Genomic DNA, 57,671 nt, shown 5'->3' with positions numbered 1-57,671 from the left:
TGGAAACACGCCTTGGTGGCTGGCTTCGGGCTTTCCTTGTTTTTTGAAGTTACCCAACTCACCGGTTTGTACGGATTCTATGACTGTCCTTACCGACTGTTCGATGTGGATGATCTTATGCTGAACACCTCCGGTGCAGTGATTGGCTTCTTCGCAGCCCCGCTGCTGCTGGCCTTGTTCCCGTCTCGTGCAAGCATTCAAGCCAAGAGTGAACAGATCGTGGAGCAGAACCGCGTCTATCCTGTACCACAGCTGCTTGCCCTGCTCATCGACGGTATTGTCGTTGTTGTTATCGCTAATTTAATGTCGATCTTCACATTAACAAATGCCATACAAGATGTATTAAATACGTCTACCGCGATGGTTATCGTCCTGTTCTTTATCCCTTGGGTTCGTAACGGAGTTACACCAGGCTCTGCCGTTCTAAGATTCCGCTATGTTGATCGTCAGAGTGGTAAGCCGACACTCCCATCGCTATTGAAACGATTTATCGCCATCTATGCTCCGTGGCTCCTGTTAACGATAATTCAACTGGTAAGCAAGTATGCCTACCCTAACTATCGAGATGATATCATTCAGCCTTATTTCGTCTGGATTTCCCTGGGTATCAGCGTGGTGTACTTTCTCGTGTATATCATCCTGTTCATCCATGTGGTGTTCGTTATATTCTCGGGTGGAAAACGTTCCTTCTACTTCGACGAGGTCTCCCGTACACGAGCCTCGCGTAAATAATAAATCAACTGTGTGTCCTTCCCTACAGGACGATTCACATAACCGAAAAAGGCGGCCTTCATGGATAACCCATGAGGCCGCCTTTTTATTTTTAGACACTGAGATGGTTGAGTTCTCAGCATGTTCTCTGCTTTGAAACGCAGAAAAGGATACCTTACTTAACACCTAACAGTTCGCGTTTGGAAGCCTCTGGATCATGCTCAACCTCTATCTGATGGTTGATGATCAGTGTCGCCCGATCCTCACGATATTCCGGCCATTCGATTCCCGCTGTCTCCGGTTTACCATTCTTCGCAAAAGAAATCCAGGCATCCTGCACCTTGAGGGCAAGCGCTTTGGCAGCTTCATCCGGTTCAGCCTTCATGAATTTCAGTGCATCGAGCGTGTTAAAAACAAAGAACATTTCGATGCTGTGAATGGCTCTTTTCAGAAGCGGATGCTCTGGCATCACCCAGTCAAAACGGTACATCCACACCGGGGCATGCTTCTGTTGTGCAGCTGCATACTGTAGTGCTGAGCGCCAGAAGAACATATCGGTCATGACCTGAGCCTGTCCATCTGCTGTTTTGGGATAACTATCGGCGATAGCGACACGATTCTCCAGATCCGGCGTCATAAAATCAACACCCTGCACCATATCAATTTCGTTTGAAAACGGTACATGCGGCTGAATAAACAGCGCTCCCTCATGCTTCGTTGTGCCGATAAGTACCGGGACGCCCTCTGCGGAGCCTTCGCTTACGGCTTGAAGCGGTATTTGCGGCAACGATTCGCCATCCAGCACAGGCTGGAACAACATAGCCATGCCGGCTCCGCTCTGCTGCTTTACCGTTTCTGCAGCTGCCATAATCTGCTCTACCGGAATGCTGTTCAGCGTATGCAGATTTTCCCTGTTTACACCAAGGATCTTCAACATACCCTCACGCAAAGCCGAAGCTTGCTCTGCCGGCATGAACTGCGATGCACCACTCTCCATAATGGTACGCTGGAACAAACCTTTGGCTGATGGCATCGCCATCAGTGCGGCAATACTCATACTGCCTGCCGATTCTCCAAATACCGTAACCTGGCCCGGATCACCGCCAAAGGCGGTAATATTATCTTTCACCCATTGCAGCGCAGCTACCTGATCCAGCAGCCCAGCGTTGGATACGTAGGAATCACCTAACGGAGCCATGTGCAGGAATCCTAGCGGCCCAAGTCGATAGTTGATCGTCACCACGATTACGTCGCCGCGAACGGCTAGCTGTGTGCCATCATATACAGGCAGACTGCCTGATCCGGTGACAAATGATCCCCCGTGAATCCAGACCATGACGGGAAGGGGATGACTGCTTTCTTTCTCGGGTGCCCAGATGTTCAGATACAGGCTGTCTTCCGACTCTGGCGGCTTTTGCCCGCCCATCCACTCTGAATCATGACGCGGTTGTATATTCTCAGGCCCGAATTCGGTTGCCTGTCTGGTTCCTTCCCATGACTCGGGCTGTACCGGAGCTTGGAAACGCAGCTCGCCTACTGGTGGCTTCGCATACGGAATGCCCTTCCATACACTTGCACCGTGTAAAAGCTCGCCTTGAACCGTACCATATTTCGTTTGAACTTGAAGTTCTCGCATATCGCTTCTACATCCTCTCCGTGAATATATGCATTCATTAGCAACCACGATTAGACTGACCATGTGTATCTATTTGAGTATAAATCTTCAGTATACCTATTTACAACTTTGCCCAAAAAGGCCTGTTTGCATAGCATCTACTTTGATTATTACCGTATCAAAACACCTTGAATACGAGAAAAAGCCACCGTCACGATTGCCGTGATTCTGATGGCTTTATACTCACTAGTCTTCAAGAAGACAAGATGTGCTTCTCAAGTCACTGCCTTGTCTCCCCTTGATTCCAAGAGGGTTTCTCCTTGACTACTCCTGAGGATACCGACCGTATACTCCACACCCTCAATCCATTTCCCGGCAGTGAAATCACGTCCCTTCACAACCACCCGATCCTTGTAAATCTCAACATGTAGCCCTTCGCTACCCTCCAGATGCTCATCCTCATCGGTCCATAGATAAGCGACAGAGGAAGCATTGAACATGGTTGGCATCCGGCCAGTACCATCGAACATCGTATGCGGTGCTTGCAGCTGCCAATGGGTATGCCCGGAGAACAGAATCGCTTGTGGATACTTGGCAAGTACTGCCTTCAATTCTGCATCCTGATTCACGCCATACCAGCCTTGTTTCTGGAGTGATCCCGCAACGGTATCCATCAGGGGCTGGTGGATAAAGAGAAAGATCGGACGATCCAGTGCGGCCTGTTCAGCCAGCTTCGCATCCAGCCACTCCAGCTGTTCAGACGACATCTCACAGTCTTTTGGATGCGGCTGTTCCGTGCCGAGGAAGATATAATGATATCCATCGATCCAATGATCGTGGTAAGTTCCCTTCATGCCTGTCGCCGCTTCAAAATCAATCAAACGCCGATGCCATAGGCCCGCAACGGTAATCGTATCAGCTGTCGCTCTATCTGAAATTTCCGTGCGAACATCTTGATCTGCACTTCCGTCTGTATTTCCATCCTGACTGTCATACAGGTGGTCATCCACACTGCCATATGGACTTGCCACTTCTCCTTCATGCCCGCCATGCCCTGGCAGCACATATTGGTCGCCAGCGAGTCTATGAATCAGTGCCGCCGACTCCTCAGCTGTCTGCTTCACCGGGTGTTCCAGTTCCGCATCTTGCTCCAGCAGTTCAGCAACGTGACCTTCCGTCATCTCAAGCAGAACCAGGGGTGGCTTCTGCCAGATGATCGCACCGATATCATGATTGCCGACCGTGAAGCGTATTTCAGGCAACTTCTCCGCATATTGCTCCCAGATTCGCTGCCATTCCCGATACTCACTCGGCAGTCCACGGTCGGTCACATCACCTACATGCATTATGCCGCTGCTGCCAGGGCTAAACGAAGCTATATCCGCCAGCGCCTGCTCCAGATGCCGGTTATGAATATGATCTGCCTCGTCCCGTACATGTGTGTCCGTGATCACCTGGAAGGTAGCAAGTGGTTGCTCGGTAATACCCATTATGAATCACTCCATTTCAGTCCAATAATGCCTATCAAAATAAAACCCATCCACACCATCGACGTCAGTCGTAGCCGTTCACCAAAGAAATAATGCCCCACCACGCCAATCATCGTGATCCCCACGCCTGACCAGATCGCATAGGCCACAGCCAGCGGCATATACTTCACGGCATAATTCAGAAAAGTGAAGCTCGCGGCGTAACAAACGAACATCATCACGGAAGGCCACAATCTGGAGAAACCGTCCGACACTTTAAGCAAGATCGTGGCACTCAGCTCCAGACCAATGGCAAGTGCCAGCAACACCCAGCCCAGATAGGTCTGAATATTCGTCATCGGCCTAACCCACCGGAGAGCAATTCATGGAACGTCTGGATTGTGCGATCCGCCAGTTGTATTTTCCCAGACTCACCAATGCCAATCTTGTAGCCTGCTCCTGCAGCTCTCGCCATCTCCATATCTCCGTCCGTGTCCCCAATCACCATGACCTGCTGCGCCTGTACACTGAGTCGCTCACAAGCAAGTAGCAACATGTCAGGAAACGGTTTACCACGGTCCACCAGATCTGTGCCAATGACGATGTCAAAGTAATCATCCAGCCCCATCCATTGCAGATGTTTGACTGCACTTGCCGTTTCATCGGCTGTCACTACGCCCATTTTCAACCCCTGACTCCGTGACTGCTCCAAAAACTCTCTCACACCGGGTAGCGGATGTGCCGGACGATGTACCTCCATCGCTTCCTCCGCCTGTGCGAGGCATGCCCGTACGATTATTTTGGCTTCTGCCCAGCTGAGTCCTGCGCGATATCCATGCCACGTCAGCACGGCATACACTTCATCCATCGTACCCATGGCAAGCGGGCCCCGAACATCATAACCGTTCATTCGGCCCTGCTCGTCATGAAATGTACCCCAGATCTGTGGAAGATCGTCCTCTTTCATTTCCATCCCCCGGATAGCAAGCTGTTCTCTAAAATCCCGCAGTACACAATCCGTCCAGAACCCCCACATGCCTGTAAAATCAAGCAACGTCCCATCTTTATCAAACAGGATGGCTTGAACTTGCACCTCTGATCTATGGTCTACCTTATTCTCTTGCATGGACTAAACTCCTTGTCTGCGATCGTAATGAATGGAAAGGACGGTACGTGATGTACCGCCCTTTGGGCTCAGGCACTAAAGCTTATACATGAGAGGAGATGAAAATTCCATGTAATACAATGCATTATTTGGCAATTCGATCCAGTTCTTTCTGCGCTTTCTCTTTGGCTTCCTTCAACGCCTGCTCTGCGGGTATGTTATTGATCTGCACTTTATCTGCTGCTTCCTTCAGCGCATCATTGATCTTACCGCCTGTTGGGTCACGGAAAGGAGATGAAGCATGTGCTGCCTGTTGCAATGGTACAGTAATCTGCGGATGCTCTTCACTAAACTTCTTGAAGTCTGGATCTTCCTGAGCAGATTGACGCACCGCAATGTAACCTGTGTTCATCGACCATGAAGCGGTGTTCTCGGTTTTGGAGAAATACGTCAGCCATTTATACGCTGCTTGTTGTTGCTCCGGGCTTGCCGCTGCCGGAATACCTGCAAGAATTGCACTCGCTACCGGTTTACCTTCGCCAATGCCTTCCCAGCCTGGTTGCTGCATGGCCGCTACGATTTTAAAATCGAGATCGCCTTGGTCACCACTTGAACCGGTGTATCCAGCCGCTTTATTTTTCATCACATCGTCAATCGTTTTGTACCAATACTCCCAGCCTTGACCACCATATTGGATGCCCATGATTTTGTCTTCGTTGATCCATTTACGGAACAACTCCCATGTCTCGATCCATTCAGGAGAATCGATCATCACGGTTTTACCGTCATCACTCAGAATCTTGCCACCTTTGCCCATAACCGCATCGATCATGTTGTCTCTGCCCCACATTGGCTCCCAGCCGTAGAAGGTCGTTTTACCATTTTCCTTCTTGCTCATCTTCGCGGCAGCCTCGGCAAACTTCTCCCATGTCGTCAGGCTTGCCGGGTCAATCCCGTTCTCTTTGAACGTATCCATACGGTAGTACATAATTTGAGTCGTGCCATACATCGGTAAAAAGAATTGCTTGCCGTCTACATTCCCTTGTTCAAGGAACGTTTGAATGAAATCGTCTTTTTTGAAGTTCGGGTCAGCCGCGATCATCTCGTCCATGGGTGCATAGTAGCCTTTGCGCGCCCAGTCAATATTGGCACTCAGAACCGCAGCAGGTACCTTCTTGGAAGCAATGGCCGCTTGAAGCTTCTGCTCAGTCTCCGTGTAATCCGCTTGTACAATGCCTTTCACAACAACTTCGTTCTGCGAAGCGTTGAAGGCATCCATTTTCTTTTTCATATTGTCGCCCAGGTTACCGCCCAGCCCATACCAGAACTCAATCTCCACGGGCGCTTTCGCCTGTGTGTCCGTACCGCCGCTAGCAGCAGCCGTTGAATTTGATTCTGCCGGGGCTTGTGTTCCGCAAGCCGTTATTAATGCAAAGCTTGCCGCGAGTACCAGCGACATGCCGCCTTTCCAGCTCAGCTTCATTTTCTTCTTCAAAGTCATGCCTGACTTGCTCCAATTCATTGTTGTTCCTCCTGTTTTTGGGTGACTTTAGTAGGCGAAAAGGTGAAGCATATCAATTCTTGTTTACGCCAGCCGTCATGTTCACGCTCTGCATGATCGTTTTCTGGGTGAACACGAAGAGAATAAGTAAAGGTGCGATGGTAAATGCACTCGCAGCCATAATCTGCGGCCAAGCCAGCCCATAGGCTCCGCCTTCCACGAAGAAACTTCGCAATCCGGCTGACACCAGCTGCAGGTCAGGGTCTTTGGTGATGAGCATCGGCCAGAAATAGTTGTTGTACTGTTCGATGAAGGTAATCAGCACCATCACGGCGAAGCTGGAGCGAACAAGCGGTGCAATAATCGTCCAGAGAATGCGGAAATGTGATGCTCCATCCAGCTGTCCGGCTTCCACGAGTTCATGAGACACCTGCATAAAGGCCTGACGAATCAGAAAAATGGAGAACACACTGACACAGTTGGATACGATCAGACCCGTGTAGGAATCCAGCAGGTTAAGCTCGCTTAACACCAGATAACTGGGCAGATATACCGCCGTACTTGGGATCATGTAACCCACCAGAATGATGCCGGTTAACGTGCCCTTAAGACGGAATTTCATATGAGTCAAGGCGTATGCCATCATACTGGAGTTCACAATCTGGAACAGACAGATCGCTATCGCGACCCCGGTGCTATTCAACATGTACCTTGCAAAAGGTGCAGCGTTCCAGGCATCCACGTAGTTCTGCCACAGAAATGTCTCTGGCCAGAAGGTCGGCGGGAACTGCCAGATTTCATCATTCGTTTTGAATCCGCTGATCACCATCCAATAGAACGGAAAAGCAGTGCCTAGTGCGATAATAGCAAGCACCAGATAGCGAAGGATCGCACTGATTTTTATTTTTTTACGGGATGCCTTATGCATCTCTCTGGGTTTCATTTGGCTCGTTTTACTTTTTGGCATCGTCATTGTCATTAGTAGTGCACCAGGCGTCTGCCAAGCAGGAAGGACACTCCCGATAACAGTACGCAGATCAGAATAATAACTACAGCAATCGATGAAGCTTCTCCGACATGAAACGATTCAAAAGCAGACTGGTAATACATATAAAGCAAGGTTCGAGTTGATCCAGCAGGTCCACCTTGAGTCATGACGTTAATCTGGTCATATGCCTGTAGCGATTGAATGGTCAGAATAATGGACAGGAAAAAGGTCGTTGGCGAGATCAGCGGTAAGGTAATACTTCTGAACTTGTCCCAAGCTCCCGCACCATCAATGGACGCTGCTTCAAGCAGATCCGACGGCAGATTCCGTAGAGCTACCAGATAGAACACCATCGCCCAACCAATGGACTTCCACAGGGTGACAATCAATACGGCCACCATTGCCCAGTCCATATCACGGAGCCATCCAATCGGTGATACTCCCACCCAGCCCAGCATCAGATTGGCTAATCCCACTTGCGGTTCAAAAATCCACGACCATGCGATGGATACGGCAACCGTTGGTGTCACCCATGGCGAGAAAAGTAATGTGCGAAAAATACCGGATGATTTCATTTTGCTATTCATCAGCATCGCTAGTGCAAGTCCTCCCACAATCGTAGGGATCACACTCCCGAGTCCGAACAACAGCGTAACTTTCAGAGATCGATAAAATTCAGAGTTTGTTAAGAGATAAGTGTAATTGTCCAACCCCACAAACAGCTTGTTCGGGCTCATGAAGTCCCAGTCGGTAAAACTGAGATATACGATATATCCCAGAGGCCCCAGCCAGAAAATCAACAGCGGGATTAAAGCTGGCAGCGTAAATAGAACCGCCTCCGACTCCCTCCATACTTTCAAGCGCAATTTCCCCACTCCTTATTGTTCAAATTTTCTTTAACAATTGGCAATTTATAGATATATATTGGCTTGTTTGATCTTCCGTACAAAAATGATTGTACACTCGATTTGAAAAATCTATTTCGAGGTTGTGTTAAAATTCAAAGGAGTCATGTAAAATATGAATATGTTGTTGGAAACGTTTATCCTATTGCCGAGGTGACATTGTGGGAAAAGAAATTGCCGGGAACCCGAATCATGTTTCGTTACCCGATCGGTCTGCGCTGAGGGAGAGAGTTATCGAGGCGATCGCCAATACGATGGACTTATATGGGGTTAATCATACGTTTGGTAAATTGTATGGCGTAATGTATTTCGAAGATCGTCCGATGACGCTTGAAGAGATGAAAACCTCAATGAATATGAGCAAAAGCAACATGAGCTATGCGGTTCGTTCGTTAACCGAATCCCAGATGATTTATAAGCTGGACGAGAAAAAAGAGCGGCAGGATCAATATATGGCGGAGACAGACTTCTTTCGCACATTTCAGAATTTCTTCGGATTAAAACTGCAACGGGAAGTGGATGTGATGCTGGAGGGTATTCGAGAGGTTATCCCTGATCTGACAACCATGATCTTATCGGAACACACGACTGCACAAGATCGGGAAGAGGCATTGCGAGATTTGCACAAGCTCCAGCATGCAGAGCAATATTATGTCTGGCTTCAAGGATTCGTGGATCGGCTGCGAGAGGGTAAGTTATATGAAGAAAAAACAGAAATACCGGAACAGCACGACTAGCCCTGCTGAGTATAGACTTAAAGATATCGGATCTTAACAGAGTAGATTCAGCAGCAAATATAAGATTGAGATCAATGTATTATATAATAAGCATATACAACAAAGAGCTGTACCCAGCCGATCAATGGCTTTGGGCACAGCTCTTTTCATACTGTTCTTTTTTATAGTACTCTCTCATCATTCACATTGTTTATTCTGTTTATTTTTGAGTACCTTGTAACTAAATTACCTATAAAAACTACTTCTGTGCCGCAGCCTCAATATCTGCATATGCCCAGTGGGTTGCAGGCACATCGCTAAAGGATGGCGTCGCTACTCCGGTCAGCGGTGTACGTTTGAACAATACGTTCAGCACTTTTACCGCTTCTGCACGAGTCAGCTTGCTATCCGGTTTGAATGTACCATCGCTGTATCCAGCCATCAGGCCCGTGGATTGCACATAGGCAATTGCATCTGCTGCCCACAGATCAGCGGCTACATCCGTGAAGGAAGCTGCTTCTGGTGCTGTTGCTGCCGAGTTCGTTGGTTGCTTTTGCATCCAGCGGTACGCAATGGTTGCCATCTGTGCACGCGTAATCGAACCTTCTGGTGCAAAAGCTGTGCCGCTCAGGCCATTCATGATACCTGCAGCCTGTGCTTTCTGAATCTCACTTGTTGCCCAATGTGTTGCGGATACATCGGTGAATTTTGTATCTGCCACGGTTGCTGTTGCTGTTTCACCCGACATGTTACGAACAAGCATTGCGGCCATCTGTGCACGTGTAACGAACGCATCCGGACGGAAATCAATGCCGAAACCTTGGATGTATGGGTGATTTGTCTTTTGAGAAGCTTTCAGCCCGTCTACAACAACCAGCGTAAATGTACTAAATTTGGTTACCGTAAACTCAATGCCTTCGCTGTTATTAGCCAGCTTCACGAGTTTGCCTTGTACCAGTTCTTTCGTGCCATCGCTGTGTTCAATGTACACAGCCAGGTTATCCAAAATCTGCTGACGAGCTGTCGCATCCGTTGGCAAGCTATTGCCCAGTGGCAATGTGAGCGTCACTTCACGACTTTGCATATTCGTGTCGATCTCAACTGGACGAGCAAGCACACGCACATTGGTATTCGGAGCAACTTGCTGAATCACTTGCTCTTTCTTTGCACGCTCTTCCAGATCTTTGCGCTCGGTTTCTTTTTTCAGTGGAACCACGCGGAAATACAAGTCTTGATCGAATCCGGTAATGGACTGTGTAGGTACCGAAATGACTGCATTCTCTGTTGAGATTTCCAGTTTCATCGAACCGTCACTCAAGTCTTTTACAGCTGTTTTCGGGACTTCGACCCGTGTTTCGGACACAGCATCTTTCGTATCTGGTATGACAATACGTGCCGTATTGGTACCCAGTTGTTTTGCTTTTTCAACCGATTCCTTGGCAATCGCATCTGTCATTTTCACCAAATCTTTAACGGTTCCGTTGGTTTCGGTTGTACGTGTGATTGGTGTCTTGGTCAGGTTCGTGCCATTAACTCCGTTCACATCCACCACGAGCTGTTCTTGCTTCGTCGTTGGTGCAGGTGTGGATGTTACTGGTGCGTTTGATACAGGTGTAGCTGTAGATGTACCCCCACCTGTGTTGCCCCCGTTATTATTACCAGGATTGGTATTTGAATCATTCATTGTATATACGAGCTTTACGAATCGACTTGGCAGTACATCTTCAACGGCTTTATAACGAACTAGTATCGTCTTGTCGCCGCTCAGATCTATGCTTTGCATAAATGCAACATCAAGCCAGTTCAGACCACCATTAATGGAGATTTCCATTGTATTTTCCAAACCAATAATTGTGTTCTTGACATCATCACCAGTCACTTTTGGTGCAGCTGGAGCAAAAAATAGATCAAATGCCTTTTGAATTTCTTCGAACGTTTTATAACCTCCTATAGGTCGTTCGCTCACCATCCACTCCGTAAATTCCTCTGTTTTGTTTTGAGGTAATAACATTAGCTTATCTAGTTTAAGAGGGAATTCCTCGATCTTCGCATTCGAATTCCCAGCATTGTACTGCATTGAGAACATCTCTGTCATAAAGAGGTAACCAAAGACCTCCATAACGTCATTAGCCTCTGCCATGTTTACAGAAGGCATATTCGTTGGGCCGCTCAACAACAGAAGCACATGTTTGTCTTTAAATTCTGATCCAGGATATGTTGCCGATAATTTAGAGACATAAGCAGCCAAGTATTGATCTACGAATGTGCTGTTTAAATATGTTTGAGCAGCTAACTCAAACGGTTTAAAATCATCTTCTGAAAACAAATTTTTATGATCTAAGATTTGAGTATAGAAATTTTTCAGAATCAACATCATGCCTTTTACATCTGTTTCCCTATAAGCCTTGAGTGCCGTGATACTAGCATCTGTAATAAATTGAACCTGTGGTTCCGTGTACATGTGAGACTTAGGAGCTAGATTCATTAAAGCATTAGCAACCAGGGTCTTTTCATTATCAAAAAGGTTATTAAATGCTTCTGGTTGCTGAAGCAAACCTTCACTTTTTAATATAGCAAGTACCGTATTTCCATCCCCATTTGAAATTGCCGTCTTTAACATTTCCAAAAGAGTCTGTGTATTCGAAGACGAGTTATTATTCTCCGTGTTTGTGTTTGTGTTGGTGTTTGTGTTAGTGTTAGTGTTTGTGTTCGAAGTCTCTGTGTTGGTGTTTGAGGTCTCCGTGCTTGTGTTGGTGTTGGTACTGGTGTTCGAAGTCTCCGTGTTGGTGCTTGTATTCGTGCTTGTAGTAGAGGTCGAATTACTATCTTCAACTGGTGTCGCTCCCGCAGGGACAGCACCCGTTAACGCCCCTTGCAACAGCATGAGTGAAACAACTAATAAACTAAATGATTTGCGAATCTTGCCCATTGTTATCCTCCTCAGATGTTCTCAATCAAATTATTTAATCTATCTCTCTGTTAAATAGATAGGCCTATTGTAGTACACAACTCTGAACGGATTCTGAACAAATGGGTAAATATTAGGTTAAAAAACCTTTTTTAGCGGATAAAATGAACTTTTTTTAAATTTTTTTCGTCATAATTCAACATTCACACTATATAAAACATTATTCAAGACCTATACATCGCTATAGCTATTCAGTCTCAATAAACAAACAAAAAAGCAGCCCTCAAGGCTGCTTTCTCTGTTTTATTTTATCTTATCCGCACTTATATTCGCATCTCCGTGTCCTGAGCATGCCTGCAGTCACTTCAATAGGATCTCCTTCTCGGACATTAACATGTTACCCTCATCATTGGTAAACACAAATATGGCTTTCCCGCGCTCGCCCTTCATCTCGTCCGAATAGATAAATCCCGAGAACTGGCCATTACCGCTAAAATAAAAGCCGTCCTCTCCGTTCGCCCCATGCTCGATTGCTTCTTGCAGCGAATTCACAATGGTTACCGTGTTAGACGTCCAGCGCATTTCCGTTAGGCTATACCCTTTAGGCACCTGCTTGATCACAAAATCAAAGCTGTTGCCCTCCATCGGTTTATCCGATTGATCAATGACAATGTCGATCTCCTCTGACGATGCCTCAGCGTTAGACTGCGTCTCCATCTTGCCTTCTTCCGCTTTTGCGTTGCCCTGATCTTTGTTGTTCTTGGCTTCCGCATTAGGTATAGAGTCTTGCCCAGCTTCCTCGATCGGTTGCTTGGACTGCGGGTAGGCGTGCTCCTGTACAGACTCTTTATTATTTTTGGCGCCACAGGCACTAACGACGATGACCATACACAACACCGCTGTATACAGCGCAGATTTCCTGACGATACGATTCATACTTCATCGACTCCCTTTATTCTTTTTGCTTCCTTCTCATACACAAATTAGAACGTGAACCTTATTCATCACTACACCATATCGTCCCTCATGAAGCTCCATAATATGTAAATGATTCTAAAATTCAAACTACAACCTGTTCTTTCGTAGTGATAAGTGTATGAGCTTGCATTCAAGAAGATGGGAATCAGAAGTGTTATTTCTTATGATTAATGCTGAAATCTCGGTAACTCTAGTACTTGACCGGATTGAATAGTTCCGTGTGCCAACTGGTTTGTATTTTTGAGTGCTTCGACATAAATCCGAGTATCCATCTGTTCCGGTTTGTTCGCAAGCGATATACTCCATAGCGTATCCCCTGAGGATACAACGACCTGCTGATTTAGCAACACAGGTTGATCACCCGCAGAGGCCTTGAACACTACACTGCAGCCAGCAATGAATACACTAATGGTAATAAGTAGCTTGATCATCGCGGGGCGTGTGACTTGATCTCGTATAGAAAGCATAGAAGTGTACTTTTCAGAAATGTGCTTTTCTAACGAAAAATCAGGCTTAGTTAACACGGCCTGTTCATGTTCATGAATACTTTTATACGTGGAATATCTCATCTTCATTTGACCTCCGATTTTCATCTACCTTTTTCGCCAATCTTCATTTAGCCCGCTTATATAATTGCATTTAACAACAAAAAATATCTGTCTTGCTGAATCTGTATTAGGAATATACGACTAGCTATTAAATTAAAATATAGGTCTATATTATCACCCTATTCTAAACAAATTCTGAACAATTCCTAATCCGAGATAAACAACAGAATTGAATAGATGCCTGATTTTCGGCGATGAGAGGTTTGTTTCTGCCCTATAATAAGGGAACGATTATGATTCCAAGGAAGTAAGGACGTGCGGTTTATGATCTCTGCGGATCTGAAAGGACAGTATTACCAGGCACTGGTAGCCAAAGATTCAGAATATGAAGGTTTATTTTATGTCGGGGTCAAAACAACGGGTGTATTTTGTCGCCCTACCTGCCCGGCTCGAAAGCCAAAGTTCGAGAACTGCGAGTTTTACGAAACGGCTCAGCAAGCGTTGCTTGCGTCATTCCGTCCTTGTCAGCGTTGTAGACCTTTATCTCATCCCAATCAGGTTTCGGATGTGGTTCGCATGCTGGTTGAGGCTGTAGAGAGAGAGCCGGAGAAACGATGGAAGGGACAGGACTTCAAAGCATTATCCATTGATGAATCCACAGCTCGCCGTCAGTTTAAAAAAAGATTCGGCATGACCTTTGTCGAATATGCACGCGCCCGGCGTATGGGACTAGCCCTAAAGCATATTCGCTCCGGACGTACCGTCATCGATAGCCAGCTCTCCACGGGATATGAGTCAAGCAGTGGATTTCGGGATGCTTTTTCGCGGATTATGGGAGCTGCGCCTACACATGTAGATGAAGAACGGATACTGAAGGCGGCCTGGATCGACACCCGTCTTGGCCCTATGATGGCTGTGGCGGATGAACAAGCTTTATATTTACTCGAATTCATTGATCGCAGAGGACTGGAACGTGAGGTAGAACGTCTGCGGAAGCGTACCCAATCTGCAATCGTGCCTGGCACATCAGCGCCTATTCAGTCTATAGAACGGGAGTTAGATGAATATTTCGACGGCAAAAGGACGGCGTTCGACACAGCGTTGTTCTGTTTAGGAACACCATTTCAAAAACAAGTCTGGAAAGCGTTATTAGCTATTCCGGCCGGAGAAACGAGATCGTATCAGGAGATTGCTAACGCCGTTGGAAAACCGACGGCATGCCGGGCGGTAGCACAGGCCAACGGTGCTAATCAGCTTGCTATTGTTATTCCATGTCACCGTGTAATTAACGCTAGTGGGGAACTCGGCGGGTATGGAGGAGGACTGACACGTAAAAACTGGCTGCTCCAACATGAGAAACAGCGGTCATGATCGTGAGGATCAGCATTACATTTATCTGATAAAGGAATGATTCGAGATGAACGTCAACAACCACACGTTAAGGGAAAAAGCTGAGCAATTTCATCAATATCACATCAAAGGAAAACCACTCGTACTAGTGAATGCGTGGGATGCTGGAAGTGCACAGACTATTCAATCTACAGGAGCGGCAGCTATCGCTACCGGAAGTTTTTCTGTTGCCGCAACCCACGGTGAACAGGATGGAGAAGCTCTGCCCTTCCATTTGGTACTTGCTAACCTTGCACGCATTACAAAGAGCGTGGATTTGCCAGTAACCATCGATATAGAGGGAGGGTATGGCAGGTTTATGTCAGAAGTGAAGCAAAATGTATTGCAAATTATCGAGTGTGGAGCAGTAGGTATTAATATCGAGGATCAGCTTCCGAATGGTGAAGGTTTGTATCGTTCTGCAGAACAGTGTTTGAGGTTATCCGCAGCTCGCGAGGCTGCAGAGCAGGCAGGCATCCGGCTTTTTATCAACGCGCGTACAGATTTATTTCTGCAACAAGTTCCTGAACAGCATCAGGAAGCGTTGGTACATGAAGCTATTACACGATCGAAGGCGTACGCAGAAGCAGGGGCTAGCGGTTTGTTCGTTCCAGGTTTACAGCATCCGGAGTGGATTCAACAACTGTGTGAACAGTCCCCAATTCCCGTCAACGTGATGGTAACCTCCCCGGAGCCTTCACCCAATCAGCTGGCTGCACTAGGGGTTTCACGAATCAGCTATGGCCCTTATCCTTATCTGCAAGTCATGGAACACCTGAAAGCGTTAGGGCAACGTATTTTGACAGGATCATATGGATCATAATAAAGAGGTGTTTTCGTACCACGCTTCCCTCATGAACAGAGGATGTCCTCGGCCTTCACCTGTGGTATAATCCGACTACCTAACTAGTAACAGGAGGCATATATGCTTAACGTTGAACAAAAGCTTGAAATTCTTGAATCCTATCCCCAGCTGCAGCGCAAAAATGTTTCTCTGGGGCGTGTAAATTTCCACTATGAAGACAGCGCCTATGAGAAAAAGATCGTGGCACTTCACATTCACCCGAACGGTAATGGTTATATCTATGCAGGGCTGTTGCCGAACTATGAAACGGATGCCAAAGGGTTCGTTAATATTCGTGACTACTCGGAAGCGGATCTGCGCTCGTTGCTGGATGCAACGCTCAAAGCGATGTCTTACAATCCGGATGCAGTTGAAGCGGCTGAGAAAGCACCCACCCCAAAAGAATCTGTCCCGGTTACTCTGTCGTCAGGCGGCGGAATATGGATCAATGAAGAGGGACATACACTCACCTTAAAATATGATAATGACATGTGGTGTGTGTATTCCGGCCAGGATTTGGATATGGCTTTTGAATCACGCGGCGAAGCCGGAGAATATCTTCAAGAGGAAGGTTTCAAACCGCAAGCTCAAGCTTAAATAACGATACAACAAACATGAGAAGGTACAACAAACACGAGGCGAGTTATACTCCCTCGTGTTTTTTTTATCGCCCTGAGTTTAGGTCTTCGACTCGCACATCGTTTGTCTTAAACCCTTGTTAATTCATCAACTTCTCCATACGTATCCGGTGATATTGGTTCAGGAGAGCGTCGAGTACTACGGATTGTCGGATCACTTCAGGATGAAGCATATTACCATATTGCGTGTGTATCTGATGCAGCTGTTGTCTCGCGTCTTCAATCTGTGTTTTTAATTCCATACGATCCATAGTCCCCCCTCCTTTTGTCATATTTTAGCTTATTATGCCAATCGATAGTTTGATGAGGATATGACAGTGTACTTTCTTATGTATTATCCCAGCATTATTACAGCGTTTATGGCATACCAAAAAGAACGCTTCCGAAGAAAACCAGAAGCGTTCCGTGGCTCAGGCTTATGCCCCCGAACCTTATTTCGTATAGTCATTTAAGTTCCGAATCCGTGGTCACTGGGTCTCATAATTTGTGGGTCGGGATTCTTTGTGTCTGGGACAGGTTGCGCAGCAGGGACTGTGATGGATACAATGATACTACATGTAGCTATCAGCAAAGCCAACTTTCTCTTCATTAAGTTTCTGCACCTCACTAATGATCATTTTGTATTCCTGTTTCGCCGTCTCCGATGCGAATTCCCTGTATTGCTCAAACAGTCCGACTCCTCTAAGCATACCTCGTCCGCTGCTAATTTCAATAGCAAATTTTAAACTATCTAACACAAATCTTATACCTGAGTGATACTCGTCTTTCCTTAAATAATATGCACCCAAATCCAATAAAAGTCGTAAATATCGATCGTCTGTAACCTGGCTGCTGACTTTACCAATTCGGTTACTTTGCTCCTGATATATAAAATAGGATTGGTAGTCCCGCAAGACATGATCGATATTCTGGTTGTAGTGGAGAGCTGCCTTCACAATATCACACAGTGCTGGGAAAATTTCGTTCTCTTTGGTTGAAATATACTCCAGATAATCAGGCAAAACTTCAAACTGTCCGGCCATCAACTTGTAGATATACCGGTTAGCCTCTGCCCATTCCTGGAACTGATTCATGACAACGCGTTCTTCTTCATCGGGGTCTTTCACCCAGCTGTTATTTGCGTATAAAGCAACATACTCGAGTGCCGTATGATAATTCTTTTGATGATAATGTGCGCTTCCTGAGGCAAGGTAGGAATATAGAATATAAAAGACAATCGGCCTTTTGGTCTCCTCCTGTTTCCTCCTGCCATTAAGTTCATAATGGACTGTAGCTTTAATTTTTAATTTGTCGGATAGTTCCTGTACTTTGTTCCATCTATGCAAAGCTCCAAACGCATTAATCAGTTCATTTAGTGCATCCAGTTGATAACGTTCATCCAGCCGATCCACATAATATTCAAATTGAGCCGCAATAATGACATTCCGCTGCTGATCACTCGTCAGTCCAAGCTTGAACAGGCGATACTGACAGAGCGCGAGCCGTTCAGAATGCTGCATCTTCTCACTTTCGGCGATCGTTTCATATAAAAGAGTTGCCGGTTTCCATTTGCCAGCATGGTAGAATTCCTCTGCCACATCAAATAACAACGGGATATACGACAGATTGTCCATCATCAGACGAATGACCTCTTCGATACAGTCCAACTTATCGAGTTCAGCACATCGATGCAGGAACGGCCCTAATCTCCGCCAATCCGGGGTAGCGTGCACAAAGCACTCATCAATATACAACTCGTAGAAATGGCCCGCCTCAAGCTTCATGGCTACTGTAATACGATCCAACTGCTGCATGGAGATCGGTCGATTTTTGTTCAATATGTTGCTGAGAGTGCCAGAATTAATTCCGGACAGCTCTGAAAAAAGACTGATCGACATCTGTTCACGCTTCAGATAACGTTCTAAATGATCGCGTATCGTGGTTGTCGGCTCCAAGGGAACACCACCCTCCAAAATAAAAACACCAAAAACAAGACTGTGCGGTACGCAAAAGTAATTAAAAGTAATTATATGTAATATGTACGTGCTTTTCAATAAAATAATTTCAACTAATTTGTATTAATTACATTTTAATCCTTTTAGAAGGAATAAGTATGTATCTATATTTTATATCGAAGTGAGCTGTTCTTCCAAGCCCTAAGTGTACAAAAAAACACGAGCCGGACGGGCTCGTGTCAGTCAAGCATTGATCCGTGCACATGTTCAGTACACTTCCTGTTGCCTTATAACTCAATGTGTCTAACTTAAGGCAGCACATTACCTGCAGCACGGTAAATCTCATACCACTCTGGACGAGTGAGATGAATTTCACTCGCTTTCACACAATCTTGCAGACGTTCTATATTCATCGTGCCCGTTACAGGTTGCATCTGTGCAGGGTGACGAAGCAGCCATGCAATCGCAATCGTTGTATTACTCACGTTATACTTCGCAGCGATCTCATCGATCTTGGCATTTAACTCCGGGAACTTCTCACTACCCAGGAAAACCCCCTCGAAAAATCCATATTGGAACGGAGACCACGGCTGAATAGTAATGTCATGCAAACGGCAGTAATCCAGAATGCTGCCATCTCTGTTCACCGCAGCATCATTCTCCATATTCACATTGATGCCGCTGTCGATCATGGTGGTATTGGTAATACTCATCTGCAGCTGGTTGGCTACCAGCGGCTGTTTGACGTATTTTTTCAACAAGGCAATCTGATTCGGGTTCTGGTTCGATACGCCAAAGTGACGCACTTTACCCTCACGTTCCAACTGATCAAATGCTTCTGCCACTTCCTCTGGCTCAACAAGTGCATCCGGGCGGTGTAATAACAGCACATCCAGATACTCGGTTCTCAGACGCTGCAGAATACCATCTACCGAATTCAGGATATGCTCTTTGGAGAAATCAAACATGCCTTTGCGAATTCCGCATTTGGATTGCAGAATCAAATTTTCACGAACTTGGGGATTCATCTGCACAGCATCGGCAAAAATCTCCTCACATGTCCCTGTGCCGTAAATATCGGCGTGATCGAAGAAATTTGCTCCTACTTCCATGGCAGAACGTACAAAATGCTCCGCATCCTTACTGTCCAATGAATTGATTCGCATACAACCTACAGCAACTACAGGCACATCGAGTGCACTGCTGCCCAGTTTAATGGTTCTCAAGATGTTTCCCCTCCATATTCAATAAAATAGTTTTGGTTTGCATGAGACCTGTTATGCAATATGCATGTCCATGCCTGTCTTCCGTCTATGATTGTGACACATACCTGCAATCGGTTTCAATAGACTTTCCCCACATTTATATGGAGAAATGATTCGTTTTTCACCGGAACTGGCGAGCCCATGGGGAATCATTCACTTTTCTCCGGCACGATGACCTTCATATAACCAGGCTGAACACGAATATCAATGGGCAAGGCAGGCCCTTCCTCTCCGTCTACATTCGTACGAATGGTTTCGTCCGAGCGGACACGTACTTCTTTGGCTGTAAAATAGTCCACGTCCTTATGCTCCTTCAGATTGCCGAAGAACAGTGACGTACCCAAGGTCAAGCTGTTGAACACGCCGATGTTCCGGATCACAAAGCAGTGGATCAATCCGTCATCCACCTCTGCATCCGGTGACAATTTTTCGAATCCCCCAACCGAGTTGGTGAGTGCTGCCAGAAAGAGCGGTGACTCTCCCTCCCATGACTGCCCGTCATATTCAATCTTCAGAGTGTTCGCTGGGGTGTTCACCAGATCCTTCAATCCTTCCTTCAAATAAGCGAACGAGCCCAGCTTCGATTTTTCCTCTGCCGAAACAGAGAACAATGCCTCCGCGAGCGAGCCGGCAGCCACCACATTGGCAAAAAGCCGTCCATTCACCATGCCGAGGTCTACCAACCGGGTCTGTTCCGAGCGCAGTTGCTCGATCGCTTCATCCGGGTCAAGAGAGATATGTAACGCCCGCGCAAAATCATTTACTGTTCCAAGTGGAACAATGCCCAGAAGAGGACGATGCTCCTGATCCAGCATACCGTTGATTGTTTCATGCAATGTACCGTCTCCCCCGATGGATATCACTAGATCACACCCATCCTTACACGCATTCAGACCGTAATGAGCAGCATCACCTTCCCCGGCCGTTTCGTTAACGACCACCGCGTACTGCTTGGCTTGCAGAATAGCCTGAACCTGAGACACGTACTGCTCCGCTTTTTCCTTGCCTGACGACGGGTTGCTAATGATCATCGCTTTCTTCATCAATATCTCCCTCTCCACATATAACATCTGTACATCTTTACCCTTTTCTTAAAGGTGTTGAATACAATCCCGTGCAAATCTGTTTAATTTGTACAAAGTTATTCCGAAAAAGTGCAGGGCATGGCCTTCATCATATAGAATAAAGGTATAGATCGATGCAAGTTATACAATCACTGTTCCTATTTCCCCAAGACGGGTTAATAACTAGAGAAGTTATGATTTGGAGGGAAGGCATGTAATGAAAAGAATTACACTGTTATTGATGATATGTATTCTAAGTATAGGTACGGCAGGGCAAGCGATGGCCTATCCGGCCTCTGAGACAGAAAATCCCCTCATCAAAGATCCTGCACTGGAAGACGGACTTAAGCTAATTTTGAATATATCTGTAGGCGAACCCCTGACGTCCAACGATCTGAGGCAGCTTCGTGTAGTGGATCTGAGTAATGTCGGTATTCAGAATCTCTCCGGGCTGGAACATGCCGTGAATCTGACTCATCTGCGTCTATATGGCAACGAAATTACCGATCTCACACCACTGAAACACCTGACTCAGCTTCGCGAGATTGACGTACGCAACAATTACATTACATCCATTCAGCCTCTTGCTACATTGCAACAACTGGGACGACTATATATCAGCAATAATTCAATAACCTCCATTGACGTTGTGCGGGAATTCCCCAGATTACATACACTGCATGCCAGCGGCAATCAGATCTCAAGTCTGGACGCTCTATCCGAACTGCGTTCGCTGAAATGGCTTGAAATCTCGAACAATTACATTACAGATCTCACCCCACTTACAGAACAGACAGGGCTAACACAGTTAAATGTGGCAAACAATCACATTTCGGCACTTGATGCACTCTCTGATCTGCCGAATACACTGCGAGAGCTAAATGTAGCAGGTAATCATATATCCAGCATTACACCCTTGAGCCACATGACACAACTTCGATCACTGGATATCTCGGGTAACCAGATTCAGCAACTGAGTGACATTGCGGTATTAACAAACTTAACCGAGCTAAACGCGGATTCGAATCAGATCTACGATCTGGAGCCTCTGCGCAAGCTAACCAAACTGAACATATTAAAGCTATCGGGCAACCGGATATGGGATCTGGCACCGATCTCTGAATTATCTCTTACGCCTGACAATTCGGGGCTTCCAAGTGTAGATCATATCTCCGCTTCCACCTCTATGTCCTCAGGCACACAGAATGTGCTGGCAGAGACAGAGGCTACCGGACTAACTGTACAGAATAATTATCTGGATGTGGCAAGTGGTAGTCATACGATGCACCTGCTCAACCAATTGAATGTCAGGGAGCAGAAACGCACGCCACAGGGGCGTTTCCAACGTCTGATTGAAGGCTCTACTACGGCATATGTAGGTGACCGCGCGTACGCACTGGGTGCAGCTCCTTTTATTGATAAAGGCCGGACATATGTGCCTCTGCGCTTTGTATCCGAGCAGTTAAATGCTCGTGTGAACTGGAACAGCGATACGCGTGAAGCTGTAATTACACAGGAGAATCTAACGATTCGCTGGAGCGTGGGCAATAAACAGGCAGCAATCAATGATGAACTCATCATGAATGATGCTCCCCTGTTGATGAAAGATGGGAACGCCTATGTACCCGTTCGATTTATCTCAGAGCAGCTTCATACCACCGTTGGATATATAGCCAATAGCAAAACGATTCTGATCTTTGAAAATAAACCGCAGGCTGAAGATGATGTTACACCATGACCTTAAGCAAAGTAATCCGTTAACACATCTCATTCATTGCAAAATGTGACTGCATCCCCGCCTGAATGCCCAGCGGGGATTTTTTGTTCTCTTTTCATGAGGAATAGGGTATACTGCTCTCCACCTTGGATTAGGGTAAATATTGCACGGTTTAGCATATCTGTTTTTGTAGCGAAAGTTGGTATACTGAACGTAATCAGCGAGTCACTAAGAAACAACCTAGGAGGATCATCATATGACATTTACGTTTAACGGATTTTCCACTACACCTACAGAACCATGGATGGAGATATCTGTTGCTCCCACAAATGAAAGCGCTAACTTAGGGTTCACCGGTGAGCAACATCAGCTTGTCGAAGGATTCGGCGGCTGTTTTAACGAGCTGGGCTATCTGGCTTTGGCTCATTTAAGTGATCAGCAGCGGCACGAAGTCATGCACTCCCTGTTCCATCCGGAAGGAGAGCATCGGTTTACAATCTGTCGCCTGCCGATTGGCGCGAGTGATTATGCAGAGCAGTGGTACAGCCACAACGAGGTCGACGGAGATGTGGCCATGAACCATTTTTCCATCGAACGGGATTTCAAATATCTGATCCCTTATATCAAGGAAGCTTTAAGTTATAACCCGGATTTGCAGTTATTCGCATCGCCATGGAGTCCGCCAACCTGGATGAAGTTCCCCAAAGCCTACAACTACGGAACACTTCGCTGGGAAAAAGAAATTCTGGAGGCTTACGCTCTGTATTTTGTGAAATTCGTGGAGGCCTACCGTGAGGCGGGCATTACAATTCATCAGGTACATGTGCAGAACGAAGTGATCGCGGATCAGAAGTTCCCGTCCTGTATGTGGACAGGCGAGCAGCTGCGTGAGTTCATCGCTGATTATCTGGGGCCTGCTTTTGACAAGCATGGTCTGGATACGGAAATCTGGCTGGGTACCATTAATGCACCTGATCCATGGGAAGAACTGATGAAAAAGAAAACGACCGGATTTGATGAATACGCCGGGCTGGTGCTCAGTGATCCCAAAGCTTACTCCTATATCAAAGGAGTCGGATATCAATGGGCAGGCAAACACGCCATTCAACGTACCGTGGCAAGTTACCCGGAGCTTCGTTATATGCAGACCGAGAATGAATGCGGAGATGGTACCAACTCTTGGAATTACGCCAAGCATGTATATAACCTCTATCAGCACTATTTCAGCAACGGTGTTAATGCCTATATCTATTGGAATATGGTGCTGGAGCCCAAAGGCCGCAGTACATGGGGCTGGGAGCAGAACTCGATGATTACAGTGGATCCTGCACACAAGGACGTTACGCGCAATCCGGAGTATTATGTGATGAAGCATTTTGCGCACCATGTCGTTAACGGCGCTCGCCGGCTGGGTCTCTCCGGAGCATGGAGCGGCAAAGCGGTTGCTTTCCGCAACCCGGATAACAGTCTGGTCGTCGTGATTAACAATCCATTCCCGGAACGCCGCGACCTGTACCTGGCTCTGGACAAAGGACAAACCATTCATGTTCAGCTTGAAGCCGATTCATTCAACAGTATGGTAATTAGGTAATTACAACAAGTGAATACAGCCCTTTGAAATAACAAGAAGTGAAAGCAAAATGCGGATGTAAACTTCAAGAGCCTGTCCCGCATCGTTAGCGGAACAGGCTCTTTTTGGGGGATAATACTGTTAACTGATTGTAAAAGTAGAATGAGCCCGATCTGCTTTTGCTACTACTAAGATTTATACAAAGGCCAACTCTAGGACCTGTTCCTAGACTTAAGGATTGTTCGCCAGGTAGCTTTTCAGCCATTGCATTGCAGGACGCTCTGTACCGTTGCTTCTTACCAGGTGAGAACCACTAGTCCATGTTTGGTTTTCGTTGTAACCCCACAGCGTAACACCTTTAACAGCCGGGTGCTTCCAGAGTACCGGGAATTTTTGTTGGTAACGTTGCAACTGAGTATTGTCATCGCCAGTCATATCCAGCTCGGATACATACACTGGGAGACCTGTTGCTTGCAATTTGTTCAGAACGGTGTTCATCGTGTTCACAGATACGTTGTCCATATTGAAGTAGTGCGCTTGAATACCGATGCCATCAACAAGGCCTCTGTTTTTCAGCAGGTTGATGATTTGGATATATCGATCTGCCTTCGCAGGGTCACCGATAATACCGTATTCATTGATCAGCAACTTGGAATTCGGGAAGGCTTGTCTTGCTTGTTGGAATGACCAGATGACCCAATCCCAGCCCGTCTGTCCATCTCCACCAATCGCATTGTGGAAGGCTGGCTTTGCATGCAACGGCTCATTGACTACGTCAACAAACTCCGACTGAGAGTAACGTTGTCCTGCAGCTCTGATCCATTGAATCACTTCGTTTCTCTGATCTGTTGCAGAAAGGCCATTCATCCAGTTAGGTGCCTGATTTCCCCAAACAAGCGTGTGGAATTTGAAAGGCATTTTATTGTTTTTCGCATAGTTGTAAGCCATATCTGCCTGGCCCCAGTTCATCACATTACGCGTGCCTTCTACTGCTCCCCACTTGGTGGAGTTCTCTGGCGTTACCTGATTCCAGTATGGACTGAAATTGTTTGGAACCTGGCTAGCTATAATATTCCCCAGGAATTTACTGCCTTTAGCCAATCCGGCACTAACACTGCCCACCGCGACTGACGCGGCCAGCACACCTGCCAGGGCAAGTGTACCTACCGTCTTAAACCATTTGGACTTCAACATAATATTCCTCCTTGGTTTGGTGTATTTTATAAAGCGCTTACAATGACATCATAATGGATAATTTTGGTTTTATACACATATAAATCATACTATTTACTTTGAAAAGTATACTTCCTATTGCTTTATCTTTTTTCCCTACTTTACGCAACTGTATCGAACATATATGTTACATCAGCGTTTACATTACGTTGATGTTTCTCTAGTATGGATGGATAGATATCATTACACACTCTAGAACACAAGGGAGATTACACATGCGTACACTTGGTTTGAAACGTTTCGCCAGTTGGTCGTTATCCATTCTGTTAGGCTCTTCCCTGCTGCTCACGCCGCTTGCTTCGGAAAGCGCTCACGCAGCTGAAACAGATCAGGAAACTAAAATCACTTTGCTTGGCACATCCGATATTCATGGTCGATTTATGCCATGGGATTATGCGCTGGACGGTCCCAACCCTGCCGGCAGCATGACACAGCTCTACACGATGGTAAAAAAGGTTCGTGCCGAGAATCCCAACACCATCCTTCTGGATGCGGGAGATATGATTCAGGACAATTCAGCCGAACTGTTCAATGACCAACCCAAGTCTCCGATGATGGTGGCGATGAATGAGATGAACTATGATGCCTGGGTTATGGGCAACCATGAGTTTAACTTCGGCCTGGACGTACTGGCGAAAATCTCTTCGCAGTTCAAGGGCCAGGCACTTGTCGGTAACATTTTCAAAGAAAACGGCGACCGTTACATGCCTGCATATACCATTATTGAGCGCGACGGTATCAAAGTAGGCGTCATTGGTATGAACACCCCGATGATCACCGAATTCGAAAAAGGAACCGATCACCTGGATGGTGTTGTTGTGAAAGACCCTGTCGAGGAGACTCGCAAAGCCATTGCCGAGCTGAAAGGCAAAGTCGATGTGATGGTTGGCCTCATGCATATGGGACTGGATAATGAGAACGGAAAACCGGGAACCGGGGTAACGGATATCGCGAATGCCAACCCGGAGCTGGCCGCTATTTTTGCCGGACACATGCATCAGCTGATTGAATCACAGACGGTGAACGGCGTGCTGATCTCCGAGCCCAACAAATATGGTACACACATGTCACGCATTGACCTGACGTTTGCCAAAGAGGACGGCAAGGTTGTGTTGAAGAGCAAAGAAGCCAAGGCACTCGCTGTCAAAAAAGCAGACGGCACCTATGAAGTTTCCGATCCTTCCCTGGAAAAAACACTGCATCCGTTCCACGAGTTCGCACGTGCCGATGCTAACATCGTGGTCGCGGAACTGAAAGGAACGAATCTGGTTCCTGCGGATGAGATCAAAGGCATCCCTGCCGTACAGATTCAGGAAACGCCGCTGTCTGACTTTTTCACCGAAGTGATGCTCCATTACAGTGATGCGGATGTTGTTGCACATCAGATCGATAATGACAAAGCCAAGCTGGACGTTGGCCCAATCAAGAAAAAGGATATTGCATTCAACTATCAGTACACGTTTGGTGAAGTAACTGTATATGAAGTGACTGGACGCGATCTGAAGGATTACATGGAATGGTCTGCGGGATACTTCAACTCTACTCGTCCCGGGGATGTAACCATCAGCTTTGATGCGAAGCGGCGTGCTTCCAAATATAGCACCGACGATTTCTTTGGTGGTGTGACCTATGAGATCGATCTAACGAAGCCATATGGCAGCCGAATTACGAATTTGAAGTATAGTAATGGAAAATCTGTTCTGGCCAATGATACGCTCAAGCTCGGTTTGAATGCTTATCGGATGGAAGCACTCATTGCCAAAGGCGGGGCGCTTGAAGGACGCAAGTTCAAACAGCTCTGGTCCTCCAAGGATGCTTCGGCTTTCGGCGAGATTCAGGGGACTATCCGTAACCTGTCGATCGCCTATCTGAAAAACGTAATGAAAGGTGTCTACGAACCGAAGATACAGCACAATTGGAAAATCACTGGTGTAGACCTGACTGCACCGGAACGTGCAGATGTCGTAGAACTCATTAATGCCGGCATGATGACCGTTCCGACTACGGAAGACGGCAAATATACGAACATTGCCTCGATTAACATTTTGGACACGGTAACAGCGGATGAGATTGAAGCCCTCTCTTCCAAAGCAGGGGTAGATACAGCACAATTCAAAGGCGTAAAAACAAAAGGCGCGTTCTATCAACAGTTGAACAAGGCTCGCAAAGCAATCAAAGGTAAAGACAATGACGGGACTTCAACACCCCCTTCATCTGAGACACCGGTAGCTCCTGCACCGGAAAAACCAGGTAATCCAGCGAAACCGAAACCAACTCCGGTTCCTACACCTGGAGCGCCAAAACCAGGCACTCAGAAACCAGGTAAACCACCTGTGTCTTCAGACAATGGCAAGCCAAGTGTCGCAGTTTCAGGCAAACAAGCCAAGGTTACGGCCGCTCATCTGAATGTACGGGCGGGTGCATCTTCCAAATCTAAAGTGATTACTTCCGTGCCACAAGGTACGATGCTTGAAGTAGTTAGCACAGGCCATGCCTATGGCTGGGTCAAAGTGAAGCTGAATGGAAAGATGGCATACGTGTACGGCAAATATGTGAGTATTCTAAAATAACAATGTATGTATCAAGGCGGTACACCCATGTAATGATGGGTGTATCGTCTTTTCTTAATGTGAGTTTGCTATAGAGGAAACTCTCTGTAGGATGATACTAATCGTTTCACGTGGAACGTTGCATATCTAAGGAAGGGGAGCATCGTAGAGTGCCCTCATCCCCTGATTTGAGGGACACGTTTCATCTAACGATCTCCAAAAACGCTATTTAGTCCATTTTATGCGTTTTTATTTTCTAACGATCTCAGGAGACCTTATTTGGGCAAAATGAAGTGAGATCGGACATTTTCATCGTGTTTTCAGCAGAATAAGCTCTCTGGTGATCGTTACAATTTCAGAAAGCTCTATATCGTTCAAATAAGCTCATCTGAGATCGTTAGAATATTGGGGGTGCGGGTGCGGGTGCGGGTGCGGGTGCGGGTGCGGGTGCGGGTGCGGGTGCGGGTGCGGGTAATGACCGTAACTCCCTTCACCTGTATGGAGGGGCTAACTGCTGTTCAGAAGGAGAGTCTCTTTATTTCCCACGCGCTTTTTGTGCACATAGAGTATAATAAGCAGGTATATGTTACATGTACGGTGCAATGCTGGTAAGTAAGATCATTCACATCCTTACTGAGACCACAATAACGTGAGCAGACTGCATTCCAAACTAAAACGCAAAAGAGGTAAATGATGAGCACTCAGCAATTTAAAGACTACGATCTTGGTGAAGAAATTATAAAAGCACTGGACAGCCTGGGTTACGAGAACCCTACTGAAGTTCAGACCCGGGTCATTCCCGTCGCACTGGAGAATCAGGATCTCGTGGTAAAATCACAGACCGGTAGCGGCAAAACAGCCGCATACGGTATTCCGCTCTGCGAACTGGTAGACTGGAACGAAAATAAACCACAGGCTCTGATTCTGACTCCTACACGAGAGCTGGCCTTGCAAGTCAATGAGGATATTACCAACATCGGGCGCTTTAAGCGTATTAAAGCAACCGCACTGTACGGACAGTCCCCTTTTCATATTCAAAAAGCCGAACTGAAACAACGAACCCATGTGGCTGTAGGCACGCCAGGCCGGGTTCTGGATCATATTGAACGGGGCACGCTGCCGCTGGATCGCATCGCATATCTGGTCATTGATGAAGCGGATGAGATGTTGAACATGGGCTTTATCGAGACCGTTCAAGCGATTATTCAGGCATTGCCACAGGCACGGACAACCATGCTGTTCTCTGCAACGTTCCCGGAAGATGTAGCGAAGCTGTCACGGAAATATATGAACACACCTGTAGAGATTGAGATCAAGGCCAGCGGACTGACTACAGCAACCATCGAACACGCCGTGGTTCACACATCGGAAGTGAACAAAACCGCACTGCTACAGGACTTGTTGATTACCGAAAACCCGGATAGCTGCATTGTATTTTGCCGTACACAAGAAAATGTTGATAAGCTGTTTCGGGTCATGGCTGATCTGGACTATCCCGCTGATCGTATCCATGGCGGCATGGAGCAGGATGAGCGAATTGAAGTCATGAACGCGTTCAGACGTGGACAATTCCGTTATCTGATCGCTACCGACGTTGCGGCGCGTGGGATTGACATCACAAACATTACTCACGTCATCAATTATGATATCCCCCTTGAAAAGGAAAGCTATGTTCACCGTACGGGTCGCACGGGTCGTGCAGGTAAAACAGGCAGAGCCTTCACTTTGGTAACCCCGAAGGACGGCAGACGTCTTGCGGAGATTGAATCCTATATTGGATTTGAGATCCCGGTTATGAAAGCTCCTTCCGAGGAAGCGGTCGATCGCCGCAGAGAAGAATTCGAGAAGCGCCTCAAGATCGTGCCTGAACGCAAAAAGGACAAGCGTGAGCAGTTGAACCAGCAGATCATGAAACTGAACTTCAACGGAGGTAAGAAGAAAAAACTTCGTGCGGTTGATTTTGTAGGTACGATTGCGAAGATTGAAGGGGTTAGCGCAGACGATATCGGGATTATTACCATTCTGGATAACGTAACGGATGTGGAAATCCTGAACGGCAAAGGGCCGATTGTACTGGAAGTTATGCAGCATACGACGATCAAACGCATGCAGCTCAAGGTACGTAAAGGTCATAAAAATTAATATAGTGATAACGCGTTGAAGATGCGAAACGTCATTCACCAATCAGGGGCTTGGACTTGTTTGAAGTCTGCCCCTGCTTTTTTGCTTCGACTTTTCAATCCAACTCAACATTCCCATGAGGACACCGGGTTTGCTATAACTATATTCGCTCAGGACATATTCGCATTCCCAGCTACGTTTTCTTCTTTTTTCGTACTACACCTTCTGCTACCGCATAAAAGAACAGCTCATCCTCCGCACTACCTTCAGCATCCGTCACTTGAAAGGTCTCAGCATCCGCCGTCTTGTACACCCCTCCTGTCACAAAACTGAACACAGCCTGATCATCTTTGCCCCAATACCGATTTAACACGACAAAAGATGCTCCGTCTATGCCCTTTACCGTGCGTTTTCCGTTTGCATTATAAAGACTATTTCGATCCTTTGCCCAGCTCTGGGGATAAGCTTCGAACAGATGAGTAAAACTGGTACGGTCTATCTTTTTATTAGCAGTGCCCCAGAGATATACCCGATTCGCATCTACAGCCCAGCTACCGGATGGGGTAAGCAGCTCAAAGGTAACCGTGTCCGCTCCCTTAATTCGTTGAAGCACATCGTCAGGATGGCCGTAAGGCTGAATGGTACGCGCATACTGCGCATGATATACATGGTTCTGATCCCTGGATAAGCCCAGATGCTCCGTACCACCTAACACTTCAAACGTTAGTACATCTGCTCCCTCAACACGATACCCGTTGTAATACACATGTTGCTTGTCGCGGCCAAATCGGCCTCCAAGTGACTCGAAGCTCTTCGGATCTATTCCACGGATGGTGCGCCACTTAAAATAAACCCGATCCCGATCACGCGCATACTGTTCATCTAGCGGTTCAAATGAACTCCGATCCACGCCGCGAACCAGATGGAAGGTTTCCTTAGCATCTCGCCCGTATCCGCCGCCAGACTCTGTCCGATAGAATACGGAGGTAGCCGTGGCATGCCAATTCCCCTCAAGCTGCACTGCTTCATCTGCCTGATTAACATAGTCAACCTGCCACCAGCCAGGGGTATCTGGATAATGCTGCCGCAGCCACTCTAGCATCTCATGTTTATACTCGTTGGCATAACGAAGGCCGCTGGACAGATGGAACAAATGATCTGAATCCGTACAGTAGTCATGCTTGGCAATGGCTCCATATGTATCGATCTCATCGAACAGATGAAAATGCTGGCTGTCTTTGACATAAAGCCGGTAATTATCCCTCGCAAAATAGGGCGTCCCGGACAACGGCCCAAAGCTGTCCGGATCAGATGGGGAAACAGGCTTGTCCTCCAGATACACGTACTGTGAATCACAGCTGTAATCCTCGTGTACGACTCGGAAGGCTTCCGTATCCTGAGTAAACAAATTTGCTTTGTTTGCCCTGGCATTGAACCACCATATGCCCTGATGATCCTGTAAATAGGCAAACGTGAGCCAGCCCTTCGCATAGGTCGACAAAACCCTAAAACCTTCGGCAGTCATTCCGCCTTTGACTACCACCGTTTCGCCCCCCTCCTTCTTCAGGAGCACTTGGGCATTCCCATCGATGACAAAGCTATCCATAACCATCCCCCTCTAATCCTCAAGTGCACTTCCTATCCTATAGATGCAATCCTCCACTAGCATCCAGACACGGTCCTGGTATCCAGCAGCTATCCGCCGAAATACGAATGACATGCACAATCTTGCTCTCTTAATTGAGCGGAAATTTTATCAACTGTACAGCCCCAATCGGTGATGAAGCTGCTCTCGAATCTCTGTCTGATTACTCACTTTAACGATCAGCGAAGGTGTGTACTGCTGCTGGATGATTTCATAAGAAAACTCCGGATTGGATGATGAAGAGACCGTCTGAAACAACTGATAGAAGTATAGTCCGTTCGGCTCGTCTGAACCTCTATACTTGTAAGGCACCTGATAAGTCAGGTACGGAAACTGAGCCAGATTCAGCTTGGGAGATCCCAGGTTATCGTTATCAGGCAGCAGACGCCCCCATCGAGGGTCATCATGCATATCATCGATCAAGTTATATTGGGATGACTTCGCTTTCACATTTTCCAGTATAAGATCGGTCACATCGACTGTATTCTCTTTCGCATAACCATACACGTACCCTGTCTGACTTGGCTCTCCGCTATGATCGGTACGGCTCAAACAGGCAAAATACAATGCACGTAGCGAAGACTCTGTCAGTTCCAGCAAATTCGTTGGCAGACCCTCGTGATGACACCAAGCCAGCACATGCTCACGCTCCCACTCTCCCGTTTGATCAGCCATATCTCTGACATAGTCATTTACTGCTTGTGCATAATAATCCGGGTTAGCTTGAAGCAATCGCGCTATTCCTGATCGAAGTAAAGATGATGATTGCGTATCGTATCGCCTGTTTTCTCCACGGTAATAATACACACCCCGACCATTCGGTAACTCGTTGATAATCGATGTGTAGTCTTCAACAGAGCTTATCTCGTAGTACAAAGGATTTTTCGTCGCATTCGTCGCATTCATCTCGTCCGGTACCTCCAGCGTTTATGTGTAACTCTTAATCACTTTTTCGGAATACTCTCTAACCGTTATATACGCCACAATCTCCCCACTGGCTTCAAATCCAATCCCTTTTTTTAGACTGGATCGACGCTATCTCCTCTTACTGTCTTAATGATATTACTTTGTTCAGCAATAATTGAATTGTTCACTTGCTAAATATTGTAAATCAATTACAATAGATTTGAAATCGCTTTATTCATTTACAATCATGATGGAGGTGTACGTAATGGGAAAACGTAAGGCAATCTGGCTTCTGGTTTTCACACTCGCATTAACGATGTTTAGTCTACATCCTGAACGAAGCAACGCGGCAAGTGTAGCAATTACCAATGGTACCGATTGGCTTGATACGTCTGGCAATCCCATTCACGCCAACAGCGGTAACATCCTGCAGGTGGGCTCAACGTACTATCTGTATGGTGAACATGCAGTAGGTGGTAAGTTTGACAGCGTGAACGTCTACACCTCAACCGATCTGAAAAATTGGACGTTCAGCAACGCTATTCTGACCAAAGGCTCCGCGACAGAACTCGCCTCCAGCAAGATTGAACGTCCAAAAGTGATCTATAACGCCTCCACCAAACAGTATGTACTCTGGGCCCACTATGAGAACGGTACCGATTACAATCTCGGCCGCGTTGCGGTAGCCACAAGCAGTACACCCAACGGTAAATTTACGTATGAGGGCAGCTTCCGCCCGCTTGACTACGAATCTCGTGACATGACGGTTTTTGTGGACACAGATGGTACAGGTTATCTCGTAACGGCCTCCCGCAAAAACGGCGGCGCAAATGATACGATGGCTATTTTTAAAATGAATGCAAGTTATACAGGGGTACAATCGTTCGAAGGATGGTTGTTCGAGAATGCATACCGCGAAGCCCCTGCTGTTGTGAAAAAAGGAAACCGCTACTACCTCTTCACCTCCCAGGCTGCCGGCTGGTATCCGAATCAGGGTGCATATGCTACGGCTACATCGATGACTGGCCCATGGTCTGCGCTCACACCTTATGGCAACCCATCGGCCTTCGGCTCGCAGATTCACGATATCGCTACCATCCAGGGCAGCAACACCACTTCCTACATCTATATGGCAGATCGCTGGAACCCGATGAACCTTGGGGAGCACAAACATATCTGGTTGCCGCTCACGTTGAGTGATGCAAGTGGAACGGCCTCGCTGGAATGGTATACGACATGGAATATAGATGCGACAACAGGACAAATCACGCTGCCTGCACTCGTGAATCATGCCCAAGGCAAAACAGCTTCCGCCAGCTCCACGGCCTCTGGCTCATCCGCTTCTCTTGTCAATGACGGTAACTACCAAACCTCTTGGGTGGCCTCCTCCAATAGCTGGCCTGCGTGGTGGCAGGTCGATTTTGGAGCACCGAAGACGATTACGGAGATAGACATTTCATGGTTTATGTATAAAGGTTCTGAAGGGTATTACAAATATAAAATCGAGATTAGCAACGATGGTGTGAATTACTCCACGCTAGACCGTATCAACAATCTGACGTATGGGTTCACTACAGATACGGTTCATTTTACAGCCCGTTACGTGCGAATTAATATGGTCAATGCCGTCTTGTGGAATAATCCGGGCAACTGGTACACCCCAACGCTGCACGAAGTCAAAATGCTGGGTCCATCCAATCCCGAAGCCACAGGCTACAGCCAGTTTACTTCACACAACGTACCGGATCGAATGATCCGTCACGCCAACTATATCGCTCGCATGGATGCCAATGTCTCCCCGGCTCTCGATGCCCAGTTCCGTGTTGTACCGGGTCTTGCCAGCTCTACAGGCATCTCACTGGAGGCGATCAACTACCCTGGTTATTTTCTGAAACGCAATGCGAGTAATAAAATTGTACTTGAAGCCTTCACGAACACGGCTGCTTACAAAGGAGATGCTACGTTTCTGATCAGCCCCGGCTGGGCAGACAGTACCAAAGTATCTTTGCAATCCTATAGCCAGCCCGGATTTTACATCCGACATTATGATTATGTGCTACAGCTGGATGCCGTGAATGCCGCCAGCAACGCTACAGTGAAAGCCGATGCCACGTTTGCACGGACGAATTTCTAATCTGGAAATACGACACTTCCATGCTCTATTGTGATGTCTATTTGTGAAGAACAATAACCATGTATGAGGTCAAAAAAGCCGAAGCAGCAGCAGTTTAGCTCACTTCGGCTCTTTTTGCTTTTCCAGCATTATAACGATTTTCCCTGCTTTAAGAATCAACTTGTTATAGCGATGCACCAGCTCTCATGAAGAACGACATCAAAATCGGAGAGAGTAAGCGTAGCGCGGGACAAATTTTTTCTTGTGATGACTTCATCTTCATGATCATAGCCAAACCAGAGATGCCAAATTTCCAAGTTCGTTTCTTTATCGAGGGAAGTTACATATTGATACAAATCCTTTATTAAATGGATATCGGGAGCATCGAATTTATAAATATGAATCAGGTCTGTATACTGGCTTATGATTTTTACAGCATATGGTGCACTTTCGATGTGAAAACAATTAGAGGCTGCTGGATCACCGTAAAGAACACTTGCACTCTCATTCATCTCTTTCCAAGGAACCAAGCCATCCGGAACATTTAACCGAATCATATCGCGGACAGTTAAAATCTCTTGCCCACGAAGTTTGACCTCGGGGATCGGACGATCTGACGCTATGTAGTATTCAAAGCTCATCTTGTACTCCATCCATCCTTCCTTCATCTGTTCCATGCTCCTATTATGACATTTAAAGTGAAAGCCACATCCGATAGCTCGAATGTGACTCGCACTTTATCCAGTTTCATCTCACTTGCTTTCAACTTCACTTCACTTTTTTGCAATATACAATTTTCTTGATGCTCTCGATGGATAAACAATATTGCTCGGCCAGCTGATCCACGGTTGATCCCGTAGCAAACTTCCGGCAAATCTCGTTGTTCCGTTCCCGAATGAGTTGTCGACCGCCCGAATCCTCTCCCCATTTCTTATGGGTATGCTTCGGCCTCGGAATATAGATTAATCCACCAGGAAGATGACGCTGTATTTCTTCGAGCAATGCCTTCGGAAGGATGGCATCGGCATTTACATATTTCATCGCACTCCACTCCTTAAAAAGTTAATCTTTTAAGGTAGCAGAGCCTCACGAGGAAACTTCTAACTTTATCGCGTCAATGATGGCGGAAATGGATATTAGGCTCTATGCAAACAACCGCCGTTGTTCCTCGCATGGACTCTGCATAGAGCGGGTGTTAAAACCTCTTATGAATCGAATCATGGTAGCCCCCCTTTCGCTGAATCGATATAATATTGCCTCAGGTCATGCCCAAGTATCTTTAGATTGCACTCCTATATCTTCCATATTAGAAATCGATATCCTCTATTCATTCTCCCATTCATCCCTCTATTCGTCCTTATACTGCGCCAGACTTTGCTCTAACATCACACGAACCTGCTCCTGCAATTCCGGTGGATATATCACCTTAACCTCAGGTCCATACGAGAGTAGCCTACGCGCGGTAAAAGAAAACTCCGAGCGCGGCACAATCCCGCGCCACTCCTGATATGACACCATTTTGAATAATGCATCCGAAGCCGCTATTCTTGCCCCGAATTCCGTGAAATGCAGCACAACCTCTTCGCCCTCTCTATCCTCTGCCTGTTTCAGCCATGCTTTTAATGTAGGTACAGATTCATCCGTTTGATCCAGTACCATCACCTGCTGCATTCGATCCACGCGATATAACAACACGCGATCTTTATTTCGCGCAGGCATGTACCAATATCCCTGCTCATAATAGATGCCAAGGGGATGCACTTTTACTTTTTTCAGACCGTTGCGAGCCTGGTACATGAATGAAACAGCTCTCTTCTCGACTGCGGCCGTTAATAGATCGGATGTTAGAGACTCGCGATGTTCACTTGGATGCTGCATAAATGCAATATGTTCCCTCATCCCTGCAATCCGTTCCTGTACATCCGCAGGCAGCGTGGAGTAATACTGCTCGGCCAGATGCTCCCGGATCATACCATACGGAAAATCAGGAACCTGTTCCAAATATTCAAGCATCATAAACAGGCCCATTGCTTCTTGCTGCGTCAGCTGTAGAGGCGGCAAAATCCGATTGGGCAACACCCGATATCCGCCGTTAACACCTACCTCGGTATATAAAGGAAAGCCCATCGCCTGTAATGCATCCAGATCACGCTGGATCGTACGAACCGACACTTCAAATCGTTCTGCCAGCTCCCGGGCTGTGAACTTATGTCTGGAATCCATGAGACGCATTATCGCCAACCTGCGTTGATTCATCATAACCCCACCTTAATTACGTCACTTCTTGTCATAGTAAAATTGTAACATACCTGAACTGATCCACGAACAAGCAAGCTGTACAACATCCTTAATAAGTTTGTGTGATAAGCAGGCTCTTCACACACCAATGTAGAACTATAGAGCATTCACCATTAAATGTCGGGAGTTGAAAACAACGATGAGCAGCAAAGAACTCTTTCCTGCGGATGTACGTGAGGTTATGGATTACATTGAACAAGGCGATGTATTGAAGGGGCCTTACCTTGCGGTTACCCATGACGGCGCAGGGAATGGAACAGCATCCGAGACACAAGATTCGTTTGCGAATCTGGAGGAAGCCCTGCTTCTTTACCAAGATCAAGACGTTGAGCCACCTTGTTATTTTCTACTAGACATTACCGCAGACGCCTTAGGAGATATTCCGCCCGCCTCTGGTGAGGAGCAGAGGTCCCTTGCCCGCGCATTGATCCTGGATGAAGAAGAACAAGACTTCTATGGCATGATGAAGAAAAGGTTAGAGGGACAGGCCGACGAACTGGGCCTGAAGCCTGATCAACTTAATCATCTTGCTGATATCATCAGCAGTGATCTATTGCAGATTGCGAGAGCCCGATTGTTATGTAAGGAGCCACATCCCTATTTTGAGGCCATGTTTAACGTCTATAAAAATCAGGGACTGCCTGTAGGCTGGGTGGGTAGTGAATCTGCCAGCGATGGGCAATTCATTATCTATATGAGACAGGTTTAGTGCCGTGATACTGGGGTAGAGATTAAAAACCTCACCTAAAATAATAAAATCATCGCTATTTTACATTGAATTATTTTCCATCACAGGTTATGGTAAAGACAGCTTAGCGATAAGCAAGTTCCTTACACGAAGGGAGAGGTTTTAATTGGCTACTACTTATATGGATTTGGTGGTTCAGTATTAAAATCGAATAGCTGGCATAGCTGAAAAAAAGCGGGATGATCCCCGTATTCTTTGTTATGCCATCCAAGTAACCTTTCGTGAATATTGCTGTTTGCAGATACGATGAAGGTCGTATCTTTTTTGCGTCCTGATGCCGCAGAACAGTAGCTTCGTAAGAGGCTGCTTGTTTGCGGCATTTTTGCGTCCAAAAACAACATTAAAGGAGCTAACCTTATACCCATGATGAATTTAAAAACCTACGGATATATCGAAACAGAAGAGGTTCCCGATGGATTATTACCCGGCAGAATTACAGAACTTCGGCGGGAGCAATTCACGGTCATGACAGAGCGCGGTGAAGTCACCGCTGTACTAAAAGGTTCATTTTATTATCAGGCGGATATGCCAACCGACTTTCCTTGTGTGGGGGATTTTGTCCTGCTGCGCTACAACAACACCGGTGATTCTCTGATTGTTAAGGTGCTATCGCGAAGGTCCAAGTTCTCGCGTGCAGACTATGCAGGCCATGCTGCTGGCTATGCCAAAACGATATTGGAGCAGGTTGTCGCCACCAATTTCGATGTTGTCTTTATTCTGTCTTCGCTGAACCAAGATTTCAATGTGAATCGTATTCTGCGGTACCTGACACAAGCCAGACAAAGCAGCGGTAAACCGGTCATCATTTTGACCAAAGCAGACCTTGTTACAGCAGATCATCCCATGCTCACAGAAGTTAAACAAAGCATCTCCGATGTACCAGTTCACGTGATCAGCAGTCACACTGGCCTGGGGCTGGAGGAACTGGACACTTATTTGGCACCGGGTCAAACCGTTGTATTTCTCGGCATGTCTGGCGTGGGTAAATCCTCTCTGCTCAATGCATTAATTGAAAATGACGTCATGAAAGTGCAGGCCATACGGGAGGACGACAGCCGTGGACGCCATACCACAACACATCGTCAACTCTTCATGTTGCCTTCGGGCGCAATGGTTATTGATACTTCTGGCATGCGTGAGCTTGGGCTTTTCGATGCTGACGAAGGTATTCATGCAAGCTTTGCCGATGTCGAAGCATTATTCGCTCAGTGCCGCTTTACCGATTGCCGCCATCAGACCGAGCCTGGATGTGCCGTTCTCTCAGCACTCGCGGACGGTTCATTACAGCATGAACGTTGGGAGAATTATATTTCCCAGCAGTCAGAGAACAAGTATGTACAACACAAAACGAACTACCTCATCGAAAAAAGAGCAAAAAACAAAATCAACAGGATTCAGAGTAAACAAACCAACAAAAGCGGAGGTCGGAAGAAATGAATAAGACGAAGATGACGAAAATAAAGATGGAAACCTTAACCCATGTTTTAAACCAATATTTTAAGAAAAACATTATTGCAGCGGACTATCATACAACGACGCTGCATGGCGGAACTGTGGGTAACGTAAACCTGGTAACCGGAACAGCCGAAACCGAAGATGGTCAAAAGTTGCCTTACCAACTTGTACTGAAGGTTCAGAAACAATGGGAACGTTACAATGATCCCGGTTCCTGGCGCCGGGAATATGATCTGTACATCTCTGACCTCGGAACGACATTCTCGGAAACCTTCCGCTGGCCCACATGTTATTACGCGGAGATGAATGCTGAAGAAAATGAATTCCAACTGTGGCTGGAATATATCGATGGTGTGTCCGGTCTGGATCTGTCTATCGAAATGTATGAACAGGCGGCACTGGAATTAGGGCGTTATCAAGGTAAACTGTACGCAGAACAACCGTCAGTGCTGAAGAGTCGGACCAACTTGAGCCATGCCGATCTCATGAAAAATACGTATCTGCACTATCGCTCATGGCCTGTCGTTTATGATTACATCCGTTCTGAAGACTGCGAGTTCCCACCCCATATCCGGCAAATGTTGATCGATATGGATGAACACTCGGACGAAATATTCGCTCGTATCGAACAGTTGCCACTTGTGTTAAACCATCGGGATTTCTGGGTGACCAATCTGATCTATGCCGATGGGAACATCGCGCTCATTGATTGGGATACATCGGGGTGGGGATACTTTGGAGAGGATATCGCAAGCCTGATCGCAGACGAAACCGATCCGGAGCATATGGTCGATTATTATCAGCGATGTGTTCCTGCGTATTATAGAGGCTTTGCAGAATATGCCGACGCTCCCCCACTCGCTAGCCACTGCGTGCATGAGATGATTCTGATCATGTTCGGTTACAGACTTGTCGAGGGTTATGTACATGCAGAGTCCGACGCGGCTAAGGAAGAAAATCAGCGTATACTCCAGAAAATCCATGAGATGAAACATAGTCCTTTGAAGGGATAGATTTTGTGTTCGTTCATTGCTTTTCCAGGCTCCCTTCTTAGCACTTTTTGAACAAGCGCTCAAACTACGTCAATAATTGTCATAGTTTCGTTGTATCTTATAGATACTAAAGGAAAGGAGTGGTGAACTGTGAATCATTCAAATTCAAAAACAATTCTCTACATTGCTATGAGTCTGGATGGATATATTGCCCGACTGGATGGTTCGGTCGATTGGATGTTTGATGTACAAGGTGACGGAGGCGATAACGGCTATGCCGCATTCTATCAGACTATCGGGAGTGTAATTATGGGACGTTCTACGTATGAGGAGGTGCTTACTTTATCCGAAGATTTCCCTTATTCAGATCTTCCGACTTATGTGCTTTCCCGCACGGAGCAGCCAGCTGCACCGCATGTACAATTCACATCCGAGAACGTGGAAACGCTGATTTCCCGGTTAAAACAGACCTCCGAGGGAGATGTATGGGTCGTAGGTGGAGGCCAGCTTGTTCAGTCGGTGATGGAGCAACAGTTACTTGATGAAATCGAGGTCGCTATTATCCCGAAAGTACTAGGTGAAGGGATTCCGTTATTTCCAAAAGGTACCGTTCCGACCCTGCTAAAAACCATTCGTACCCAGACGCTTGGACAGATCATATCCATCCGTTATGAGGTGCAGCGCAGTCTTGTAACAGAGGGTTCATTAGAATTGAATTAGACGACCAGACTCGATAAAACAGCAACTCAAAGAAGACCGTACAGCGTCCTGCTGTACGGTCTTTTGTTATTTTGTGGCATGGAATGATCACTATAACACCCATGCGAAGAATTCTATTTCAGCATTCTTTGAATATAATCCGTTAAAACATCTGCCGTTCTGCGATGGGACAGCTCACCTGGGTGTGTCCTTGCACCCATTGTTTCCTCGGTTGTATTCGGAAGCTGGAGGATCGAGACAGCATGATCTCTTGAATGCTTCTTATACCTATCAACTGCACGGTATATCGCGGGAAGCAGGGAAGCTCCAAGCATGCCATAAGCCCATATGATATGCGCATGTGGATTATTTTTTCGCAGCTTGATCAGAAAAAGCTCCACTGCCTTCTCGAATTTGGTCAAATCTTCTTCATGATACGTTCCGTCTTCGTTTAAGCGCTGTTTGAACACCTGTCCGGTGAGTGGATCTGTCCAAGCTGGAGACTGGAATGCACCATCATCATTACTCCCTAGATTGACTACAACCACATCAGGCTGCCAGGAGCTAAAATCATGTGGCTCCAGCGCGCCAAGTCTTTCATTCTGTACACCTTTCAGCAGACCACAGACCTGCTCATAATACTCAGGTATATTACCATTCGGATTGTTATCCCAACTGCTGAATACACCCCATCCACTCTGAGAAATGACACGGTACTCTGCATGCAAGGCCTCCGCCGTCATGAATGTGTAATTGTGCAGTGCACTGAACCACATGGGAATCCAGTCCTCTTCCGTCTTCGCACCAATCGCTCCTTCGCCCGAAGTGATGCTGTCTCCGACAAACTCGATTTTAAGAGGTTTCTCTTCCACAGGCAGGATTGCACCACAGGTCTTCACTGCATGAAACTGCAGACTGTTGCCCGGGTCAACACTCATCGCCTGTACATCCTTGATGATACGTACATTCTTCACCACAGCCGGGTTCATCCCACGGAATATACAGATCCAGGATCTACCTCTGATTAACATCTGCCGACTCACTGGAACACCATTAATAACGATGCTGATCCAGGGCTCAAGCAAATCATAAGACGATTCTATTTCCACCCAAAATTCCGCACCCTTTACGTTACATTCAACCGCACTGCCTGTCCAAAACAAGGTTACCGGCGACCGTTGTCCTGTTGTTCTTCCGTGAATTTTCATATGTGGCACAGCTGAAATAGCAATGCTCTCTAATTCTTCATTAGCGCTGATATTCATACCGACCCTCCTGTTATATTTACTTTTGAAAACTAACTTCATCAATGAAGTTCTAACGGGAATCTTATTCGCATTTATTTCCGAGTGCTGTTCTAAGTTCTAAGTATCACACTCTGTCGCCTATCAGCATCTATACTACCTGGAATGGAGCATGCCCTGTATCTGCATGACGAAGCTGCGTTGGTTTGCGCAGACGCAAACTGCAAGTCAGTCTAAACACTGCTCGTTGCTGTTCTGCCTCCACCAAAGAAACATCAATCCATAGAGGAACTAAAGGGACATGCCAGCATAACAGATTCACAGCCTCGTCCACCGTGAATTGCCGATGCTGCACATTATTCGGGGCCAGTACAACCAGCCGCATCATCTCGTCTGCACCATTTAGAGATTTATCCGGCTCGTGCATCGGTTCAACGAGCAATTGAACCTCCTCATATTCCAGTTGCTCCCGCATTCGAATCTTCTCCATCGCTTGCATCAGATGTGACCGAAAAATCTCTTTATCCATCTGAGTTACTCGCACCATCATGGTGACCTCCCGCTCGTGGATGTGAACTGACGTTTAAGGTGAAGCTGTCTATTATGTTAGATTTATAGGTTTGCATAGACACTCCAACTTATATAGATCTACTATATGTATTACGCACGACAACAAAGATCCCCTGCAAGTAAACCTGTTCAAGTTCATCATATCAGATGTGCTTGATCTGTGGTTTACCCGCAAGGGATATGCTCATTTATTTTGATAATGTGTCACAACAATCATCTGGATGCCCTCATGATTGAGCTTTTTCATGGCGAGTAAACGGGCAATCGCTACATGTTGCTGCTGTCCGCTAGATAACTGCTCGGGATAGGCATCCTTTTTCTGAGACAGCCCTACCTTGTCATTTGAGAACACAAAAAAAGACTCTCGATATCCCTTCGAGAATCCTACTTTACACACGTTCATTGCATTCATTTCACATTTTCTACCGTTTCCATGTAAAACACTTGCAGGAACTTCTTAATATTCACCTTGCTCTTGTTGTCGCTTGCCTGCTCCTCTTCCATCGCTCTCATCTTCATTCGCACATCCTGAAAATCAAAATAAAGCGGCGCGTAATGCTCAAATTTATGGTTGCTGTAATCCGTAAGTCCAATGGAGGCCAGATTTGTCAGCGCCGTCAGAACCGTTCGGCGAATACGTTGCTCCATCGCCTTGCACTCCTTCTCCACTTCCTTGGGCGTCAGCTTGTATTTTTGGGCTACCGCTTCGTACGATTCTTTCAGCGGCGGCAGCTCGGAGGCCTGCTTTTGCTCGATAGCATACTCCATCAAAGCTACAATATCTTTGCTTCCACTCTCACCGATGATGCCCAGATCCATTAATATGCTTCGCGCCGAATCGCGCACCGTTCGGGTCTGAGCAGGAGCCTGAACTTCAACCAGATTCAGCCGAGCCATGGACTGTTTGATCTCCTGTACATATCGTTCATACTTCCACTGCTCGTTCACTTTGTTCAGCACATGCTCCACTTCCACCCGATTGATCGGTTTGTGAATGAAGAATTCGATCCCCTTCTGGTAGGCTGCTCCCACCATCTCCTTGTTGACTACTTGTGAGATCATGATAAATTTCCCGCTATAGCCGCTCTGCTTCAGGTTCGCTACCGTTTCAATCCCGTCTTGATCCGGCATCAACAGGTCAATCAGCACCACATCGGGTCTGAGATCCAGAATCATACGCTGTCCCTCGAGACCGCCCTCGGCCATGCCTGCAAGTTCTAAGGTTTCACAAGTCTCGATAATGTCCTGCAGCATGCTGCGGCTCACCACATCATCATCCACGATCATGATCGAAAGTGTCATCGGCATCGGCCTCCTTCATTAGATTGACCCTCGGGATCATGACTCTGAACACCGTACCCCGCCCGGATGGAGCGGCTTCTACTAGAATCTGTCCTTCCAGTGACTGAACGATATCGCGTACATGAGACAGGCCAATACCTGTGGCAGCAATGCCAACTTCATTGAACTTCGTTGTATAACCGGGTTCAAAAATAACCCCGCGCTTCGCGTCAGGTACCCCTTTTCCAGAGTCCATGACCACAAAATGCACATCCACACCCTGTTCAAACACCTGTACCCGAATCATGCCTTCCTGCTCAATCGCCTCGACCGCATTAGCCAGCAAGTTATTCATGACCGTAAGCAGTGGAATGTAGTACGGGGACTCACCTTCATACTGCTGTTCAATCTCGATCTCAACTTCTTTGTGCAGCATTTCACCGTATTTCCGATTGGCCTTACCTGCAAAATGCACCACTTCCGACAGACTCATGTTGACCGTCTTCTCATTATCATAAAGCTTCAATAGCCCCGCCAGAATGCGCTGGGAATCCTTCTTCACTTCATGAATCTGTTGAGCGATGCCCAGTGTACGCTGACTGTATTCGTTCATGTCCTGCTCGCGCAGATCGCGATACAATTCATAACTGTTAGCCGTAATGCCTTCAATGGTATTCATCGCTTTTTTCAGGTAAAATACCTCACCGTACAGTCCTGAGTTCACACTTAACATCTGTTCCATCCGCTTTTCCTGTTCTGCATGCAGGAGCCTGATCTGTCTGACCGCAAAACTGTTATACAGCCCGATGACAAAGTAACTTCGCAGACCACCCACAATAAACAGATACAGCCATTCACGCATATAAAAAATATTCGTTCCACCCAGCACACCGCGCACGAATAATTCCACCAGGTTGGAGGAAAAATCAATTCCCGTGATAATGCCGCCAAGCAGAAGCGGTGGGATCTCGTGGAAACGGTGCTTGAGCTTGCTCAGCCCATAGGCAAAGACCACATAGTACAAACCTGCTCCCAGGTTATCTTGCATGCTTTCCAGCATGGATAAGGTGTGCACATGGTGAATCAGATCAGCCGATTGAAAGGCAATGCTCGCGAGGCCCGTCAGAATCCCTGTTTTTATATAAGATAAATGGGGCATAATCATCAACAAAAATAAAAGAATGCTGACCCCGAGGCCGATCCGGAAATAATCTTCCCGAAAGGGATTAATTTTGAACTGTGCACCTACGGACGTAGCCAAGGCAACGGCAGCCATTTGCACATTTTCGTTTTTGACCCAATTACGCATCGCTCTCTCCACCTACTGTAATAACGTTTACAAGCGCTCACGAACGGAATCCACGCTTCTGATGTTAAATATACTAACATACGCGAGAAACATTAGAAATAATTAAAATTTGGGGAGTATACGATCTATACTGACAGACAACCTAAAAGGTGGAAGTTTGATCTATTTTAATTTTCCACAATTTAATTGTATAATAGGTATGATGACAGGAAAAAGAACTGTTCGTAAAGAGAGGAAGATTAACATGTCAGATATAAATGAAAGTTTTGGACAAGCCCTTGTGAAATCTCTGGTCGGAGAGCGCGGACATATTCGTATCGCCAAAGCCCTGCCCGATATCGATGTTGAGCTTGCGGGACGCACACATGAAGCTATGCCTTATACCATCTACCAATTGGTCAAACATATGCACTACTGGCAGAGTTTCATGCTGGAACATGTGGAGGGACGCAAGCCGCAGATGCCAGCGAATGTCAGCGAGAGCTGGCCAGTGGAGACCGGCCCACAGGACGAAGCGACTTGGAAAGAGGATATTCGGTCATTCCTGAGCGGTATTGATCAAGCGGTATCCATCGCAGAGACAGCACAGCTGAATGATCCGCTGCTCTATTTCCCAGGGGAAACCAAAGGTGGATTACTGCGTAATATCGCCTCACATAACTCCTATCATCTGGGCGAAATTGTGCTGCTTCGTCGTTTCTATGGCGCATGGCCACCTCCAGGCGGCGGATTCCCGGCTTAAGAGATACGTCATGCGAAAATGAAACAAGTTTTACAGCCCAGATAAACTCCTATTCAACATGTTTAGCATATACTTTAGACGAGAAGCCGCAGGGGTACACCCCTGCGGCTTCTCGTTGTTTAAGATCATATTTCATCATATATGCTCGTATTTGCTCATATTCACTCACGCTTCGGGCTCTCCCGTTTCCATTACAGAGAACGATAGGTTATTCAATATGAACTCTTGGCATTGTCTTAGACTTCGGGACGCACTAACCCTTGGATAAATGTCTCAAAGTTCGGTGCAAGCGGAGTGATTTTCCGCTCATTCTTATCAACGTACACGACCTCTGGCTCACCATCATTGCCGAAGGAACGGTAATCCAGCATGACAACCCCTGCTTCGGAAGGTGCTTTTGCAATGACCACACCAATCTCCGGATAACCATCACGTTCAATCACAGCCCAGCTACCCTCTGCACCGCATAGCGCATGGCGTTTCTCGCGGCCAATGCCTAATATCCCCTCAATCTCGACATACCCGGTTTCTCCAGACTCTTCGTTCATCACCGGAAAAAAGCGGTTATATGGAATGCCTCCGTTGTGTTCCTTCATCATGTCAATGTAGGAGACAGGCAAGCGGAATACGAGTTGCTCCTCCACCGATTCAATCAAACCGTCGCTTGGCGGATCAGATACATATTGCTCCAGGGCCAGCTCACTATCATTCCAGAACTCACCAGATACCGGTACTGGCGGATCAACATGAACTACATTTAAAGATGAGATCACCGCAGGCTGCTCTTCGGTTGTTCCATTTTCCAATTCGACGCCTTCCTGCACCTCACCCGCTAAGTCCTCGTTCTCTTCTTCCTCATCATCTTCATGCTCGTCTCTGTTTCGAATCCATTCCAGAAACTCCAGCGTATCTTCATCCCCCGGCTCCAGCTCGTCAGATCGCTCAAATGCTTGCTCTGCCTTGTCGTATTGCTCCAGATAATAATAAGCCAGTCCAATTCGGTACTGCCAGAGCGGGTCATCTGCTCCCTCTTCGGCCACGGTCAGGAATTGTGCCACAGCTTCTTCATATCGCTCCAGATTGTTTAAGGCTCGGCCCAGGTGATTCACCAGCTCATAGTCCCTCTCTTCTACTGGAACCTCCTGCACCGCCTCAACAATCTTCTCGTACTCATCATGCTCATGCCATGTTTCCAATTGTTCCAATAACTCTTCGTTCATCCTTGTGCCTCCGTTCCTTCATCTCATCATTATGTATTGAAAATTATACCACTATACCGAACTGCTTCTCCAGCAGAGAAGAAATCAGTCTATATCATCATCGCTTTTACCATAGCAGTACGGATTTCCATTCAACCAAGTGATTCACCCGATTGAAATAACTTGAAAAGCATAAAAAGCAGCCCAACCTCATGTTATGCATTCGGTCAGGCTACTCAAGTTATAGCTTCCTTCGTTAATCTTTTTCTAATTCAATAACTCCATACAATCGTAGACCCAACCGGCACTTAACCACTTCCCCAGATCACTGGAGCCGCTAATCGGCGTAATGGTTATGGTATTTGCACCGTTAACAAAGTAAGATGCAGGAATATTCCAGCTAAAGGTGGTATTATTGCCCCGGTACGTGCCAATGGTGAAACTACGAGAGTTTGGCTGAGCGGAAGGGGCTGGATTACTTAATGTGCGTCCGTTAATGGTTACGCTCGGTCTTCCATTGTTGTAAGCGGCCGTAATGCCGATGTTCAGAACATGCGAGGAAGATGCCTGTGCTGCATTCAGGTTAAAATTCACCGTTGTAGGCGAGTTCTGGCCCCGGAACTGAATCGCGGGAAAACGGTTCGTTGCACTGCCTGGGGTATACGTTACCGGCCCCCAGCTTGGATTACGGCTGTCCGAAGGATGACGAATTGCAATCGTCTGTCCGTTCAGGAATTCCCGTGGTGTCCCGTCCCAGTTCCCAATCCGCCAGATGCTGGAGGCTTTGCTCGGATCATTGGTGATGGTGCGGGTGTTCACAGTTGTAGTTTGTCCAGCATTAACGTTCACATTTTCCGTGTATACGGCAAGCTCACCTTTATATACCGTCATGGTATACGTTCCCGGAATCATGCCGTACTTGGTTGCAGACCCACTCGATGATGCATTTGCCCAATACTGAGCGTTGCTGTTCGCAAATCCAATTGTATAAGCATAACCTGCCTCCATCCCCGAAAGTCCATTCAATACCACATTGCCTCGACTGGCAATCCACCCTTGCAGGTTCAAGCCCGACATCCAGCTAAAATCAGGTGCCGCAGGTGTTCCTCCAGTTGTAAAAACAAGTGCATACGGCCCATGCAAGCCGAGACGCCAATTCTCTGTCTGGGCATGTCCTGAATTCATATAATTATAAACTTCGGTTTCAGAGCCGCTTTGGAACTGAATATCACGGAAGAAAGGCCCGCCCGAACTTTTCTCTCGGTTACCGTATGCCATGAAAACACCTACTCCGTTACCCGTTACCCCTCGTACAGACAGGTCTTTCGCCTGATCATTGCCATAATATTTGGAGGCTGATTGCCCATTCGCGAACCCGAACACATCCTGGCTTTCAATGGCTCCCGTATTGCCCCGGTTGTTGGAATTGACGGGAACACCTGACAGGACACTCCCATTGCCGCGGAAAATATAACGAAGCTCCCCGATCGACGGCTGTGCCGTAATATGGGTTGCCATATAGATCATATTCTCACCACCGCGCGAAGCATAATAATGAGTCAGCGTGTTGGTCGAAACGGTGATCAACACCGTGGAACCCGAGGGAGATCTATTCCACGTCACATTCGCAGAAGATCCTAATCCCGACCCAATATGTGACCCCCTGCTGCTATTTAGTTCCGTTCCGTTCATTTTGGCCGAGATAATATCTCCATTCGTTTTATTGACAACGTACACAAGTCCCGACCCGGTATTCACTTCGATTCTGGAGCCACTGTCTGTCACTTGGATGGTGGCGGCATGGCTTGTAGAGGCAGGAAAAGCAAAAACCGAGGCAACCATGACGATGAACAGCAGCATACTCATTCCCTTTCTAACGAAACGTTGAGCCACGTCAATATCCCTCCTGATTACATTTCAATTATGAAGCGCTTACATTTTTAAAGTGAAACTACTCTCTTTTGATTTATGGTTAATCTCCTAAGATCCGATTGTAAGTGTCATGGTCCCCCTTCTGTTAAATTCCAGTCATCCTTTGCATCGCTAGATGGGAAATTAATGTTTGATTTAATTTCTTTATTATTCGACTTGATTTCGATTCCTTTAATCCGGGAATCTTTGCTGCTGACCATTTCCTCATCTCCTCCACAGGACGTTTCAAAATGAAAAATCGTCCCCATCGTTTTATAGACAGGGACTTATAGAATACCGTCTGTAAGGTCTACACCCGAATTATTTCATTCAATTTTTCTTCCACAATTTCAGGTTGTTCGAGGCATAAGGTGAGTAATCAGCTTGATGTTTCATTAAAGGAGCCGTTCCCCATTTTGAAATCACTTTTAAGTATTTTGCACTGGCTAACGGGCCGCCAGCTTGATAGACAACTCCAGAATGTTCACCATTATCATAGTATACACGCGTTCCAATTACTGCATTAATAAGACTTGTAACACTTGAGTAACTACCATCTGACATATATGCCGATGGATTATTCATCCAATACGTATTGCTCGTAGATTCAGAATACCAAGCATAGGAATGGCAATTATATTTACTTGTGGATGTTGAAACAAATGTAGCATTGGGGTAAGCGTTAATAAAAGAAGTATTTAATTGAGTTCTTTCAGTGGAACTTAATTCTTCACCACGGATTAGTACCGGAACAGTCGTACCCTTTGGGGTTTTTACGCTGCTATTCGTTGCAGCCAGGATCAAGTCTTTTGCTGCACTTTTATTTGTTACAGAATTCCATATGGGCCCATCTGTCAAAAGCACACTTAACGTTAACTCTTGTAGTGATGATTCACCTTTCGACAACTTGGTGTTTACTTGAAGTTTTTTCACCAATTCATTCCCGCCATCAGGGCGATTAAGCAACTCTTGATAGGCATCTGATTCTTGAGCTAATGCCTTGAGACCAGCGTCATATGAATCGTACGCATAGATGTTTATAACAAGAGGATAATCAAGAACGGCATTGACAACTTCTTCTGTTGTCATTCCTTTTAAGACATCGCTCGGAATTTGAGTCGCAGCTAACATCTCCTGCTTACTTGATAATTTTGCCCAGCCCGGATCTGCAGGTGTTAGATTATATTCGAAGGATTGAGGAGATGTGTCTGTTTGTGAATCGTATTCTTTTGCAAAGACATACCCATTGAGTGAAAATAACAACAGAACTGTTAACAAGATGCTGAATGTTTTTTTCATGTTTAATTCCTCCTTTAATATTTATAAGACCCGTTCAAACGTAGCTTATTCTGCCTCCTTATCAGAAATAATGAGTTGCACTTGACTACAAAAATATTATACAACCTTTTTAATCCATTTAAATGTAATTTTTGTCATTATTTAATTATTTTCCTATAAACACATTCATAGAGTGACCTATCAAAATCAGTGAGATCCATAGTTAAAAAAAAGAGAAAGTTCACGAAATGTGAACTTCCCCTCTGCTATGACGTTGATATTTTAATTCATTGATTACAGTTACAATCACAGACCTGCAATCAATGATTTGATAGAACTGTCACTTTCCAGTGCACGGATGATGATCGTTACCGCTTCAGCGCGAGTTGACTTGCCGTTAGGCATAAACTCAGACGCAGTCAATCCATTAACTAACTTCGCAGAGGAAGCCTGTTCAATAGCGCTAGCTGCCCAGTTATCGGATTTCACATCGCTGAAGCTAATTTTAGTTCCTGTTGCAAGTTTGTCCAGATCCAGTACACGAGCAATGATCGTTACCATCTCGGCACGAGTGATCGTTGCGTTAGGCTTGAAGGAACCATCTGCATATCCGCCGATTACACCTTTATCTGCGAGCGTGCCGATGTATCCAGCCGCCCAGCTTGTATTTGTATCTTTGAAGCTGTTAGCTGCCTTATTCTCGCCTAGGCCAAGTGCACGAACAATCATCGCTGTGAATTCAGCGCGCGTTACGGAAGCATTGGGCTTGAATGTGCCGTTTTCATATCCGTTGATCACACGCAGTTTCAATGCAGCGTTAATATTTTTGTTGGCCCAGTGTGTGGAGATATCACTCATCGTCAGTTGTTCATTTTTCGTTGCTTCAATTGCTGCATTTACGTTTTTCAATACGCTATCTTGGCTTACAACATCTGATTTAAACGGATTCGTCGTTACGCCACCCGGATTTGCAGTATCCTTAACTGCAAGGACGACACGGTCATTCTGATACATAACCTCCGTGGTATACTGGCTTGGCAGACCTTTCACATCCACCGATGCAAATTTACCATTCAGTTTGTTCACACCGAAGCTGATCAATGTAAGGTTGCCTTGAGCAGGTACATAGTTGTTGTCAAAATTCACTTGCAGCTTACCGTTCGCATTCACGGCACCTTTGACATCCAATACATCACTCGCGCCGCTCACATTAAGCTCCAGTGTTCCGCTCGATGCTTGTGTGAAGTCACCTTTAATGTTCCATTTACCCTCTACATTCTCTGCAACCGTACCGCCGTTATTCACGACAGAACCCGCACCAAATGCATTGGCTGAATCACTTTCCAACGTACCGGCTTTCACTTCAGTACCACCGGAATACGTATTATTACCTTGCAGATGAAGTGCTCCGCTACCTTCTTTGGTCAGCTTGCCTGTACCCGAGATGTCATTGCGCCATACGTCTTTAGCGTTAAATCCACCTTTGGCTGCATCCATAACTACCGTTACATCCGTCTTAAACGCGCCATATCCGTCAGCTGCGGCAAATAGGTTCAGACGTCCCCAACCTTCCGGATCATCCAGTACCGGATACCCTGATGCGATACCTGTCGTAGACAGCACCGCGCGGCGTTGTTGATCGTTTAGGTAAGGCTGTCTTGTTTCAAGTAATACTTCCGCACCTTTAGGCACTTGCACTGCCTCAGTTGCGGAACCGATTTGCGGGAATCCATATGTCATGCGCTCTGTGAATTCGGATTTGTTACGAGCGTAATCTGTAAAGCGGTCTTTACTTGTTCCAGTCTCTTTCAAAAGAATTTCATGTGCTTGAGCATACGCTTGCTCTTTCAACTCTTTATTATCCGGATCATTCAGTGCTGATGCTGCAAATGCTGTTGCCAGCACACGGCCGCCCATCACATCCAGAGGGGAGTGCATACCAGCTACGATCCGGTCATCACCCATTTCAGAAGCACGAGTCATAAGCTCCTGGTAGCGTTCAGGTACAGCGTAAGCAAGAGCAATAGCTGCAAGGTAGGATGCATTCGTGTGACCGCTTGGGAAACCACCATCCGTCTCCGGTTTGCTACTCTGCACAGCAACCAGCGAAGGCACGATCAGTTGTTGACCCTGCCAGCGGAACGGGCGTTTATATTGGTAGAACATTTTCGCCTGTTGTGTTGAAGCATAGTCACCACGAACTTTACCGATCAGATCCACCATTTTCCCCAACTCGGAATTGGAATCTCCTGCTTTGTTGGAATCATTTTTATCCGAATACTTGGTTGTCGCTGCATCTGCCGGAATACTTGTAATGGAAGTGAATGTGCCTGACTTCTCACGATATACACCGGCCAGTTTCCCCAGACCCTCTACTGCACCATAGGATTGATTCGTACGATCCGTGTAGTAAGCAGCATCTTCGTCCGCTTTGGAACGTGTTTTAGCACGTTGTGCCACATAATCAATGTTGTAATCCAGTACGGCGCTGTTCAGCTTCGTACCATTATCCCACGCACTTCCTGGTGTCCACAGGTCGAGGAACTTGGATAACGTGCCAATCGCCGGATTGCTGTCTACCGTCATTTTATCCGGTTTGTTATTTTTGTACGTGTCTACGAAGTAACCCCATGCCGGTTGTTTCGGTAAAGCCACGGTATCATTATTCTGTGCTGCGAGCGCAGCGCCTGGTGCCATAGAACTTGTCAGAACGACCAAACCTAGAGCAGCAGTGAACAATCTTTTCTTGTTTTTGTTTGTAGCAACTTTTGTTTTCAAATCATGTCGACTCCCATCGTTTAATAGTTGGTCTCGTTTCGGTCTCAAATGTAGCATTGGAGCCGCAAAACCAGCAATAAAACAATTTCGTCATTGTATCAATTTCGACGCAATATCATAAATCCTCAACATTTTACATGAAGTTAATATAAATCGTGAACCTTGCAGAATGTGAGTAGTGTATAATTTGGGCCGGGAGGAATGTTTGATGAAAAAGTGGAGCTCTGCATGGGCGGGACTAGCCCTTTCTTATGGTTCAATCGTCATCGTTATTGTGCTGCTGATCTGCTCATTTTTCTATATCTATTTCTCACGCAGTTACAATGAAGAATTACGAAATAAGAATCAGCTGATTCTTGAAAATACAGCACGTACCATTGAAGGAACCGTATTAAAACGAGTGCAGCAAATGTATGTGGATCTATCGCTTGATAAATCAGCCAACATTCGTCTATTTGCCGATCAGGAGGATCGAAACGGACTGAATCAGGTGGTTGACCTTCAAGAGTTGCTCCAAGCCAAAGTTGCTGCCAATACAGATATCGTACAAGGCATTCATCTCTATTATCCTGCACGGAATATTATGCTCTCCTCCCTCTATGGACTGCGCTACGAAGCAGATCAGAGCGAAGGCTCCGTGTATTATACGGACTGGCTTCAGGGGATGCGCACCAGCAAACATAACAGCATGTGGACGCCAGCACGTCATATTCCCAAGGACATTTTCTCCAGTCAGACAAGCGAGAATACCAATGGTTTGTTTACGTATGCGCATAGCTATCCTTTCCGTTCAACAGGGGAAACCAGTGATGTGATCATCGCTATTGATGTAAAAGAAGAAGCCGTGAATAACATCATTGAAAGTATGATGCCTGCCCAGTATCAGCATACCGTGATCGTTAATGCTGCCGGAAGTGCAGTAAGTCGATTGCAGGAGCAAAGCTCCGGGCAGTCTGATATATATGCGGCAAGTCTGAAAAAGGCTCTTGAGCTGGGCCAGGCCAAAGGCAGCTTTGACGAGAAGATCGGAGATGCACCTTATGTCGTTTCCTATCAGACACTGCCATCCACTCATTGGATGATCTATAGCGCGACACCATCCAGCTACTATTATGAACAGTCCATCATGATCCAGAAGCTTATTCTCGGGATCTGTCTGATCGCACTGTTGATCGGTCTGATCTTATCAGCCGTGCTTGTCCGTGCGAATTATAGTCCGATCAAACGTCTGGTAGGCCGGATTAAGGATCTGTCAGGAACTGCACCGAATCAGGTAACCAATGAATTTCGCCTGATTGATCATGCCTTTCTTCATCTCAAGGAACAAGTGAACAATCTCGAAGAGACGATGATTGCGAACAGCGCGGCCGTGCGGCATAAAGCTGTGCTTAATCTTTTGCAAGGTAACCCGGAACACAGGCCTTGGAAAGAGGAACGTGCTGCTCTCGGTATCGCCAGACCTTATGCTGAATACTGCTGTATGCTGATGAATACCCGGGCTTCACTTGTTGAAGATGACTCTGCCAAACAGCCTGACGCCATCGCCAGACTGATGCATGGACTGGAATGCTTGTCCCTGCAAGACAGTCGCCTTATTGCAGAAGAGCTGCCGGATAAGAGGCTTGCCGTCATTCTCTGTACCGATGTGGCCTCAGAAGCATTGTTAGACAAGTTCGCCGAGTTGCTGCTCGCGGAGACACGGCAGCAACTGCAGCCAGATATTCAGCTATCTACAGGCTGCTGGGTCAGCGATCTACGAAATATCCATCAGAGCTTCAACGAAGCACAGGTATTGATGAAATATGCTTATTTTTTGCCAGAGTTGCACATTCTGAAAGATCATTCCCTGCTTCAGCGCGAGCACAGCCTGGATGAAATTCCGCAGACCCTGCTTGCCAAGTTCAGAGACAAACTTCAGAGCAGGCAGCTTGATGAAGCTACGGGTACCATCGAACAGGTGGTGGATCATATGCGGGAAGGACAGTTCCCTGCGGATTATTGCCATTTTATCCTGTCAAATATGGTGTTTATCTACTCGGATGCAGCCAGAAATGTGCGTTATAAGCACCCATTGCAGTTTGGACACCCTGATCTGTATCACGAATATACGAATCTACATGATATTGTGGCATACCACAGCTGGCTGACAGCATCGATTACCAGATTTATCGAAGAAACCGAGAATCGCAACAGTGACCGTGCTGTCTCAACCATTGAACTGGCAAAACAATATATTGAAGCCAATCTTTCGGATGATCTCTCGCTGGAGGCCGTTGGAGCCAAAGTCTTCCTCAGTCCCAAGTATCTGAGCAAGCTCTTTAAGGAAGAGATGGGTGTCACCTACACTGATTATGTGACATCGAGGCGGATGGAGCAGGCCAAAGTATTGATCGAAAACAACAACATGACGATTGACCGGGTGGCAAGCTCGGTGGGTTACGGCACAACAGCGTATTTCATTAAACGTTTCAAGGAAATGTACGGCTGCACGCCAGGCAATTATGTGCGCAGCCTCTCTTCGGCAGCCATGTCAGAAGCCAGATCATGAGAATGAGGAGGACGGGCCTGATGAATATGAAAGAATCGCAGGCGAGGGCGTATGTTGCTTATCGCTATCGGATATTCATGAATACAGCATTGCTGACGATGCTGGCTGTGATTCTTGGCGGTTGCAGTCTGCTGACCGGGCCCAGTGCCATGGTTGAATCACAGCCAGACGGCACGGCATCCTCTCTTACGAACAAGGCCAAATACCACATCTCGTGGACATTACATCAGAATCTGCCTGTTCCGCAAGATGCCGAGATGTTGAAGCAGGTGGAGGAACAATTCGGTGTCGATCTGGACATCTGGAATATGGAAAATAATAAATACGAGTCACTTCTCGACATGAAGCTGGCTCAAGGTAACATTCCGGATCTGTTTCGCATCCGGCAGCCGCAGGATCTGTTGAAGTATCAGCAGCAAGGGGTACTTGCCGAGATTCCGGTAGAGACGCTGAACCAATATGCTCCGAATCTGATGCGTATCATTCATGAACAAGCCCCGGCCTATGAAAACGCAGGAGTCATCGACGGGAAGTATTACGGCATCCCTGTCATCAATCCGACCAACATCTATCGTACACCGGTAGTATATCGAGAGGATTGGCTGCACAAGCTGGGTTTGGCTGTGCCGCAGACTTTGGCGGAATTCGAGAACATGATCTATGCGTTTACCTTTGATGATCCTGACGGCAATGGGATTCAGGATACGTATGGTTTGTCCAGTGAAGGCATGAACGTTGTGTTTGGAGCCTTCGGTCAGATTGTTTTTGCAGACCAGCTGTATTTCAGTATGAAGGATGGGAAGAAAGTTATCGGTGCGCTAGAGCCTGAGATGAAAGAGGCATTGACCTATCTGCGTAAATGGTACAAGGACGGCGTGATTGATCCTGAGTTTGTCACTGGCGAGAATAAAGGCGGTTATAAACATCTGTCTCATGCGTTTATTAACGGTAAAATCGGGATGACCTCAATGGGCAACTACTACCACTGGATTCAGAATGGCGATTATGAGGATTGGCATGTTGAACGTGATGGTAAATTGGTGAAGAGTCCAGTCCAAGCAACATTTAATGTAAAAGAATTAACGGCCAAGTTCCCTGAAGCTCGGGTCACATTAGACCAACCCTTCATGGGGCCTCACGGACAACGCGGCTCCAAAGGCAATGACATGTTAATGAGCTTCACCGCGATCGGAGCGGATGCAGTCAAGGAGCCGGGTAAGCTGGAGATGATTCTGCGTATTTTGGATGAGGTGAGTGCAAGCCCTGATTCAGACAAGGCAGCAAGTATGACCTACGGTATGCCAAATAAACATTGGACGTGGACACCAACTGAGCCCCGGAATGTCGTCATCAAACCACCGTATGACACCATGTTTGGGTACCAGAATACGATTGGTGCCAATATCGGCATGACAGTTCCGCTGAAAGAGACGGGAGAACGTGAACAATGGGCTTCAACACTACACCTCAATCAAGATGGTATTTATAATGCACTGGAGGTTGCCACGCCTGCTTTGGCCAAATACGGTGATTCGTTAATCCGGTTAAAAAACAAAGCCTATATTGCCTTTATTACAGGCGAGCGACCGCTCACTGAGTTCGATGAGTTTGTACAGGAGTTCATGTCTGCAGGCGGTGCAGAAGTGGTGAAGGAAGCGAACGCATGGAAGCAGTAGGGAGCGGTGTAGTACGTGGGTGGTGTATGTAGTACGTGGGTGGTGATTGGAGAGAGTTTCCCGCAGGCATGCCGGAGAACGCCAAGGAAAAGTGACGCAGCAGGATTGAAAGGTAAAAAATCCATTTCTGTGAGGTTTAAGACACGACCTAGGCAACACGCTCAACTCTAACGATCACCAGTAGCCTTATTGGACTGATTTTCACACATTTAGAAATCTAACGATCACCAGCGACGCTATTTCAGCCAAAATGCATCAAAAACGATGATTTCCCACTGAAAAAACGCAAATAGCGTCAACTGTGATCGTTAGATTTTCAAACAGGCTCAAATGCTCCAAATAACGTTATCTGTGATCGTTAGCCGCTGTCCAAAGCTTCGGGGACGGGAGCTTAGCTAACTTATGCATCTCTAGACCAGCTGAGGGAGAAGAAGCAATAGAATACAAAACATCACCGGTTCAACCCCTTAATATTGGACACTAGCTAGCTCATACTCAGCGTGACGTATCA

47 protein-coding genes (1 of these 47 running past the window's edge) are annotated in these 57,671 nt (G+C 46.5%); 17 read left to right on the top strand and 30 right to left on the bottom strand.

Annotated elements, in window-relative coordinates; translation table 11 throughout:
- A protein-coding gene (locus tag ACUTVW_RS13020) for a VanZ family protein (RefSeq protein ID WP_445646194.1) crosses the window boundary here: on the top strand, nt 1-732 show its 3' portion. It extends 420 nt beyond the left edge of the window; the window shows 732 of its 1,152 coding nt (coding positions 421-1,152); its start codon lies beyond the left edge, outside the window; the stop codon is at nt 730-732.
- Nucleotides 733-886: 154 nt separating this feature from the next.
- Here ACUTVW_RS13020 and ACUTVW_RS13015 read toward each other — a convergent pair whose 3' ends face one another.
- From ACUTVW_RS13015 to ACUTVW_RS12985, 7 genes are all read right to left on the bottom strand, one after another.
- On the bottom strand, nt 887-2,347 hold the full coding sequence (locus ACUTVW_RS13015; RefSeq protein ID WP_445646193.1) for a carboxylesterase/lipase family protein: 1,461 nt from the start codon (nt 2,345-2,347) through the stop codon (nt 887-889).
- A gap of 254 nt (nt 2,348-2,601) precedes the next feature.
- Nucleotides 2,602-3,816: a metallophosphoesterase family protein gene (locus ACUTVW_RS13010; protein WP_445646192.1), complete on the bottom strand. Its 1,215-nt coding sequence runs from the start codon at nt 3,814-3,816 to the stop codon at nt 2,602-2,604.
- Entirely contained in the window at nt 3,816-4,154 is a 339-nt protein-coding gene (locus ACUTVW_RS13005; RefSeq protein WP_445646191.1) for a DMT family transporter, read from the bottom strand. Before ACUTVW_RS13005 ends, ACUTVW_RS13010 begins: the two co-directional genes overlap by 1 nt.
- A complete protein-coding gene (locus ACUTVW_RS13000) occupies nt 4,151-4,921 on the bottom strand; it encodes an HAD family hydrolase (RefSeq protein WP_445646190.1) in 771 nt (256 codons plus the stop codon). The genes ACUTVW_RS13005 and ACUTVW_RS13000 overlap by 4 nt, the downstream gene beginning before the upstream one ends.
- 124 nt (nt 4,922-5,045) lie before the next feature.
- The gene (locus ACUTVW_RS12995; protein ID WP_445646189.1) at nt 5,046-6,422 is read right to left on the bottom strand and encodes an ABC transporter substrate-binding protein; all 1,377 of its coding nucleotides are present in this window, start codon (nt 6,420-6,422) and stop codon (nt 5,046-5,048) included.
- 52 nt (nt 6,423-6,474) lie between these two features.
- Nucleotides 6,475-7,329, bottom strand: coding sequence for a carbohydrate ABC transporter permease (locus tag ACUTVW_RS12990; protein ID WP_445646406.1), 855 nt, complete (start codon nt 7,327-7,329; stop codon nt 6,475-6,477).
- A gap of 50 nt (nt 7,330-7,379) precedes the next feature.
- Nucleotides 7,380-8,255, bottom strand: a complete 876-nt coding sequence (locus tag ACUTVW_RS12985; protein WP_445646188.1) for a carbohydrate ABC transporter permease — start codon at nt 8,253-8,255, stop codon at nt 7,380-7,382.
- A gap of 200 nt (nt 8,256-8,455) precedes the next feature.
- On the opposite strand from ACUTVW_RS12985, the gene ACUTVW_RS12980 reads away from it, so the two are divergent.
- On the top strand, nt 8,456-9,031 hold the full coding sequence (locus tag ACUTVW_RS12980; protein WP_445646187.1) for a GbsR/MarR family transcriptional regulator: 576 nt from the start codon (nt 8,456-8,458) through the stop codon (nt 9,029-9,031).
- Between the two features lie 238 nt (nt 9,032-9,269).
- On the opposite strand, the gene ACUTVW_RS12975 is transcribed toward ACUTVW_RS12980, so the two are convergent.
- From ACUTVW_RS12975 to ACUTVW_RS12965, 3 genes are all read right to left on the bottom strand, one after another.
- Nucleotides 9,270-11,939 (bottom strand): S-layer homology domain-containing protein, encoded by a 2,670-nt coding sequence (locus ACUTVW_RS12975; protein WP_445646186.1) that lies wholly within the window; start codon nt 11,937-11,939, stop codon nt 9,270-9,272.
- A gap of 339 nt (nt 11,940-12,278) precedes the next feature.
- Nucleotides 12,279-12,854 (bottom strand): hypothetical protein, encoded by a 576-nt coding sequence (locus ACUTVW_RS12970; RefSeq protein WP_445646185.1) that lies wholly within the window; start codon nt 12,852-12,854, stop codon nt 12,279-12,281.
- Nucleotides 12,855-13,063: 209 nt separating this feature from the next.
- Nucleotides 13,064-13,465, bottom strand: coding sequence for a LysM peptidoglycan-binding domain-containing protein (locus ACUTVW_RS12965; RefSeq protein ID WP_445646184.1), 402 nt, complete (start codon nt 13,463-13,465; stop codon nt 13,064-13,066).
- A gap of 303 nt (nt 13,466-13,768) precedes the next feature.
- Between ACUTVW_RS12965 and ACUTVW_RS12960 the strand changes: the two genes are divergently transcribed.
- The 3 genes from ACUTVW_RS12960 (at nt 13,769) to ACUTVW_RS12950 (ending at nt 16,274) form a co-directional block, all read left to right on the top strand.
- Nucleotides 13,769-14,815 (top strand): bifunctional transcriptional activator/DNA repair enzyme AdaA, encoded by a 1,047-nt coding sequence (locus ACUTVW_RS12960; RefSeq protein WP_445646405.1) that lies wholly within the window; start codon nt 13,769-13,771, stop codon nt 14,813-14,815.
- 46 nt (nt 14,816-14,861) lie between these two features.
- The gene (locus ACUTVW_RS12955) at nt 14,862-15,656 is read left to right on the top strand and encodes an isocitrate lyase/PEP mutase family protein (RefSeq protein ID WP_445646183.1); all 795 of its coding nucleotides are present in this window, start codon (nt 14,862-14,864) and stop codon (nt 15,654-15,656) included.
- A gap of 102 nt (nt 15,657-15,758) precedes the next feature.
- Complete coding sequence (locus tag ACUTVW_RS12950) at nt 15,759-16,274, top strand: hypothetical protein (RefSeq protein WP_445646182.1); 516 nt, start codon at nt 15,759-15,761, stop codon at nt 16,272-16,274.
- A gap of 121 nt (nt 16,275-16,395) precedes the next feature.
- On the opposite strand, the gene ACUTVW_RS12945 is transcribed toward ACUTVW_RS12950, so the two are convergent.
- The 4 genes from ACUTVW_RS12945 to ACUTVW_RS12930 all read right to left on the bottom strand — a co-directional run bounded on the left by ACUTVW_RS12945 (nt 16,396) and on the right by ACUTVW_RS12930 (nt 20,557).
- Nucleotides 16,396-16,566: an aspartyl-phosphate phosphatase Spo0E family protein gene (locus ACUTVW_RS12945; protein ID WP_445646181.1), complete on the bottom strand. Its 171-nt coding sequence runs from the start codon at nt 16,564-16,566 to the stop codon at nt 16,396-16,398.
- Between the two features lie 300 nt (nt 16,567-16,866).
- Nucleotides 16,867-18,249 (bottom strand): helix-turn-helix domain-containing protein, encoded by a 1,383-nt coding sequence (locus tag ACUTVW_RS12940; protein ID WP_445646180.1) that lies wholly within the window; start codon nt 18,247-18,249, stop codon nt 16,867-16,869.
- A 308-nt stretch (nt 18,250-18,557) separates the two neighbouring features.
- Nucleotides 18,558-19,475: an aldo/keto reductase gene (locus tag ACUTVW_RS12935; RefSeq protein WP_445646179.1), complete on the bottom strand. Its 918-nt coding sequence runs from the start codon at nt 19,473-19,475 to the stop codon at nt 18,558-18,560.
- 188 nt (nt 19,476-19,663) lie between these two features.
- The gene (locus ACUTVW_RS12930; RefSeq protein ID WP_445646178.1) at nt 19,664-20,557 is read right to left on the bottom strand and encodes a diacylglycerol/lipid kinase family protein; all 894 of its coding nucleotides are present in this window, start codon (nt 20,555-20,557) and stop codon (nt 19,664-19,666) included.
- Between the two features lie 238 nt (nt 20,558-20,795).
- On the opposite strand from ACUTVW_RS12930, the gene ACUTVW_RS12925 reads away from it, so the two are divergent.
- Both ACUTVW_RS12925 and ACUTVW_RS12920 read left to right on the top strand, forming a co-directional pair.
- Nucleotides 20,796-22,316, top strand: a complete 1,521-nt coding sequence (locus ACUTVW_RS12925) for a leucine-rich repeat domain-containing protein (RefSeq protein WP_445646177.1) — start codon at nt 20,796-20,798, stop codon at nt 22,314-22,316.
- A 235-nt stretch (nt 22,317-22,551) separates the two neighbouring features.
- The gene (locus ACUTVW_RS12920; RefSeq protein ID WP_445646176.1) at nt 22,552-23,886 is read left to right on the top strand and encodes a glycoside hydrolase family 30 protein; all 1,335 of its coding nucleotides are present in this window, start codon (nt 22,552-22,554) and stop codon (nt 23,884-23,886) included.
- A gap of 210 nt (nt 23,887-24,096) precedes the next feature.
- Here the strand turns inward: ACUTVW_RS12920 and ACUTVW_RS12915 are convergent, their stop codons facing one another.
- Nucleotides 24,097-25,059 (bottom strand): endo-1,4-beta-xylanase, encoded by a 963-nt coding sequence (locus ACUTVW_RS12915; protein ID WP_445646175.1) that lies wholly within the window; start codon nt 25,057-25,059, stop codon nt 24,097-24,099.
- A 254-nt stretch (nt 25,060-25,313) separates the two neighbouring features.
- Between ACUTVW_RS12915 and ACUTVW_RS12910 the strand changes: the two genes are divergently transcribed.
- Both ACUTVW_RS12910 and ACUTVW_RS12905 read left to right on the top strand, forming a co-directional pair.
- Complete coding sequence (locus ACUTVW_RS12910; RefSeq protein ID WP_445646174.1) at nt 25,314-27,668, top strand: 5'-nucleotidase C-terminal domain-containing protein; 2,355 nt, start codon at nt 25,314-25,316, stop codon at nt 27,666-27,668.
- Nucleotides 27,669-28,340: 672 nt separating this feature from the next.
- Nucleotides 28,341-29,789, top strand: a complete 1,449-nt coding sequence (locus ACUTVW_RS12905) for a DEAD/DEAH box helicase (RefSeq protein WP_445646404.1) — start codon at nt 28,341-28,343, stop codon at nt 29,787-29,789.
- A 172-nt stretch (nt 29,790-29,961) separates the two neighbouring features.
- Here the strand turns inward: ACUTVW_RS12905 and ACUTVW_RS12900 are convergent, their stop codons facing one another.
- Together ACUTVW_RS12900 and ACUTVW_RS12895 are read right to left on the bottom strand one after the other, a co-directional pair.
- Nucleotides 29,962-31,374 carry a DKNYY domain-containing protein gene (locus ACUTVW_RS12900; protein ID WP_445646173.1) on the bottom strand — a complete coding sequence of 471 codons (1,413 nt, stop codon included), beginning with the start codon at nt 31,372-31,374 and terminating at the stop codon, nt 29,962-29,964.
- A gap of 150 nt (nt 31,375-31,524) precedes the next feature.
- The gene (locus ACUTVW_RS12895; RefSeq protein WP_445646172.1) at nt 31,525-32,319 is read right to left on the bottom strand and encodes an FRG domain-containing protein; all 795 of its coding nucleotides are present in this window, start codon (nt 32,317-32,319) and stop codon (nt 31,525-31,527) included.
- A 316-nt stretch (nt 32,320-32,635) separates the two neighbouring features.
- Between ACUTVW_RS12895 and ACUTVW_RS12890 the strand changes: the two genes are divergently transcribed.
- Nucleotides 32,636-34,453 carry an AbfB domain-containing protein gene (locus ACUTVW_RS12890; RefSeq protein WP_445646403.1) on the top strand — a complete coding sequence of 606 codons (1,818 nt, stop codon included), beginning with the start codon at nt 32,636-32,638 and terminating at the stop codon, nt 34,451-34,453.
- 155 nt (nt 34,454-34,608) lie between these two features.
- Here ACUTVW_RS12890 and ACUTVW_RS12885 read toward each other — a convergent pair whose 3' ends face one another.
- The 3 genes from ACUTVW_RS12885 to ACUTVW_RS12875 all read right to left on the bottom strand — a co-directional run bounded on the left by ACUTVW_RS12885 (nt 34,609) and on the right by ACUTVW_RS12875 (nt 36,691).
- Nucleotides 34,609-35,100 carry a hypothetical protein gene (locus ACUTVW_RS12885; protein ID WP_445646171.1) on the bottom strand — a complete coding sequence of 164 codons (492 nt, stop codon included), beginning with the start codon at nt 35,098-35,100 and terminating at the stop codon, nt 34,609-34,611.
- Nucleotides 35,101-35,200: 100 nt separating this feature from the next.
- Nucleotides 35,201-35,473, bottom strand: a complete 273-nt coding sequence (locus tag ACUTVW_RS12880) for a CD3324 family protein (RefSeq protein WP_445646170.1) — start codon at nt 35,471-35,473, stop codon at nt 35,201-35,203.
- Nucleotides 35,474-35,779: 306 nt separating this feature from the next.
- Nucleotides 35,780-36,691 carry a helix-turn-helix transcriptional regulator gene (locus ACUTVW_RS12875; RefSeq protein ID WP_445646169.1) on the bottom strand — a complete coding sequence of 304 codons (912 nt, stop codon included), beginning with the start codon at nt 36,689-36,691 and terminating at the stop codon, nt 35,780-35,782.
- 178 nt (nt 36,692-36,869) lie between these two features.
- Here ACUTVW_RS12875 and ACUTVW_RS12870 point away from each other — a divergent pair, with 178 nt between their 5' ends.
- From ACUTVW_RS12870 to ACUTVW_RS12855, 4 genes are all read left to right on the top strand, one after another.
- Nucleotides 36,870-37,439 (top strand): hypothetical protein, encoded by a 570-nt coding sequence (locus ACUTVW_RS12870; protein WP_445646168.1) that lies wholly within the window; start codon nt 36,870-36,872, stop codon nt 37,437-37,439.
- 402 nt (nt 37,440-37,841) lie between these two features.
- Complete coding sequence (rsgA, locus tag ACUTVW_RS12865; RefSeq protein WP_445646167.1) at nt 37,842-38,915, top strand: ribosome small subunit-dependent GTPase A; 1,074 nt, start codon at nt 37,842-37,844, stop codon at nt 38,913-38,915.
- Complete coding sequence (locus tag ACUTVW_RS12860; protein WP_445646166.1) at nt 38,912-39,946, top strand: aminoglycoside phosphotransferase family protein; 1,035 nt, start codon at nt 38,912-38,914, stop codon at nt 39,944-39,946. The genes rsgA and ACUTVW_RS12860 overlap by 4 nt, the downstream gene beginning before the upstream one ends.
- A gap of 129 nt (nt 39,947-40,075) precedes the next feature.
- Entirely contained in the window at nt 40,076-40,645 is a 570-nt protein-coding gene (locus ACUTVW_RS12855) for a dihydrofolate reductase family protein (RefSeq protein WP_445646165.1), read from the top strand.
- Between the two features lie 113 nt (nt 40,646-40,758).
- Here the strand turns inward: ACUTVW_RS12855 and ACUTVW_RS12850 are convergent, their stop codons facing one another.
- From ACUTVW_RS12850 to ACUTVW_RS12830, 5 genes are all read right to left on the bottom strand, one after another.
- Nucleotides 40,759-41,883: a GDSL-type esterase/lipase family protein gene (locus ACUTVW_RS12850; RefSeq protein ID WP_445646402.1), complete on the bottom strand. Its 1,125-nt coding sequence runs from the start codon at nt 41,881-41,883 to the stop codon at nt 40,759-40,761.
- Nucleotides 41,884-42,019: 136 nt separating this feature from the next.
- Nucleotides 42,020-42,418: a hypothetical protein gene (locus ACUTVW_RS12845; protein ID WP_445646164.1), complete on the bottom strand. Its 399-nt coding sequence runs from the start codon at nt 42,416-42,418 to the stop codon at nt 42,020-42,022.
- Between the two features lie 204 nt (nt 42,419-42,622).
- Nucleotides 42,623-42,790 carry a hypothetical protein gene (locus tag ACUTVW_RS12840; protein ID WP_445646163.1) on the bottom strand — a complete coding sequence of 56 codons (168 nt, stop codon included), beginning with the start codon at nt 42,788-42,790 and terminating at the stop codon, nt 42,623-42,625.
- A gap of 56 nt (nt 42,791-42,846) precedes the next feature.
- Nucleotides 42,847-43,740, bottom strand: coding sequence for a response regulator (locus ACUTVW_RS12835; RefSeq protein WP_445646162.1), 894 nt, complete (start codon nt 43,738-43,740; stop codon nt 42,847-42,849).
- Entirely contained in the window at nt 43,712-45,028 is a 1,317-nt protein-coding gene (locus tag ACUTVW_RS12830) for an ATP-binding protein (protein ID WP_445646161.1), read from the bottom strand. The genes ACUTVW_RS12835 and ACUTVW_RS12830 overlap by 29 nt, the downstream gene beginning before the upstream one ends.
- A gap of 244 nt (nt 45,029-45,272) precedes the next feature.
- On the opposite strand from ACUTVW_RS12830, the gene ACUTVW_RS12825 reads away from it, so the two are divergent.
- On the top strand, nt 45,273-45,770 hold the full coding sequence (locus ACUTVW_RS12825; RefSeq protein WP_445646160.1) for a DinB family protein: 498 nt from the start codon (nt 45,273-45,275) through the stop codon (nt 45,768-45,770).
- A 236-nt stretch (nt 45,771-46,006) separates the two neighbouring features.
- Here the strand turns inward: ACUTVW_RS12825 and ACUTVW_RS12820 are convergent, their stop codons facing one another.
- The 5 genes from ACUTVW_RS12820 to ACUTVW_RS12800 form a co-directional block, all read right to left on the bottom strand.
- Entirely contained in the window at nt 46,007-46,990 is a 984-nt protein-coding gene (locus tag ACUTVW_RS12820; protein ID WP_445646159.1) for an SMI1/KNR4 family protein, read from the bottom strand.
- A gap of 246 nt (nt 46,991-47,236) precedes the next feature.
- Nucleotides 47,237-48,862, bottom strand: a complete 1,626-nt coding sequence (locus tag ACUTVW_RS12815; protein ID WP_445646158.1) for a rhamnogalacturonan lyase B N-terminal domain-containing protein — start codon at nt 48,860-48,862, stop codon at nt 47,237-47,239.
- Between the two features lie 107 nt (nt 48,863-48,969).
- A complete protein-coding gene (locus ACUTVW_RS12810; RefSeq protein WP_445646157.1) occupies nt 48,970-49,101 on the bottom strand; it encodes a hypothetical protein in 132 nt (43 codons plus the stop codon).
- Nucleotides 49,102-49,210: 109 nt separating this feature from the next.
- Complete coding sequence (locus tag ACUTVW_RS12805) at nt 49,211-50,179, bottom strand: hypothetical protein (RefSeq protein WP_445646156.1); 969 nt, start codon at nt 50,177-50,179, stop codon at nt 49,211-49,213.
- A gap of 285 nt (nt 50,180-50,464) precedes the next feature.
- Nucleotides 50,465-52,855, bottom strand: coding sequence for an S-layer homology domain-containing protein (locus ACUTVW_RS12800; RefSeq protein WP_445646401.1), 2,391 nt, complete (start codon nt 52,853-52,855; stop codon nt 50,465-50,467).
- A 289-nt stretch (nt 52,856-53,144) separates the two neighbouring features.
- Between ACUTVW_RS12800 and ACUTVW_RS12795 the strand changes: the two genes are divergently transcribed.
- A complete protein-coding gene (locus ACUTVW_RS12795; protein ID WP_445646155.1) occupies nt 53,145-55,484 on the top strand; it encodes an AraC family transcriptional regulator in 2,340 nt (779 codons plus the stop codon).
- Between the two features lie 20 nt (nt 55,485-55,504).
- Nucleotides 55,505-57,160, top strand: coding sequence for an extracellular solute-binding protein (locus ACUTVW_RS12790; protein WP_445646154.1), 1,656 nt, complete (start codon nt 55,505-55,507; stop codon nt 57,158-57,160).
- Nucleotides 57,161-57,671: the final 511 nt, after the last annotated feature.

Source organism: Paenibacillus sp. TSA_86.1 (genome assembly GCF_052691815.1).
The sequence above is the reverse complement of the archived record's forward strand: the minus strand, read 5'-3'. Positions and strand labels throughout refer to the sequence as shown.

Bases quoted from the DNA above. Each gene is read 5' to 3' on its own strand.
- ACUTVW_RS13015 (WP_445646193.1), bottom strand. From the start codon at position 2,347: ATGCGAGAACTTCAAGTTCAAACGAAATATGGTACGGTTCAAGGCGAG.
- ACUTVW_RS13010 (WP_445646192.1), bottom strand. From the start codon at position 3,816: ATGGGTATTACCGAGCAACCACTTGCTACCTTCCAGGTGATCACGGAC.
- ACUTVW_RS13005 (WP_445646191.1), bottom strand. From the start codon at position 4,154: ATGACGAATATTCAGACCTATCTGGGCTGGGTGTTGCTGGCACTTGCC.
- ACUTVW_RS13000 (WP_445646190.1), bottom strand. From the start codon at position 4,921: ATGCAAGAGAATAAGGTAGACCATAGATCAGAGGTGCAAGTTCAAGCC.
- ACUTVW_RS12995 (WP_445646189.1), bottom strand. From the start codon at position 6,422: ATGAATTGGAGCAAGTCAGGCATGACTTTGAAGAAGAAAATGAAGCTG.
- ACUTVW_RS12990 (WP_445646406.1), bottom strand. From the start codon at position 7,329: ATGCATAAGGCATCCCGTAAAAAAATAAAAATCAGTGCGATCCTTCGC.
- ACUTVW_RS12975 (WP_445646186.1), bottom strand. From the start codon at position 11,939: ATGGGCAAGATTCGCAAATCATTTAGTTTATTAGTTGTTTCACTCATG.
- ACUTVW_RS12970 (WP_445646185.1), bottom strand. From the start codon at position 12,854: ATGAATCGTATCGTCAGGAAATCTGCGCTGTATACAGCGGTGTTGTGT.
- ACUTVW_RS12965 (WP_445646184.1), bottom strand. From the start codon at position 13,465: ATGAGATATTCCACGTATAAAAGTATTCATGAACATGAACAGGCCGTG.
- ACUTVW_RS12960 (WP_445646405.1), top strand. From the start codon at position 13,769: ATGATCTCTGCGGATCTGAAAGGACAGTATTACCAGGCACTGGTAGCC.
- ACUTVW_RS12955 (WP_445646183.1), top strand. From the start codon at position 14,862: ATGAACGTCAACAACCACACGTTAAGGGAAAAAGCTGAGCAATTTCAT.
- ACUTVW_RS12950 (WP_445646182.1), top strand. From the start codon at position 15,759: ATGCTTAACGTTGAACAAAAGCTTGAAATTCTTGAATCCTATCCCCAG.
- ACUTVW_RS12945 (WP_445646181.1), bottom strand. From the start codon at position 16,566: ATGGATCGTATGGAATTAAAAACACAGATTGAAGACGCGAGACAACAG.
- ACUTVW_RS12930 (WP_445646178.1), bottom strand. From the start codon at position 20,557: ATGAAGAAAGCGATGATCATTAGCAACCCGTCGTCAGGCAAGGAAAAA.
- ACUTVW_RS12925 (WP_445646177.1), top strand. From the start codon at position 20,796: ATGAAAAGAATTACACTGTTATTGATGATATGTATTCTAAGTATAGGT.
- ACUTVW_RS12920 (WP_445646176.1), top strand. From the start codon at position 22,552: ATGACATTTACGTTTAACGGATTTTCCACTACACCTACAGAACCATGG.
- ACUTVW_RS12915 (WP_445646175.1), bottom strand. From the start codon at position 25,059: ATGTTGAAGTCCAAATGGTTTAAGACGGTAGGTACACTTGCCCTGGCA.
- ACUTVW_RS12910 (WP_445646174.1), top strand. From the start codon at position 25,314: ATGCGTACACTTGGTTTGAAACGTTTCGCCAGTTGGTCGTTATCCATT.
- ACUTVW_RS12905 (WP_445646404.1), top strand. From the start codon at position 28,341: ATGAGCACTCAGCAATTTAAAGACTACGATCTTGGTGAAGAAATTATA.
- ACUTVW_RS12900 (WP_445646173.1), bottom strand. From the start codon at position 31,374: ATGGATAGCTTTGTCATCGATGGGAATGCCCAAGTGCTCCTGAAGAAG.
- ACUTVW_RS12895 (WP_445646172.1), bottom strand. From the start codon at position 32,319: ATGAATGCGACGAATGCGACGAAAAATCCTTTGTACTACGAGATAAGC.
- ACUTVW_RS12890 (WP_445646403.1), top strand. From the start codon at position 32,636: ATGTTTAGTCTACATCCTGAACGAAGCAACGCGGCAAGTGTAGCAATT.
- ACUTVW_RS12885 (WP_445646171.1), bottom strand. From the start codon at position 35,100: ATGAAGGAAGGATGGATGGAGTACAAGATGAGCTTTGAATACTACATA.
- ACUTVW_RS12880 (WP_445646170.1), bottom strand. From the start codon at position 35,473: ATGAAATATGTAAATGCCGATGCCATCCTTCCGAAGGCATTGCTCGAA.
- ACUTVW_RS12875 (WP_445646169.1), bottom strand. From the start codon at position 36,691: ATGATGAATCAACGCAGGTTGGCGATAATGCGTCTCATGGATTCCAGA.
- ACUTVW_RS12870 (WP_445646168.1), top strand. From the start codon at position 36,870: ATGAGCAGCAAAGAACTCTTTCCTGCGGATGTACGTGAGGTTATGGAT.
- rsgA (WP_445646167.1), top strand. From the start codon at position 37,842: ATGATGAATTTAAAAACCTACGGATATATCGAAACAGAAGAGGTTCCC.
- ACUTVW_RS12860 (WP_445646166.1), top strand. From the start codon at position 38,912: ATGAATAAGACGAAGATGACGAAAATAAAGATGGAAACCTTAACCCAT.
- ACUTVW_RS12845 (WP_445646164.1), bottom strand. From the start codon at position 42,418: ATGATGGTGCGAGTAACTCAGATGGATAAAGAGATTTTTCGGTCACAT.
- ACUTVW_RS12835 (WP_445646162.1), bottom strand. From the start codon at position 43,740: ATGACACTTTCGATCATGATCGTGGATGATGATGTGGTGAGCCGCAGC.
- ACUTVW_RS12830 (WP_445646161.1), bottom strand. From the start codon at position 45,028: ATGCGTAATTGGGTCAAAAACGAAAATGTGCAAATGGCTGCCGTTGCC.
- ACUTVW_RS12825 (WP_445646160.1), top strand. From the start codon at position 45,273: ATGTCAGATATAAATGAAAGTTTTGGACAAGCCCTTGTGAAATCTCTG.
- ACUTVW_RS12820 (WP_445646159.1), bottom strand. From the start codon at position 46,990: ATGAACGAAGAGTTATTGGAACAATTGGAAACATGGCATGAGCATGAT.
- ACUTVW_RS12810 (WP_445646157.1), bottom strand. From the start codon at position 49,101: ATGGTCAGCAGCAAAGATTCCCGGATTAAAGGAATCGAAATCAAGTCG.
- ACUTVW_RS12805 (WP_445646156.1), bottom strand. From the start codon at position 50,179: ATGAAAAAAACATTCAGCATCTTGTTAACAGTTCTGTTGTTATTTTCA.
- ACUTVW_RS12800 (WP_445646401.1), bottom strand. From the start codon at position 52,855: ATGGCACCAGGCGCTGCGCTCGCAGCACAGAATAATGATACCGTGGCT.
- ACUTVW_RS12795 (WP_445646155.1), top strand. From the start codon at position 53,145: ATGAAAAAGTGGAGCTCTGCATGGGCGGGACTAGCCCTTTCTTATGGT.
- ACUTVW_RS12790 (WP_445646154.1), top strand. From the start codon at position 55,505: ATGAATATGAAAGAATCGCAGGCGAGGGCGTATGTTGCTTATCGCTAT.